This is a genomic window from Bradyrhizobium genosp. SA-3, assembly GCF_004212635.1.
GTDB lineage: Bacteria > Pseudomonadota > Alphaproteobacteria > Rhizobiales > Xanthobacteraceae > Bradyrhizobium.
Genome location: NZ_PSRT01000012.1, coordinates 1 through 57671, shown reverse-complemented (window position 1 = coordinate 57671; position 57671 = coordinate 1). Strand labels below are relative to the sequence as shown.

Sequence of the window (57671 nt, the reverse complement as noted above, 5' to 3'; positions counted from 1 at the left end):
AATTCGACCGTGCCGGCTGCCCTACCCGACAGCGCCGCGGCGCGCTGCTCGACCATGCGACGATCGAGCAGCAGGATCGCTTGCGCGCAGTCGGCCCAGGTCATGCGCGTCGGGATCGTCGGCGACAGCAGTGACGCCGTCCGGTCCGGCACGGCATCGAGCTCGCAGGCGCCGGCACGAATGCGGGCGGTGCCCGTGAGCGGGACTTGGACCAGGAAGAAGCGTTCGAGGCAGCCGGGATCGATGCTGACCGATCCGCCATAGGCGACATAGTTGATGGAAAAGCCTGCGAATGCCGCGCAATTGTGCCGGGCGGAGAAGCCGGCGGCGCGCGCGCGCGTCGGCTTGAGATCGTGCGGGCAGAAGATGCGCCCGATCTGCTCGGCTGCTTCGTCGACATCATCAGTGGTGACGCGGGCGAAATCCGCAAGCCGTTCGGCTGCGGGTGGTCTCGCGCTCATTTCCAGCACGGCTGCGGACATCGTCGACCACGCTTCGCGTCACGGAATTGCTTTAAGCCTATAATAGTTCCCCGGAGGCGAAAAGGGCCGCACCTACAAAATCGTCGTGCTGCATGGCAACAGCCGTTGCGGATTCGTTTAGCGGATAGACAGGCGGGCCACGACTGGCCGATGCTCCATCCCCGCCGGAATCCATGAGGAGGCGAGCATGACTGCACTCGAAAAGGGCATTACCGCAAACGGCACGGGCTATGGCGGCAAGAGCTGGAACATCCTAGGCCAGGTCTATTTCCCCAAGGCCGTGACCGACTCCACCTTCGCGTTCGAGACCAACAGCGATCCCGGCCAGTTCGTGCCGGTGCACATCCATCCGACCCAGGACGAGTTCATCCTGGTGCAGGAAGGCACGCTCGACCTCAAGCTCGACGGCCAATGGGTCAAGGCGCAGGCCGGCGACCTCGTGCGCATGCCGCGCGGTATCCCGCACGGCTATTTCAACAAGTCCGACAAGCCCTGCCGCGCGTTGTTCTGGGTCTCGCCGATGCAGAAGCTGGAGGCGCTGTTCAACCAGCTACACAACTTGACCGATCCTGCCGAAGTCGTGCGCATCTCGGCACTGCACGAGGTCGACTTCCTGCCGCCCGAGGCCAACGACTAAAGCGCGATTATCGCGCTTTAGGTTGTTGTTTGAGCATGATCTTTCCGGAAAACCGCTACACACTTTTCCGGATCATGCTCGAGGCAGCCCGCCTCCTCGTCCACTTTCATCTGCTTGCAGCTGCGCCGGCCGCCCATTGCGGCCGAACGTAGCCGCTTGCGTCCAAACACCTGATTGCGAGCAATCCCATGGTCAGCCCCAAGCATGTCTGCGTGATCGGCGCCGGCGTCTCCGGCCTTGCCGCCGCAAAAGCGTTCTCCATCCGCGGTCACCGCGTCACCATCGTCGAGCGCAGCGGCGATCTCGGCGGCGTCTGGGAGCCGGCGCGCTCCTATCCGGAGGTGCAGACGCAGAGCCCGAAGGAGCTCTACCGCTACACCGACCGCGCCATGCCGGACGCCTATCCGGAATGGCCGACCGGGCCGCAGGTCCACGCCTATCTCGCCGACTACGCGAAGAGTTTTGGCCTCGACCGCATGCTGCGCCTCAACACCGAGATCGCGGGGATGTCGCGGCGCGCCGACGGCAAACCGGGCTGGACGCTCGCGCTGAGCGGCAAGGACGGCGCGACCTCGGAGGACTTCGATTTCGTCGCGGTCTGCACCGGCCAGTTCAACGAGCCGCGCGAGCTGCATTGCCCCGGCGGGGACGGCTTTGTGGCAAACGGCGGCCAGATCCTGCATTCGTCGAAATACAATGATGCCGCCCTGGCAAAGGGACGCCGCGTCGTCGTGCTCGGCGGCTCGAAATCGGCGACCGACATCGCCGTGAACGCGGTCAAGGCGGGCGCGCGCGAGGTCACCATCGTGATGCGCGAGCCGGTCTGGCGCATCCCCTATTTCATCGGCGGTCTCGTGAACTTCAAACGCATCCTCTACATCCGTGCGCAGGAGGAGATGTTTCCGGGCTGGGGCATCAGCACGATGGCGCGGCTCGCCTACCGCCTCGCCGCGCCGCTGGTGTGGGCGAACTGGCGCGGGCTGGAGAGCCTGCTGAAGGCGCAGCTCAAGCTCAACCGGTGCAACATGGTCCCGAAGGAGCGGATCGAGGACGGCGTCAACTGCTCGGTGCCGATCGCAACGCCGGGCTTCTATCCCATGGTCGCCGACGGCCGCATCAAGGCCGTGTTCGGCACGTTCGATCATTATGAGGGCGACAGCATCGTGATGAGCGGCGGCGAGCGTGTTCCGGCCGACATCGCTGTGCTCGCGATCGGCTACAAGCTCGGCGTGCCGTTCCTGCCCGCGGCCTATCAGCAGAAGCTGGTCGATGCCGACGGTCAGTACCGGCTCTATCGCCTGATCGCCAACCCCGACCTGCCCGAGCTCGGCTTCGTCGGCTTCAACTCGTCGTTCTGCACTGTGCTCTGCGCCGATCTCGCCGCGAACTGGCTGGTGCGCTATGCCGACGGCCAGCTCGCCAACCAGCCGACCGCGCAAGCCATGCGCGACAACATCGAGATGATGCTGCACTTCAAGCGCGTCGAACGGCCGGCCGCAGGCGTCTATGGCGGCCTCTGCGTCGCGCCCTATCACTACCGCCATTTCGACGAGCTGATGGCCGACATCGGCGCGAAGAACCAGAGGCGCGGCGGGCTCGCCGGGCGCTTCCAGCCGCCGGATGCGGATGCCTATGCCAAGTTCTTGGCCACGGCGCCGGACTATCGCGCGGCGTAAGGCGTGTCGGACTTCGGCAGCACCGTCTCGAGATCCGAATCGATCACATCCGCCGTGCGCTGATAGTGCTGCTGCAGCAGCGCGACGGCATCATCAGTCTTCCGGTCGAGCACGGCCTGGAGGATCTGTGCATGCTCGGTCCCGATTTTCCGGACCGGGTAGGCCTTCGCAATCGACATCATGCGGTAGCGGTAGAGCCGGTCGGCAAGTTGCTCGCAGAAGCCGAGCAGCGGGCGCGAGCCGCACAGGCCAATCAGCGTCGCGTGAAACGCGCGGTGCGCCTTCTCCCATTCGGGATTGTCCGCGAACTTTTCCGGATCGAGCGAACGCGGCGTGCGGTCGAGGCGGTGATGCGTCACCAGAAGCGCCTCCTCCCATTCTTGGGTCGCGTTCTGCATGGATTCGCGCAAGGCCAGCCCTTCGACCCAGCAGCGCGTCTTGGTCAATTCCCGAAGCTCGTCCTTGCTGACCGGCTTCACGTAGAAGCCGCGCTGCTCCATGCCGACGACGAACTCCTCGGTGGTGAGACGGTTGAGCGCCTCGCGGAGCGGAGTCTGCCCGACATGGTAGTGCTCCATCAGGAAGCGCGACTGGAGCTTGCGTCCGGGCGCAAGGCGCGTGGTCAGGATGTCCGCCTTGAGGCGGGCATAGATGCTCGTCGCCAATGTCGCCGGTGCGTCGGTCTTCGGGCTCGACAGGTCTGAGCTCATGGCGTCCCACTGATTCATCGAGATTTTTTGTACATCAGGCTGCAAGCACCGATAATTTATAAATTTCGTCTTTACTAAGCAATTTATATAGATTACTCGTTCGCCAACAACAACCGGCTTGGTGGGCGATCCGCGGCTATTCGGGTGCGGCCCTCTGCCTTGACGAGGAAGCCCGATGTCCGATTTTCCGGTGGTGGCGTTGCGCAGCGTCGAGATCGCGACGCCACGCCTTGGCGTCTCCGCCGACTTCTACACAAAGGTCTGGGGCCTCGATGTCGCGGCCGAAGCCGAGGGCACGGTCTATCTCGCCGCGACGGGCGCGGATTTCCACGTTGTCGAGCTCTCGCAGGGCGAGCGGACTGCGCTGTGCAAGGTCACTTTTCGCGTCCGCTCGCGCGACGATCTCGACCGCCTGTTCGCGCGCGCAGGCGAGGCGGACTGCGAGATCATCACGCCGCCCGGACCATCGCACGCGCCGTCGGGCGGCACGCACTTCGTGATCCGCGAGCCGCAGGGCTGCTGCATGGAGTTCGTCCACGGCGATCGCACCAAGACGGCGCGCATCGTGGCTGACCGTCCCGAGCGGCTCGCCCACGTCAACATCAACAGCGCCGACATAGAGAAGCTCTCGACGTTCTACCAGCAGGTGCTCGGCTTTCGCCTGACCGACCGCTCGAAGCTGATGGCGTTCCTGTGCTGCAACAGCGATCACCACGCCGTCGTGCTCGCGGAAGCACCAAGCAACGGTCTCAACCACGTCGCCTTTTTGATGCCGGATCTGGAGTCGGTGATGCGCGGCTCCGGCCGCATGATCGACCACGGCTTTCCGATCGGCTGGGGAGTCGGCCGGCACGGGCCCGGCGACAACGTGTTCGCCTATTTCATCGATCCGGACGGCGTCGTCATCGAATACACCGCCGAAGTCCTCCAGGTCGACGACAGCTATCGCGCGAAGGGACCGGCCGAATGGGTCTGGCCGCCGGGACGCAGCGACCAATGGGGCATTGCGCCGCCCAAGAGCGAGGCCTGCAAGACCGCGCAACTCTCCGTGCTCTTCGACACGGATCGCCGCGCATGACGATGTCCGCCACCACCACGGATTACGACGTGCTTGTCGTCGGCTTCGGACCGACCGGCGCCGTCGCCGCCGGCCTGCTCGGCCGTCTTGGCCATCGCACGCTCGTCGTCGATCGCCTCACCGACATCTACGACAAGCCACGTGCGATCGCGCTCGACCACGAGATCTTTCGTCACTTCGACAATATGGGATTGGCCGATGCGATCGCGACCCATGTCGAGCCCTTCACCGCCTCCGAGCATTTTGGCGTCGACGGCCAATTGATCCGGCGCGTCCACATGATCGAAAAGCCTTATCCGCTCGGCTACACGCCCAGCATGGTGTTCAGCCAGCCGCCGGTCGAGGCCGAGCTGCGCCGTCACGCCTTGAGCTTTGCCTGTGTCCGCGCCGAGCTCGGCGTCGAGCTGGTCGATCTCGTGCAGCGGACGGACCGTGTCGATGCGACGTTGAAGGACGCCGCCGGACGAACGCGGACGGTGACGGCGCGTTACGTGCTCGGCTGCGATGGCGCTTCGAGCACGGTGCGGCAGATCGCCGGCATCGTGCTTGAAGACCTGATCTTCGATGAGCCCTGGCTGGTGGTCGACGTCCGGGTCAATCAGGCCGCGCTCGCAAAGCTACCGCAAAACTCCGCGCAGTTCTGCAATCCGGCGCGCCCCGTCAGCTTCCTGATCGGCCCCAACAACCATCGCCGCTGGGAGATCATGCTGCTGCCGGGCGAAGACCCCAGGCAGATGGAGCGGCCGGAAAATGTGTGGAAGCTGCTCGCGCCGTGGCTCGCGCCGGAGGATGGCGAATTGTGGCGCGCGGCATCCTATCGTTTCCACGCCCTGGTGGCCGCCGATTGGCGCAACGACCGCATCATCATCACCGGCGATGCCGCGCATCAGCAGCCGCCGTTCATCGGCCAGGGCATGTGCCAGGGCCTGCGCGATGCGACCAACCTCGTCTGGAAGCTCGATTCCGTGCTGAGGGGCGTCTCGCCCGACGCCCTGCTCGACAGCTACACGGCCGAGCGCAAGCAACACGTGATCGAGCTGACCGGCAAGATCAAGACGATCGGCCAGTCGATCTGCGAGCGTGATCCGGCCGCCGCGCGACGCCGCGATGCGCAGATCCTGATTGCAGGCGGCGGCAAGCCGCTCGAAATCACGCGGCAGGAGATCATCCCGCCGCTCCGCACGGGCTTCCTGGCCGATCAGGATGGAGCCGCCCGCGGCAGCCTGTTTCCGCAGCCGCGGGTTCTGATCGATGGCGCGCCTTGCCTACTCGACAAGATCACCGGGCCCCGCTTGCGCGTGCTCATCGACGGCCGCCGCAGCGAGGCCCCCTCCCTCATGGCGCTCTGCGCCGCGCATCCGGAGTTGATCGCAACGACAATCGCGCCTGCCGGCGCCGGTCCATCCGGCGTGCTCGAAGAGACCGACGGCGTGCTGGCCGGCTGGTTCGACCGCCACGGCGTCGTCGCCGCGATCGTACGGCCCGATCATTACGTGTTCGGGGCGGCGCGCAACGCGGCCGAGCTCGGCAGTCTCTTGCGCGAGGTCACTTCGCGCCTGCACGGCCATCCCGATTCGGATTTCAAAATGGAGAAGACAGCATGAAACTCGCGACCGTTGCGATCGACGGACGGACGACCTGGGGCCTCGTCGAGGGCGACAATTTCCTCGATGTCGGCGCCGTGCTCGCCACCCGCTATGCCGATCTGAGGGCCGCCATCGCCGGTGCGCTCGCAGGCGTCGCGGACGCGAAGCCTAAGGCGGCCGCCACGCCGCTTGCGGGGCTGAGCTGGCTGCCGGTCGTTCCGAACCCGGACAAGATCCTGTGCGTCGGCCTGAACTACGAAACGCACCGGAAGGAGACCGGCCGCCCCGAGGTCGAGCACCCCACCATCTTCTCGCGTTATTCCAACAGTCAGACCGGGCATCTAAGGCCCATCATCCGGCCGCGTGTCTCGACCAATCTCGACTTCGAGGGCGAGCTTGCGGTCATCATCGGCAAGGGCGGGCGATACATCTCCCGCAGCGAAGCGATGGGTCACGTTGCCGGCTACTCCTGCTACAACGACGGCAGCATCCGCGATTTCCAGCGCCACACCCACCAGTTCACGCCGGGCAAGAATTTTCCCGATACCGGCGCGTTCGGCCCGTGGATGATGACGCCGGACGAGCTTGGCGAGCTCGGCGAGCTCAAGCTCACCACACGCCTCAACGGGCAGGTCGTGCAAGAAACGCAGATCAAGCACATGATCTTCGATATCCCGCGCCAGATCGAATATTGCTCGACCTTCACCCGGCTCGAGCCCGGCGACGTCATCGTCAGCGGCACGCCCGGCGGTGTCGGCGCCAAGCGCACCCCGCCGCTCTGGATGAAGCCCGGCGACGTCGTCGAGGTCGAGGTCGAGAAGCTCGCAATCCTGCGCAATCCGGTCGTCGACGAGGCGCAGTGAGCGATCCATTCCCTGGCGGCGGCGGCGAGGCCTGCTTCGTTCCGCCGCCAGGGCCGGCGCGCCTAGAGACGACATAAGCAAAAGCAGAGAGGGGAAACGTATGAGCAACACTGCCGAGGTCATCACCGGGGCGACCAGTCGCGCCGAGGCGGCGCCAATCACGCCGGCGTTCCGTAAGCTCGTGATCGCGTCCTCGCTCGGATCGGTGATCGAACACTATGATTTCTTCATCTATGCCTTCACCGCTCCCATCGTGTTCGACCGCTTCTTCTTTCCAAAGATGGATTCGACGGCGAGCATGCTGGCGGTCTACGCGACGTTTGCAGTCGGCTTCGTCGCCCGTCCGCTCGGCGGCATGGTGTTCGGCCATTACGGCGACCAGCTCGGCCGCAAGGCGATGCTGACGATCACCTTCGTGCTGATGGGTGTCGCGAGCTTCCTGATCGGCTGCCTGCCGAGCTACGATTCGATCGGGCTCCTGGCGCCGATCGCGCTGGTCACCTTGCGCCTCGTGCAGGGGTTTGCCTTCGGCGGCGAATACATGAACGCGGTGTCGCTGACGCTGGAGAATGCGCCGTCGGCAAGACGCGGCTTCTTCGCCTCCTTTGTCAATGCGTCCGGTCCGATCGGCGTGATCCTGGCATCCGGCTTCATCGCCTTGCTCGGCTTCGTCTCGACCCCGCAGGACTTTGCGCAATGGGTCTGGCGCGTGCCCTTCGTGCTCAGCCTCGTCCTGGTGGTGCTCGGCACCTACATCCGTCTCCAGGTCGACGAATCGACCCTTTTCAAGGCGGTTCAGGCCTCAGCCGCGCGGCCGAAGGCACCACTGCTCGACGTGGCGCGGTCGTGGAAGAAATCGGTGCTGTTCGGCTGCCTCGCCAATATGGCCCACAGCACGTTCCAATACATGAGCACGATCTTCGTGCTCGGCTATGCCGTCAAGACGCTCGGCATGGCGCAATCCAGCGTCACCTTCGGGACCATGGTCGCCAACGTGCTGGAAATGTGCATGGTGCCGCTGATCGCGGCCTATTCGGACCGCTTCGGCCGCCGCCCGTTCATCGCGATCGGCATCCTGCTGGCGGCGGCGTGGTACCCGATCTACTTCCAGCTCGTCGCGACCAAGGACCCGACACTGCTCGTCATGGGCCTGGTCGTCTCGATCGGAGTCATCCACGCGCTGATGTTCGCGCCGGAAGCAGCCTTCACGGCGGAGCAGTTTCCGACGGAGGTTCGCGTCAGCGGCTCCTCGCTCGGCAAGCAGCTCGGCATCATCCTCGGCGGCGGCATCGCGCCCCTGGTCGGCACCGCCCTGATGGGATCGAGCGGCAGCTTCACGCCAGTGATCCTCTATTTCGAGGCGATCGCGGCCTGCGCCTTCATCGGCATCCTGCTCGCCCCGGAAAATTCGAAACGCGCGCTATAGGTGGAGAGGGCGGCCGTCGGCTCGGGAGAGATTGCATCTCGCCAGCCTCCGCGTCTGATGCTTACGTTCCGTGGCGACGATTCGACAGCCGCCGGGGAACCGCATGGGACCGAGATACCTTGTTGCCGCTGCCTTGACGGCGCTCGTCCTCTTGACGGCACCCGCCGTCGGACAGCAGGGCACGCTCACGGCAAAACAATCCGAGGCGCTCGCCGCCTATGACCGCGCGCTCGCCGGCTTCAAGTCGGTACTGGCCGAGCGGCGGCGCCAGATCGAGGCGAAGCAGCCGCTGCCGAACCTGCCGGGACAGGCGCTGTATCTGGCGCGTGTCGCCGTCATCAGCACCTACAAGGATCTCACCGACGCCATGCCGTCGCGGATCGGCAGGCCCAACAAGTTCGAGATTCCTCCGGCCTATTTCGACGCCGACATCGAGCCTTTGATCGACGAATATTCGAAACTGTTCGACATCATGGAAGCGCCGCCCGCCGGCGCGCAGAACTCGGCGACGCCGTTCAAGGACGTCGTCGATCTCGCCGTCGCGATCGCGCGCGCCAAGGGACTTGCGCCACCTCACGCGCAAGCTGCGGGGCGCATCAGCCTCGGGCTGTTCTTCGCCGAGACCAACGGCAAGCAGAATGTTCGCAACGGACGCTCGAACACCTATATGGGCAGCTTCCAGACCGGCCCCTCCGAAGACCGCAACGGCCGACGGAAATGGGAGGCCATCAAGAGCGAGATCGCAGCGATCGATCCAGGGCTGAGCACGCGCGACGACAAGGAGGAGGCGCGGGCCCGCGGCACCGATCACCGCTTCAATCATTGGACCAATGTGCGCGACGGCCTGATGAACGCGCATGCCGATCTGTTCCGGGAGATCCCGGGGATCGTGAAGACGCTGCCCGACCCGATCGACCAGATGAAGCTATTCGAGCTGATCCAGATCGTGCCCACCCCGACCAGGTCCGCGCTCAAGTCGGGCGACCTCCTGAACTACAGGGTGTCCAGCCCCACGATCATGAAGCACCTGCGCAACAACAGCATCTTCGCGTTCGGGCAGGCCGACCGGGCGCGCACCTCCGCAAGCTTCCGCGAGATCCTTGCCGCGATGTGGCTGTTCAACCGGAAGTTCGAGCGCGCGATGGCGAAGTACGCGGAGATCAAGGCGCGCTGAGAGATCGGCGCGCCGCAACGTGGGTCATGCTATTCCGTCCGGATCGGCGAATCCTTCAGGCCGTTGTTGTCGTAGGCCTTGCGCAGCGTGTCGTTCGTCGTGGCGTCCGTCATGAACTTGGTGACGAACGCCAATGCCTGGCTGTGGCCTAGCGGGACGGCGACGGCGGTCACCGTCTTCTTGAACGTCTCGTCCAGCACACGCGTACCCGGAATCTTCTGCGCCATCTTGTTGAGCTGGTCGCGCGACAGCGCGAAGGCATCGATCTCGCCGCTCTTGAGGAGGCCGAAGATCTCGTCATAGGTCTGATAGCCCGTGACCTTCGCGTTCTTCAGATGCGCGATGGCGCCGCGCATGGTGGTGGTGGCGTTGACGGCCGCGACCTTGACGCCCGCCTGGTCGAGCGTGGCGAAATTGGTGATGTTCGAACCGGGCTTGACGATGTAGGTGGCGTCGGCGACCTCGTAGATCGGGCCGAACATCATCTTGGTCTCGCGCTCGGGATCCTTGGGAAGCCAGGTGACGTCCCATGTGCCTTTCGAGGCGGCTTCGGTGATCTGGCCGGAATTCTGATGCACGACATATTCGACGGGCACGCCGAGTTGCGCCGCCAACTCCTTGCCGAGATCGACGGGAACGCCGGCATAGCCGGCCTCGGCCTTGGTCGACCAGAACGCACCGCCCGCCGGGCTGATCGCGATCGCGACCCGCAGCTTGCCGGTCGGCGCGATCTCGTCCGTTAGGCCATCAGCTAGCGCGGGCATGGCGACCGCCGCTGCGAGAACGAGGCCGGCAAGGGCCGACTGGAGCGACGTGGGCATGTCATGGTCTCCTCACCTATTCTTCTTCCGATGCATCACGTCGGTCACATGGCCTTTGACACAATTCTGGTCGATCGTGCGCTCAGTGAAAAGCCATTTGTCATGATAAACTTGTCAAAGGCCACGCCGCCGTTTGCAGTGCAAGGCCGCTGACCGCCATGGCTATGGTGTTCCACGGACGGGCATTTGTTGGTAGCCTGCCGCACCGACAGACAGCAACCCGGGGGCCACCGAATGACACGCGCGAATCCCGCATCTCCCGCACGATGTAAGGAAGCGTGGAGACATGTCGGGCGGGCCTTGGCAACGGCAACCGCCGTGATCGCGCTCGCCGGCTGCGAGGACAAGAACACCTTCGTGGCGCCGCCGCCGCCCAAGGTGGACGTGGCGATGCCGGTGCAGCGCGCCGTGACGCGCTATGTCGAGGCGACAGGCAACACCGCGCCGATCAAGAGCGTCGATCTCGTCGCGCGCGTGCAGGGCTTTCTGCAATCGATCGACTATCAGGACGGCACCTTCGTCAAGCAGGGCACCCAGCTCTTCACCATCGAGCCGGAGACCTACAAGCTAAAGGTCGAGCAGGCGAAGGCCGCGGAGGTCGGCGCGCAGGCCACGGTCAAGCAGGCCGAAGCCGATTACAAGCGCCAGGTCGAGCTCGTGCAGCGCCAGGCGGTCTCGCAGTCCACGCTCGACACCTCGACATCCACCCGCGACAACGCTCAGGCCAGTCTGCAGCAGGCCCAGGTCAATACCAGGCTCGCCGAGGTCAATTACAGCTATACCAGGGTGACGGCGCCGTTCGACGGCATCGTCAGCGCGCATCTGGTCTCGGTCGGCGAGCTCGTCGGCGTCTCCTCTCCGACCCAGCTCGCGCAGATCGTCGCGCTGGACCCGATCTGGGTGAACTTCACGGTCAACGAGCAGGATGTGCTGCGCATCCGCGCCGAAGCGGCCCGCCGCGGGCTGACCGTCGCCGACCTCAAACAGTTGCCGATCCAGGTGGGCCTCCAGACCGAGACCGGCTATCCGCATGAGGGCCATCTCGACTACGTCTCGCCGACCCTCAACCAATCGACCGGAACGCTCGCGGTGCGCGGCCTCGTCCCCAACGACAAGCGGGTGCTGCTGCCCGGCTACTTCGTCCGCGTCCGCGTGCCCTTCGACCAGGAGAAGAGCGCCCTGCTCGTCCCCGACACCGCGCTCGGCAGCGACCAGGGCGGCCGCTATCTGCTGGTGGTCAACAGTGACAATTTCGTCGAACAGCGCAAGGTGCAGATCGGCCCCGTCGACAGTGGCTTGCGCGTGATCGAGAGCGGCCTAAAGCCGGACGACCGGGTGGTGATCGCAGGATTGCTGCGGGTGATTCCGGGCCAGAAGATCGACCCGCAAGTGACGAAGATCGAGCAGCCGCAGGCCTCTGCCAAGTAGGAGCGCCGGCCATGATCTCAAAATTCTTCATCGAGCGGCCGGTCCTCTCGAACGTCATCGCGCTGCTGATGATCCTGATCGGCGGCGTCGCACTGTTCAATCTCGCGATCGCGCAATATCCTGATGTGGTGCCGCCGACCGTGCAGGTCACCACGCGCTATCCCGGCGCGAGCGCCAAGACCGTGATCGACACCGTGGCGTTGCCGATCGAGCAGCAGGTCAACGGCGTCGAGGACATGCTCTACATGCAGTCCTACAGCGGCTCCGACGGCACCTATACGCTGACCGTGACCTTCAAGATCGGCACCGACCTCAATTTCGCGCAGGTGCTGGTGCAGAACCGCGTCTCCAGCGCGCTGTCGCAATTGCCGCAGGCGGTGCAGAACCAGGGCGTCACCGTGCAGAAGCGGTCGACCTCGATCCTGCTGTTCGTGACGCTGACCTCGCCCGACGCGAAGTACGACAGCCTGTATTTGAGCAATTACGCCACCATCAATATCCGCGACGAGCTCTCCCGCCTGCCCGGCGTCGGCAACGTCACCGTGTTCGGCGCCGGCCAATATTCGATGCGGGTCTGGCTCGACCCGAACAAGCTGCAGGTCCGTGACCTGGTGCCGCAGGACGTCATCAACGCAATCCAGCAGCAGAGCCAGCAGGTCTCCGCCGGCCAGGTCGGCGCGCCGCCGACTCCGCCGGGCCAGGCGTTCCAGTACACGCTCAACGTCAACGGACGGCTCGACGACAGCAGCCAGTTCGAGAACATCATCGTCAAGACGGGCACGAGCGGCGACGTCACGCGGGTGCGCGACGTCGGCTGGGTCGAACTGGGCGCGCAGACCTATAGCCAGATCTTCTCGCTCAACAAGCAGCCGGCCGTCGGCATCGGCGTGTTCCAGTCGCCAGGCGCGAACGCGCTCCAGGTCGAGCAGGCCGTCGAGAAGAAGATGGCGGAGCTCGCCAAGCGCTTCCCCGAAGGCATCAAATACGACACGCCGTTCGACACCACCAAGTTCGTGGAAGCCTCGGTACACGAGGTCTACATGACGCTGATCGAGGCTGGCCTTTTGGTGCTGGTCGTGATCCTTGTGTTCCTGCAGGACTGGCGCGCTATGCTGGTGCCGGCGACGACCGTGCCGGTGACCATCATCGGCGCGTTCGCCGCCATGGCGGCGCTCGGCTTCACCATCAACATGTCGACGCTGTTCGCGATCGTGCTGGCGATCGGCATCGTGGTCGACGACGCCATCGTGGTGGTCGAAGGCGCCGCCCACAACATCGAGCAGGGCATGAACGGCCACGACGCCGCGATCAGGGCGATGGACCAGCTGTTCGCGCCGATCGTCGGCATCACCCTGGTGCTGATCTCGGTGTTTTTGCCGGCCTCGTTCCTCGCAGGACTGACCGGGCGCATCTATTCGCAATTCGCGCTGGTGATCGCCGCGACCGCGCTTCTGTCCGCCATCAACGCGGCGACCTTGAAGCCGACGCAGTGTGCGCTCTGGCTGCGGCCGGCGGTGCCGCCAGAGCAGCGCAATTTCTTCTACCGCGGCTTCAACGCCGTCTATAACCGGCTCGAGCGCGGCTACACGCGGCTGATCGGCTTCCTGGTCAGGCACGCCACGGTCTCGGTCGCGGTGGCGCTGGTCCTGATCGGGATCGGCGGCTACGGCCTGTCGCGGGTGCCGACCGGCTTCCTGCCGATCGAGGACCAGGGCTATCTGATCGCCGCCGTGCAGCTGCCCGACGGCGCCGCGCTGGAGCGGACCCAGACGGTGCTCGACAGAGCGAGCGAGCTGATCAAGGACACCCCTGGCGTCCAGCAGGTCATCACCATCGCCGGCATCTCCGCGCTCGACAACAGCGCGAGCCTTGCCAATGCCGGCGTTGCCTACATCATCCTGAAGGATTGGGAGGCGCGCAAAGGACCCGGCGAGGATCTGCGCTCGCTGGTATACGGGCTCAACGACAAGCTCGCGACCATCATGGAAGCGCGCACCATCGTCTTGCCGCCGCCGCCGATCCAGGGCATCGGCAACGCCGCCGGCTTCTCGATGCAGGTCGAGCTGCGCGACGGCAACAGCGATTTCGCCAAGCTTCAGGCGATCACCGGCGCGATGGTCAGCAATGGCCAGAGCCAGAGCGCGCTGCAGCGCGTACAGTCCTCGTTCCGCTCGTCGGTGCCGCAATTCAACGTCGAGATCGACCGCGTCAAGACCCAGACGCTCCACGTCACCACCGATCAGGTGTTCTCGGCGCTATCGACCTATCTGGGCTCATCCTACGTCAACCAGTTCAACAAGTTCGGCCGCGTGTTCCAGGTCTACACCCAGGCCGATCCGGCCTTCCGCGTCACCGAGCGCGACATCGCCAACATGCAGGTGCGCAACTCGAACGGCGACATGATCCCGATCGGCACCGTCGCCAAGATCACGCCGGCCACCGGCCCGTCGCTGATCAGCCTCTACAACCTCTATCCATCCTCGACCGTCATCGGCCTGCCGGCGCAGGGTTATTCCTCCGGCCAGTCCCTGAAACTGATGGAAGAGATCGCGGACAAGACGCTGCCGCCGGGCACCGGCTATGAATGGACCGCGATGTCCTATCAGGAGAAGGCAGTCTCCAACCAGATCTACTGGGTGTTCGGCCTCGCCATGCTGCTGGTCTATCTCGTGCTCGCCGGCCAGTATGAGAGCTGGTACGCGCCGATCTCGGTGATCCTCGCGGTGCCGCTGTCGCTGCTCGGGCCGATGCTGATCCTGAGCGGGCTCAAGATCGACAACAACCTCTATTGCCAGATCGGCTTGATCCTGCTCATCGCGCTGTCGGCCAAGAACGCGATACTGATCGTCGAGGTCGGACTCGAGCTGCACGGCCGCGACGGCAAGCCGCTTCTCGATTCCGCGATCGAGGCGGCGCGCGCCCGCTTCCGTCCGATCCTGATGACGTCGTTCGCCTTCATCCTCGGCGTGGTGCCCCTGGTGCTCGCCACCGGCGCCGGCGCCAGCGCGCGCAAGTCGATCGGCATCACCGTGTTCTCGGGCATGCTGGCCTCGACCTGCCTCGCGGTGCTGTTCGTGCCGGCCTTCTTCGTGGTGGTGCAGCGCTTCGAGAACTGGCGCGCGTCGAAGAAGGCGCCGAAGGCGAAGGTGGCGGAGGTGAAGACCTGAGAGTGTCGGTAGGATCAGCGGCGCGGCGTTCTCGGTGGAACCTCTCCCGCTTGCGGGAGAGGTCGGCGCGTAGCGCCGGGTGAGAGCTCTCTCCTCTGGGGGAGTGTCCAATGTGGAGACACCCTCTCCCCAACCCTCTCCCGCAAGCGGGAGAGGGAGCGCACCGTCGTCTAAGCCTTCTCCGCTGGTGCCTGTCGCGCCTCGCCGCTCGAGACCAGCAGCACGGATACCTTCGACTGCCTCAGCACTGCGGCGGCGACGCCGCCGAAGGAGAGATGGTCGGCCTGGATCCGGTCGACGCCCATGACCACGAGGTCGACGTCGGTGGTGTCGATCTCGCGCAGGATCGCCGCCTCCGGCGCCCGGTTCACGCGCAGCGTCGTGGTGATGTCGACGTCGTAGCGGGCGGCGAGATCGCTGGTGTCCTTGAGGATGCCCGTCTCCTGGCTCAGTCCGCGAGAGGTGCCGCGCTGCGCGCCCTTGTCGCGCGTCGTCGTCACATAGATCACCCGGAGCGAGCCTGAGCCGGCCTGCGCCAGCGCCACCGCGACCTCGGCGCCGCGCTTGGAGACGCCGCTGCCGGAGACCGGAACGAGAATGTTGAGCGCGTCGGGCACCGGCTGCTTCAGGTGCCTGCCCTTGGCCACCACGATCGCGAGCGGCCCCTCGAACTCGGCGGCGATGTCCTCGATCTTCCGGTCGAAGCGATCCTTGGCGGCAGCGACCTTGTCGATGCCGACGACGAGAAGGTCAAAGCCTTTGCGCGCTTCGTCGGCAATGGTCTCGCCGAGCTCCGCGCGCCTGGTCCGGGTGACGACATCGACGCTGCCGGCTTCGCCGCCACCATTGGCGGACACGGTTGCGGCCGCCTTCTTCACCACGGCTTCGTGGCTGTCGTCCTCGCCCTTGTCCTGCACCCTGGCGCGCTCGCCGATGTGCAGCACGGTGATCGGCAGGCCGCGCATGCCGGCAATCACGCCCGCGACATGCGCGGCGAAGGTGGCGTTGACGCTCTCGTCCACCGCGAGCAAGGGACGTTCGAGATTGGCGATGAAGCCGCGCTTCTCGAATTCTTCCCGCTCCAGCCGCTCCTTCTCCTCCTCGTTCACAGGCAGCTTTGCCAGTGCCGCGCGTAGCATCGGCGGCATCGCCATCGTGGTCAGGATCGCCATGGTCACGATCATGGTGAACAGGTTCTGGCTGAGCACGCCGATGGAGAGGCCGATGGTGGCGATGATCACCTCGGTCGAGCCGCGCGCGTTCATGCCGCTGGCGAGCGCCAGCGATTCCCTCGCATTCAGCCCGCCCAGGGTGCCGCCGACGAACGCGCCGCCGAACTTGCCGACGCTGGCGATCACGACCAGCAGGCCGGTGAGCATCAGGAGATTGGGATCGCGAAGCACCGAAAGGTCGGCGCTGAGGCCGGCGAGGCCGAAAAACACCGGCATGAAGAAGCTCGAGATCAGGCCGCGCAGGCGCTCGTCGATCTGCCGCGTCAGGATCGGGGACTCCCCGACCAGGATGCCGGCGACGAAGGCACCTAGCACGGTGTGGACGCCGATCAGATGCGTGATCATAGCCATGACGCTCATCAACAGCAGGATCACCGTGATGACCGCCGCCGCGCTGACGAGGTTGTCGTTGGCCCAGCGGATCAGCTGGAACACCAGGCGACGGCCAATGGTGAAGCTGACGGCCAGGAAGGCGAACGTTCCCAGCATGGCCTTGGCCACGGAGGCGATATCGAGCGTGCCGTGTGAGGCCAGGCTGAAGATGACGGCGATGATGATCCAGCCGATGGTGTCGTCGATGACGGCGGTCGCGACGATGATCTGCCCGACATTGCGGCGCATGAAGTTCATCTCGCGCACGACCACGGCGACGATCTTCACCGAGGAGATCGACAGTGCCGTGCCCATGAACAGCGAGGCCACGAGGCGCGCGTGCGGATCGGGCAGCAGCGCATCCGGCAGGAACTCGCCGAGCGCAAAGCCGAAGGCGAAGGGCACGAGGATGCCGGCAATCGAGATCGCGATCGCCGCCCTGCCGACCCTCCGCACCAGCTTGAGGTCGGTCTCCATGCCGGTCAGCAGCAGCAGCAGGAGAATGCCGAACTGGGCGATGCCGTCGATCATCGCCTTCTGCTCGGGCGTCTTCGGGAAGATCGCATGCTGCGCCTCGGGCCAGATCCAGCCGAACAGCGACGGCCCCAGGATGATGCCGGCGAGCAGTTCGCCCATCACCGAGGGCTGGCCGATGCGCTGCATGATCTCGCCGAGACCGCGGCCGACCCCGATCAGCAAGACGATCTGCGCCACCAGGAGGAATTCGGACGGGCCGGCCGATTTGCCGCCCTCAGCACTCGCCGCAATGGTGGTGAGGACAAGCGCCGCGGGGACAAGGCCGACCGGTCGGAGCAGGCTCCACTGCATGCGGGTGTCATTCCCCCTTCATCTGCCCGGCGAAGCGCCGGGGCGACAGGGGTAGAACCCGCGGGAGGCGGAGGGAGTTCCGGCTTTCCGCTGCCGGGGCCTTGGGGGTGCTTCAACAAAAAATGCGAAAACAACCCCATGCACAGTAGAACGGCGTTGTGCGCGCTGAGGTTTTCCGGCCGCACCGGCATTTGACACGTCGGGCAAAACACCGGCAGAATGGCATCATCGGCAGGCGCTACGCGACATGCCGCCACATCCCCCGTCATTGCGACTGTTCTCCGTCATTGCGAGCCAACGGGTCCGCGCGAAGCGCGGCCCGATGACAGGCTCCGCGAAGCAATCCAGAGTCCCTCCGCGGGATGATTCTGGATTGCTTCGTCGCAAGAGCTCCTCGCAATGACGAAGTCGAGACAGCCGTGCGCATCTCTCTCGTCATTCCGGGGCGTCGCGTAGCGACGAGCCCGGAATCCATTTGTCCGCAATCTCTGCCGCTTGATGGATTCAGGGTTCGCGCTTTCGCGCGCCCCGGAATGACGGAGCCTTCACGCCGCCTGAGGCGTCCGGATCTCGCGCGGCAGGATCAGCGCGGCGGCGATCGCGAGCAGGCAGAGGGCGGCGAAGGCGTGCAGCATGGTGACGAAGCCGCCCTGCTCGTAGAGCCAGGCGACCAGACCGACCGAGGCACCGGCCGCGGTGAAACCGACGAAATAGCGCACGGCATAGGCGCGCGAGCGCCACTCTTCGGTGGTGTACTTGCCGACCATGGCGTCGTTCACCGTGACCTGCCCGAACGCGCCCATGACGATGCCGATCGAAACCACGATCAGCGGCAGATTGGACAGGCTTGCGGCCAGATACAGGAACGGCGCCAGCATGAAGGACAGCGGCAGTGCCACCGTCTTCAGCGAATAGCGGTCGAGCAGCCGGCCGATCGTGTACTGCGTCATCGCGCCGAACACGTAGACACCGGCCGCGATGACGCCGAGCAGCGCCGGGCTCTTGGTCAGGTCCGCGAGCCGCTCCGCGAACAGTTTCGGCAGCGCCACGGTGACGGCGTTGAAGGTGGTGGAGATCGCGATCACGACGATCAGGAGCGACAGCGCCACGCGCCACATGTCCTGCTTGGCGACGCGCGCCTGCGCCGCTGCCTGCTTGGAGCCCTTGCGGTCCTCATGGACGACGGTGAGCGCGAACGCGACACCGATCAGGATGGTGACGACACCGGGAACGATGAAGGCGAAGCGCCAGCCGAGATATTGGCCGATCACGCCGGTGACCAGCGCCGAGGAGGCAACGCCGAGATTGCCCCAGACGCCGTTGAGCCCCATCTCGCGGCCGAGCTTGTCGGCATAGGACACGATCATCGCGGTGCCGACCGGATGATAGATCGAGGCAAACATGCCGATCGCGAGCAGCGCCGCGCCGAGCTGCGCCGGGGTCCGCACGAAGCCGACCGCGATCATGGAGGCGCCGATGCCGACGAAGAAGATCAGCATCATGTGGCGGCGGCTCCAGCGATCCCCGAGCCAGCCGGTCAGCAGCGAGCCCGCGCCGAACGCGACGAAGCCCGGCGTCGCGTAAGGCAAGAGTTCCGAATAGGCCATGCCGAGCGCCGGCCCCATGATGATGACAGCGGCGGCAAAGATCAGCATCGAATAGTGGTCGATGAAATGGCCGGCATTGACGAAACTGATGACCCGGCTGGGGCTGTTCATACGAATCCTCTCCTGCTCCGAAATGAGTTATATGTCGCAGGCCAGACGGGATGCTGCCAATGACTGTCGTCGAAACGCCAATTCTCCGGGAGGTCCGGGGCAACCACCGCTCGACCGCGGGCGTGCACCTGGTCGCGCGCGACTATCCCAAGGGGTTGCGGATCGACCCGCACTTGCACCGCGAGGCGCAGCTGATCTATGCCGCCAAGGGCACCATGCAGGTGACGACGCCCGGAGGGCGCTGGCTGGTGCCGCCGGACCGCGCGGTCTGGGTGCCCGTCGGGCTCGAGCATGCCATCGACCTGCTCGCCGACATCGAGATGCGCACGCTGTATTTCGACTTGCCCTGGCTGAAGCGCGAGCAGCAATATGAGGGACTGACCAAGGAGTTCGTGGTCCGGGTGTCGCCGCTGCTGCACCAGGCGATCCTGGCGCTGTTCGATGCCCGCAGTACCGAGGCGCGGACCGAGCTACTGGTTCGTCTCGTGATGCTGGAATTGCACCAGGCCGAGGATTCCACGACCCTCGTGCCGCTGCCGCGCGAAGTGCGCTGCCGCCGCGCCGCGATGATCGTGCTCGACGATCCCACCGGCCTGCACGACATCGACACGCTGGCGCGCGCGGTCGGAACCTCCGCCCGCACGCTGTCGCGGCTGTTCTCCACGGAAACGCAGCTGAGCTTCAAGAGCTGGTGCCAGCGCGCAAGGATTGCGGCGGCGATCCAGCGGCTATCGACGGATGCGAACGTGTCGGTGAAGCAGCTCGCGACATCGCTGGGCTATGCCAGTGTGCCGGCGTTCTCGGCGGCGTTTCGGCAGGTGACGGGGCGGACGCCGACGGAGTTTGCGGGGAAGGTGTAGCTCCATGTCATCGCTGGCGAAAGCGGCTGTCGCCAGGCCGCAAGACGTCGTAGGGTGGGCAAAGCGAAGCGTGCCCACCACTTCCCGAGATCAAGGAGATATGGTGGGCACGGCGCAAGTGCGCCTTTGCCCACCCTACGGCAGCAGCGTGCTGGATAGCGGCCGGCGGGGGCATGACAGTCTCGGTGTTGGCGCGCAGCCCAACTAAAGATGCCGCATTCCCCTGCTTGATTGTGATCGGCTTCCGCCTAAATCCCATGTAAGCTTCCGCATCGCACAAACCGGAATCGAAAAGTCCAGATGGCCAACGCCTTCTTCTCCGACCTGCTCGCCACCATCTCCGAGCGCGGCCGCACGCTGCTTCGCCGCGGCGACGGCTCGGACACCAAACCAGACGCCGCCGGGCTGATGGCGCTTTGCGACGCGCTGCTCTCGGGCCGGGGCGAAGCCTCGGGCACCGCGATGGCGCGGGAGGTACTCGACCTCTACCAGGAGCTGGATGCGGCCGGACGCCGCGCTTTCTTCGAGGCGCTGGTGCGCGATTTCGGCCCCGATCGCGAGCGGCTGTCCAAGGCGATCGAGAAATGGCGCGCCCAGCCCACCGACGAGGACGCGAGCTCGCTGCATTTCGCTTCCGAGCCGCGGCGGCAGGAGCTGATCCGCCGCCTCAACCGCGCGCCGGGCGGCACCGGCGACCTCGTCAGCATGCGCGCCGATCTGCTCGGCATGATGAACGGGCACACCGATCTCGCCGCGCTTGATCGCGACGTCTCGCATCTTCTCTCTTCGTGGTTCAACAGGGGGTTTCTCGTGCTGCGCAGGATCGACTGGTCGACCCCGGCCAACATCCTCGAAAAGATCATCCGATACGAAGCCGTGCATGAGATCTCTGACTGGGACGATCTGCGCCGCCGCATCGATCCGGTCGACCGCCGCTGCTACGCCTTCTTCCACCCCGCGATGGTCGACGAGCCCCTGATCTTCGTCGAGGTGGCGCTGACCGAGACCATCCCCGGTGCGATCGCGCCGCTGCTCGCGATCGACCGCCAGCATCTGCCGATCGAGCGTGCCCGCACCGCGGTGTTCTATTCGATCTCCAACACCCAGCGTGGCCTTGGCGGCATCTCGTTCGGCAGCTTCCTGATTAAGCAGGTGGTCGAGGAGCTCCGCCGCGAGCTGCCGAAGCTCGACACTTTCGTGACGCTGTCACCGGTGCCGGGCTTCATGCAATGGGTGAAGCAGGACAAGGACCTGCCGCTGTCGGACGAGGACCGCGAGACGCTGAAGCGTCTCGACGATCCCAAATGGTTCGAGAACCCTGAGACGACCACGCTGCTCCGCAGCTTGCTGGAGCCGCTCGCAGCGTACTATTTCCTGAAAGCACGCACGCCGAAGGGCAAGCTGATCGATTCCGTCGCCCGCTTCCATCTCGGCAACGGCGCGCGGCTGGAGCGCATCAACTGGTTAGGGGACCTCTCGCCGAAGGGCATGCGCGAATCCGCCGGCGTCATGGTCAACTACCTCTACCGCCTCGACGACATCGAGAAGAACCACGAAGCCTACGCCAACGACGGCGAGGTCGTGGCGTCGGGTGCAGTGAAGAAGCTGCTGAAGGGCGAAGGACGGCGGCTGCTGGATATGCGGTTGTCGTAGCCCGCTGTCGTAGCCCGGATGGAGCGCAAGCGTAATCCGGGACTTTAGCTCAACGATACGCGTCCCCGAATTTCGCTTCGCTCCATCCGGAGCCGTGCCATCTATTTGACACGACAGCGGGCTGTCCCCCATGGAAGCGGGGCGGTGGGCGGGCTGCGGCCAGAGGCGGGGCCGCCGCGCCGTCTATGTTTCGTCATCGTCATCCTCGTCGCCCTGTTCGTCATCGTCAGAATCAACAGCCATAGCTTCGATGTAGTCGCGGCGAACTGCTCGTAGTGTGCGACCTGACGCCGGATCAGTGAGGAAGAACCACCACCCCCCGGTCTTCTTTCCATAGATCGCTGTTGCGGCCTCCCTGGCGTTCGCAAAAGCCTCGCCGTCCACTTCTACACGCCCGTCCGCTAACAACGTAGCAACACGATGGCTGAATTTCTTGCGCTTTGGAATTAATGACATTCCTGGCTGCAGAAGACCCGCGTTGATGAGGTCTGTGGGTTCTACCTTTCTTCCCGGTCGTCGCCGAGTTACGGCAAAGCCGGAGCGGTGATCGGGGGGTACCGCCCAAATCTCCGCGAGGATTAGTACGAGTTCTTGCGAACGCCGACTGATTGAATCGTCGTTCCACTCCGCTCCTGCTTCTTTCAACAAGGTCCGATTTAGGAGGAGCACGTCATGCGCCTCAAGTCCTGCCCGCTTGCTGTTCGTTCCGCACCAAGGACCGTTGGATACCGTTGAGTTCAACTTGCCGGTCAGGAGAGTAAGATTGCCTAGCGTATGTATAAGTCTATCGCGCTCCTGCTCGTCGGAGCCCTGTGTCGGCCAGTGCTGCTGCCATTTTCGCGGCATCACATGCTCAATCGCCAGCCTCCCGCGAGCTACGCGTTCCCCTCCGAGGCCTTGCTTACCATCTCGCCAACCGCGCAAATGATCCTCAATCGCTTCAAGAACCATCCGAAGGCGTCCCCGCCGTAGACGGCGGTAAGCTTGGAGATCAGTAATTTCCTGCTCTAGCTCAGCATCGTCCGGCCAATACCGGCTCTCTGCGGTTTGTCCTGCGAGAAAGGCTTGAATTCTATCGCCTACGGTCGCTCTATCCCAACCGCGAAGCTGCCCAACGAGCTCCGCAATTAGCTGATTATAACCTTTGGCTGTGGCGCGCACGAGCGCTCTGCGAACCATCCAACTTTCGATCACATCCAATGCTTTATCTAGCTGGATCGCCGGAACAGGAGGACTTTGTGGATCAAGGAGGGCCAGTACCAGAGGTTTTATTACCTCGCTCTCAAGAACGCTTGTTCGATATCCAAACAAGCCAAGTTGATCTATTGAGCCCCCTTCTCTCGCAGCAGCCTCAATGAAGTTGCGGTAAACACCAGCGGCTGCGTGGATTTGTTTAAGCAGGTCCTGCATAGGCAGGCGCGCATCGTGGTCCACGAAGCGCTTGAAGCGGTCGAACACCTCCCTCGCAACTACTTCTTCGCCCGTCTGCGCTACGATCCAATGGTTCAAAAAAACAGATGATCGCGGATAGCGAAACCGCCCAACACTTATCTCGACTTCCCAGAAACCCGTCTCGAATTCCTTCCAATACTTCTGATAGGCATCCTCAACATCAGCTCCAGATTCGAGAAGACGCTGAAAGATGAGGTTCTTAATCAAGTCGGCAGCGGTAAACTGAGCACCACGCGCGTTCAGAGTCTCGAAAATCTCTTGAGCATTCTCGTCAGCCGCGAGATCGATTACAACCAATTGAATCAATTCGCGCACTGAGCGTTCTATTGCGGCCGCCCGCGGTTGCACCATCGCAGGACCCTTTTCATTGAGCCATGCGCGCGATTGCTCACAAAAAATAATGAGCCTGTGTCATTCGTTCGTTGCGAAATTTGAGTTGCTCATGATCAACAGGAGGAGTTGCGCCCATCACTTCGTTGAAAGCCGGCCTGTCCCGATTGGTCGGCCAAACATTAAAACGATCCTCTGGCTTCGCGCAGAATGGCTCAGCATTGGTCACAAGCGGCTCGATACGTGCTGCAGAAGGCAACGCTTGGGCTGCGGTCAATTCAGCACTAAGCGCATCGAGCAATAGCTGGAGCGTTGTTAACCTTTGCTGACCGTCAATGATTGTGCGCTGCTGCATCAAACCCGCTTGGTTCGGCATTTGTTGTAGCACAACGGCACCAAGGAAGTGAGGCTGGTGCTTATCGGTCGGATGGGCAAGCACGCGCTCCGCAACACGTTGCACGTCCTCCCAAAGTGGCTCCCATTGGGTTTCTTGATTCCAAACATAAGGTCTTTGAAACAGAGGTACGACTAGCCGTTGCGGCTGCATAAACACCATCTGCGGTGTCCGAACTTGCGTTTCCATGCCCTAATTCCCCAACCTGCGGCTTTGTCAAAACGGAAGGGTTGTAACTTACGGGCGGATGAAGTTCGTTGGCAACCTGCCGATAGTCACGCCGACATTTATCAACCGTTCCGATGCAGTCCCAAGCAGCATGATCAGCGCAGCAAACCATCGAACTTGCTCGGTAACTGCGTGGCGTTGATCCCGGCTGCGATTCGGCTCCGAGCAACGGGCGTCAGTCCAAATTCGGCTGCATACCTCACAACATCGGCTGCGTGCTTGCGCACGATCGTGACCAACGGATTCATAGCCGCGTCGCCATATCTGCTCTTGATGATCAGACCGTTCATGACCGGATCTTTGGCCTGCATCTTCGCCAGCGCTTCAGAAGCCATGCGCCATTGCCCGAAGGCGTGGCAATAGGCGGCGAGCGCGGGAACATAGACTCGGGTCAGCAGGCCGAGCCTGTAAAGTTCAGGCGCGGAGACGGGCTATCCAGCGTTCCAGAGACCAGCGTTGAAGAGCTCGTCTTGGCTACGTCCGCCGCGGCGTACTGGATGCCCCGGTCAAGCCAGGGCATGACAGCGATGGGGGTGGTGAGGTCGAGCCTCATACTCCGTTGTCGTCCCGGCGAAGGCCGGGACCCATAACCACAGGATTGAGTTTGGCGAAGACTCGGAGTTGCGAGCTCGCGCCATAACTTCTCCCTGGGGTTATGGGTCCCGGCCTTCGCCGGGACGACACTGAGTTTGGGGCACACAGCGTTCCCCCCTACTCCGCCAGCGCCCTCATCTCATTGTAGAGATCCGACTTGCCCTCGAACCCGATGCCGGGAAGGTCGGGCATGGTGATGTGGCCGTTCTCGACGCGGACACCATCGGGGAAGCCGCCATAGGGCTGGAACAGGTCGGGGTAGCTTTCGTTGCCGCCTAGGCCCAGGCCGGCGGCGATGTTGAGCGACATCTGGTGGCCGCCGTGGGGGATGCAGCGGCTGGGCGACCAGCCGTAGGTCTTCAGCACCTCCAGCGTGCGCTGGTATTCGCACAGGCCGTAGGACAGCGCGCAGTCGAATTGCAGCCAATCGCGGTCGGGGCGCATGCCGCCGTAGCGGATCAGGTTGCGGGCGTCCTGGTGGCTGAACAGGTTTTCGCCGGTTGCCATCGGGCCCGGATAAAACTCGGCGAGCGCGGCTTGCAGCGCGTAATCGAGGGGATCGCCGACCTCCTCGTACCAGAACAAGGGATAATCGCGCAGCATTTTTGCGTAGGCGATGCCGGTCTCGAGGTTGAAGCGGCCATTGGCGTCGACGGCGAGCTGCGCGTCCTTGCCGATCTCCTTTAGCACCGCCTCGATGCGGGTGCGGTCCTCCTCGATCGGGGCGCCGCCGATCTTCATCTTCACGACGTTGTAGCCGCGGTCGAGATAGCCGCGCATCTCGTCGCGCAGCATCGAGAGATCCTTGCCGGGATAATAATAGCGCCGGCGGCATAGACGAACACGCGCGGATTGGCGGTCACGCCGTGCCTCTCCGCGAGCAGGCGGAACAGCGGCTTGCCCGCGATCTTCGCCACCGCGTCCCACACCGCCATGTCGATGGTGCCGACCGCGACCGAGCGCTCGCCATGGCCGCCCGGCTTCTCGTTGGTCATCATCGCGGCCCAGACCTTGTCGGGGTCGAGATTGTCGCCGGCGACATTGAGCAGCGAGTTCGGATCAGCTTCGAGAATGCGCGCGGCAAAGCGCTCGCGGATCAGGCCGCCCTGCCCATAGCGGCCGTTGGAGTTGAAGCCGTAACCGACGACGCGCTTGCCGTCGCGCACCACATCCGTGACGACGGCGACCAGGCTCGTCGTCATCTTGGTGAAGTCGATATAGGCGTTGCGGATCGGCGAGGAGATCGGTTTTGTAATTTCGCGGACGTCGACGATGCGGACGGACATGGGGGTGGCCTTTCACTTTCGTCATTGCGAGCGAAGCGAAGCAATCCAGGCTGCTACCCGCGGAAAGACTCTGGATTGCTTCGTCGCAAGGGCTCCTCGCAATGACGAGGAGAGAGCGGTGCGCGCTCAGTTCGAACTACTTCTTATCCCTGAAATACGGCTCGACCGGACCGTGCACCTTGATGGTCAGCGGGTTGCCATAGCGGTCCTTGGCGTTGCCGGCGGTGACGCGGACCCAGCCTTCGCTGATGCAGTATTCCTCGACATTGGTCTTCTCGATGCCCTTGAAGCGGATGCCGACGTCGCGCGCCAGGATGTCCGCGTTGTAATAGGGGCTGTTCGGATCGACCGACAGGCGGTCCGGAAATTCGTCGCTCATGATTGTCTCGCTCACAGCAGCGTTTCGATTTGATTGCGCAATCCTTCGGGCCGCGCGGTCGGCGCGTAGCGCGCGACCACCTTGCCGGCACGGTCCACCAGGAATTTGGTGAAATTCCATTTGATGGAGGCGCCCAAGAGGCCGGATTGCTGCCGTTTCAGGTACTCATACAGAGGGTGTGCGTTGGCGCCGTTGACGTCGATCTTCTCGAACAGCGGGAAGGTGACGTCATAGTTGGTCGAACAGAACGCCTGGATCTCGTCCGCCTGTCCCGGCTCCTGCGCGCCGAACTGGTTGCAGGGAAAGCCGAGCACCGAGAAGCCGCGCGGCGACAGATCGCGATAGAGATCCTCCAGCCCGCGATATTGCGGCGTGAAGCCGCATTTGCTCGCGGTGTTGACGATCAGCAGCACCTGTCCCTCGAAACGGCGCATCGGCACTTCCTCGCCGGCAAGCGAGTTGGCCTTGAAGTCGTAGATGGCGGTCATCGCTAGCCCACGGGATCGATCGGCGACGGCGGCACGCCGCCGGCCTCGATCGCTTCGCCCGCGAGCAGGCACAGATCCTCGCGATAGCGGCCGGAGACGATGTGCACGCCGACCGGCGCCTTGCCGACGAGACCGGTGGAGACGACGAGGCCGGGCAAGCCCATGAAGGGAATGGCGATCTGCGGCAGCTGCGCCTCCCAGACGCGCTGGAAAGACTCGTCGTCCTTGCGGTCGAGATGATCGGGGAACGGCAGCTCGCCGGAGACCGGCGTCAGCAGCACGGCATATTTTTCGAAGAACAGCATCCAGTCGCGGGTCAACGTGGCTCTTCGGGTCAGCGCCTTCGCGTAATTCGCTTGGTCCATCGGCGCGACCCTGCTGCGGTTGCCGCGCAGGCACGCCAGCGCGCCGGGATCGCCCTCGCGCTCGGCCATCTCGAGCTGCGCCTCGTAGCCGTCGCCGAGCCAGAGTTTGATCTGCCACTCGACCGCTTCGCGCATCGGCGGCGTGTCCGCGATGACGTCGACGGTCCAGCCCGCGCGCTCCAGCCGCTTGCCGGCATCGCTCACCGCCGCCTTCACCTCCGGCGTGGTGGCAAGGCCGCCCGGATTGAGGCAGAGCGCGGCGCGCTTCGGCCGTGCGGGACCTTCCAGCGGCACCGGCACGAACCAGGGATCGCGGATGTCGCGGGCCGACATCGCGGCGAGCGAGATGCGCAAGTCGTTGACGGTGCGCGCCAGCGGGCCAGAGACCGCCATGATCTGCGGCCCGATCGGGCGCTCCGGCAGCGCGGGATTGAAAGCGGGAATGCGGCCGAGCGTCGGGCGCAGGCCGTGCACGCCGCAGGCATAGGCGGGATAGCGGATCGAGCCGGCGATGTCGGTGCCGTGCGCGATGTGGCCGATGCCGGCCGCGACCGCCGAGCCGGCGCCGCCGGAGGAGCCGCCCGGCGTCAGCGAAGCGTCGCGGGGATTCTTGGTGTCGCCATGGATCAGATTGGTGGTGAACCAGCGGTAGGAGAAGGCCGGGCAATTGGTGCGGCCGAGCAGGATGGCGCCGGCTTTGCGGAAATTGGCGACCACCGGATTGTCCTCGCGCGCGATGACGTCGCGCTGGAGTTTCAGGCCGTTGGTGGTGGCAAAGCCCTCCTGGTCGACATTGGCCTTGATGGTGACGGGCACGCCCGCGAGCACGCCGGGGTCCTCGCCCCGCGCGATGGCGGCATCGACGACGTCAGCCTGCTTGAGCACGTCGTCCGGCCGGTGGTCGATCACCGCGTTGAGCGCGGGATTGACGGCGTCCAGGCGGGCGAGACCGGCCTTGGCGGCCTCCCTGGCGGACACCTTTTTGGACTTGACGAGGGCGGCGAGGTCGGCGGCCGACAGGCGCCAGAGATCTTGCATGGCTTGCTCCGTATGACCGCCGTCTTTTAGCGCCGGGACCGCGGCAAAGCCATGCGGATTTCGCAGGGGCGAAGGGCGGGTTTGGTGCCGGATGGTGCCTCATTCTCCGTCATTGCGAGGAGCCCTTGCGACGAAGCAATCCAGACTGCCTCCGCCGAGGGATTCTGGATTGCTTCGCTACACTCGCAATGACGGTGGAGGGAGCTGCGCGCCCCTTACCCGTCCGCGGGCCTCAATGCCGCGTCGCGGACTGGTCCGGCATGTCCAGGAGCGCCTCGGTGAAGGGAAACTCCAGCACGATTTCCCCGTCGTCGTCGGTCACCTCGATCACGGCCTCGAGCAGAGCCGGCTGGGCGCCCTCCGACTTCACCACCTCCAGGATCATCTGGCGGGCGACCTCCCAGGCGCGATCGGGGTTGCGCAGATCCTCGCCGTCGGGATCCACGATCAGTTCGTCGCCGATGCGGGTGTTGAAGAAATATCTGGGCATCACGAAAGATCCAGTTTGGGTCGCCTGTAGCCGATTGGAAGCCGTTCTATACTCACAACTGCTTTATCCCGACAGGGATCACGACCTATCGGCGTTTTTTGCGTCTGTCAGTCGCTGATCTTGTGGCCGCAATACGCTCTCTTTGCAGCGCAACAATTCCGCCGACCTACTACCTTGGTCGGGAAAATTTCACTGGCGAACTTCTCCGCCCGCATTAACTTAAGCGCGGGCGGATACGTCCGATTTCGCGAAAATGGAGAGCCAAATGGCCTGGAAAGCCCCGAAGATCGTCGAAGTGCCCTGTGGCATGGAAATCAACATGTATGTGAGCGCCACCCGCAAGTAAGCGGCGGGCGGTCTGCGTTCAGCGCAGGTGGATCTTTCGATCACAATAGGTTGCCGGAAGACATCATCTTTGTCGGCACTCGGTGTCGACCCGAGATCCACCTCGCAGCGTTCCCTCCAGGAGACGGATCATGCTTCGTGTCGTCGTCCTGGGCGCCGCAGCCGGCGGCGGAGTGCCGCAATGGAATTGCGGCTGCGAGGGCTGCCGAGCGGCCCGTGCCAGCGGCCATGACCTCTTGAGAACCCAGGCGTCGGTCGCCTTCAGCGGCGACGGCGAGCACTGGTTCCTGATCAACGCCTCCCCCGACCTTCGCCAGCAATTGAACGCCACGCCGCAGTTGCACCCGAAGGCGGGCGCGCTGCGCCATACGCCGATTGCCGGCGTGATCCTGACCAACGGCGAAGTGGACGCGGTCGCAGGCCTGCTGTCGATGCGCGAGGGCTCGCCCTTCACGGTTTATGCGCATGAGAAGGTGCTGGCGATCCTGAAGAGCAACAGCATCTTCAACGTGCTGAACGAGAAGAACGTGCGGCGCCAGCCGACCGACATCGGCGAGCCGTTCGAGCCGCGACTGCCGGACGGCGCGCGCTCAGGGATCGAGGTGCTGCCGTTCGCGGTGCCGGGCAAGTCGGCCTGGTATCTGGAAGGCAAGGCCCATCCTGGCGGCGAGACCGGCGACGGCGATACGCTGGGCCTGAAGATCACGGACAAGTCGACCGGCAAGTGCTTCTATTTCATCGCCGCCTGCGCCGAGGTCACCGACGCGCTCAAGACCGAGATCGACGGCGCGGCACTGGTGTTCTTCGATGGCACGGTGTGGCAGGACGACGAGATGATCAGGGCGGGCCTCGGCCACAAGACCGGCAAGAGCATGGGCCATGTCGCGATGTCCGGCGCCGACGGCGCGATCGCGCGGCTGGCCGATCTCACTATCGGCAGGAAGATTTTTCTGCATATCAATAACTCGAATCCGGCGCTGCTGCCCGCTTCACCCGAGCGGAAAGCCACTGAAGAGGCGGGCTGGCAGATACCCGCGGATGGAACGGAGATCGTGCTGTGAATACCGCGTCACTGACAGGAATGACCGCGCTCTCGATCGGCAAGGACATCAAGCTCAACTCGGCCGAGGAACTCGAGGCGACGCTGCGCCATATCGGGGCGACGCGCTATCACAGCCTGCATCCGTTCCATAAGCTGCTGCACGGCGGCAAGCTCGACAAGGGCCAAGTGCAGGCCTGGGCGCTCAACCGCTACTATTACCAGAGCACCATCCCGATCAAGGACGCGGTGGTGATCTCGCGCTTCCGCGACCGCGCCACGCGGCTGGAATGGCGCCATCGTATCGAGGACCATGACGGCGACGTCGGAACCGAGGGCGGCATCGAGCGCTGGCTCAAGCTGACCGAAGGCCTGGGTCTCGACACGGCTTACGTGGAATCGACCGAAGGCATCCTGCCGGCGACGCGCTTCGCGGTCGAGGCCTATGTCCACTATTGCCGCGAGAAGAGCCCGCTGGAGGCGATCGCCTCCTCGCTGACCGAATTGTTCGCGCCGAACCTGCACGAAGAGCGCATCTCCGGCATGCTGGCGCATTACGACTTCGTCAACCCCGACATCATGAGCTATTTCAAGCGACGCCTGACCCAGGCGCCGCGCGATGCCGGCTTTGCGCTCGACTACGTCAAGGCGCATGCCACGACGCTGGAGCAGCGCGCGCAGGTGTGCAACGCGCTGATCTTCAAGACCAACGTACTCTGGGTGCAGCTCGACGCGCTCTATCACGCCTATGTCGAGGGCCACATTCCGCCGGGCGCTTTCGTGCCCAAAGAAAACTAAGAAGGCGAGCTAACGAGGAACAGCAATGGCCGGGCCGCGGAACATCAGCGTCAGCGAGGCAAGCCGCCCCGTGCTGCCGCGGCATGCCAAACTGAAGTATGACGAGACGCGCCAAGTCTGGGTGATCCTGGCGCCGGAACGGGTGCTGGCCCCAGACGAGATCGCGGTCGAGGTCTTGCAGCTCTGCGACGGCGAGCGCAATGTCGGCGACGTCGCAGACCAGCTGGCGGCGAAATACGCCGCGCCGCGCGAGGCGATCCTCGCCGACGTCATCGTCATGCTGCAGGGTCTCGCCGACAAGGGCTTTCTCACCGAGGCCCGGGAGAAGACGTCATGAGCGATGTGCTCGGCAATCCCACCATCCCGCCAGATGTTAGCGACAGCCTCGCGGTGCTGGAGAAGCAGCGCTCGACGGCGGAGACGTTCGGCATTCCGCTCGCCGTGCTGCTCGAGATCACCCATCGCTGCCCGCTGCAATGCCCCTATTGCTCCAACCCGGTCGAGCTCGACCGCTCGGGCAAGGAGCTGACCACCGATGAGTGGAAGAAGGTGCTGAGCGAGCTCGCCGAGATCGGCGTGCTCCAGGTGCATTTCTCCGGCGGCGAGCCGACGGCGCGGAAGGACCTGGTCGAGCTGGTCAAGCACGCCAGCGATTCCGGGCTCTACACCAACCTCATCACCTCGGCCGTGCTGCTGACGCGCGAGCGGCTGAGCGATCTTGCGGATGCCGGGCTCTGCCACGTCCAGATCAGCTTCCAAGGCGTTGAAGAGGGCCTTGCCGATCGCGTCGCTGGTTACAAAAACGGGCACCGCAAGAAGCTCGAAGTCGCCAGATGGACGCGCGAGCTCGATTTGCCGCTCACCGTGAACGCGGTGATGCATCGGCAGAACCTGCACCAGCTCCCCGACATCATCCAGATGGCGGTCGATCTCGACGCCGATCGGCTCGAGGTCGCCAACGTGCAGTATTACGGCTGGGCGCTGAAGAACCGCGCTGCCTTGATGCCGACGGTGGCGCAACTCGACGAATGCACCCGCCTCGTCGAGGAGGCACGCGAGCGGCTCAAGGGCACGATCGCGATCGACTACGTCGTTCCCGACTATTACGCGCTGCGGCCGAAGAAGTGCATGGGCGGCTGGGGCCGGCAGTTCTTCAACATCTCGCCCGCCGGCAAGGTGCTGCCGTGCCACGCCGCCGAGAGCATCACCGGGCTCGAGTTCGAATCCGTGCGCTCGAATCACTCGATTGCCTGGATCTGGCAGAACTCCGAAGCCTTCAACCGCTATCGCGGCACCGGCTGGATGAAGGAGCCGTGCAAGTCTTGCGAATTCCGCGAGATCGATTTCGGCGGCTGCCGCTGCCAGGCTTTCGCGCTGACGGGCGATGCCGCCAACACCGATCCCGCTTGCGCGCTGTCGCCGCTGCACGAGACCATCTTCAAGCAGGCCGAGCGCGAGCCGAGGGCGAGACCAACCGCTTCCTCTATCGCAACTTCGCCGGCGGCACTCTGGAATCCGAGAATGGGACCTGACGCCGACGCGGCCAGCTCGATCAGGCGGGCCGATCCCTTTGCGCCGCTGACCTCCGACATGCTCGATGTCGGCGACGGCTTTGAGCTCTATGTCGAGAGCATCGGCCGCGCGGACGGCATCCCAGCGATCTATCTGCATGGCGGCCCCGGCAGCGGCTGCCAGCCCGATCATCGCCGCCTGTTCGATCCTGATCGCTTCTGCGCCGTGCTGTTCGACCAGCGCGGCTGCGGCCGCAGCCGTCCGAAGGGATCGCGCGAGCACAACACCACGGCGCATCTGATCGCGGACATGGAGAAGATCCGCGAGAAATTTGGCTTCCAACGCTGGATGGCGGTCGGCGGCTCCTGGGGCGCGACGCTGGCGCTGGCCTATGCAGAGGCGCATCCCGAGCGCGTCTCCGGCATCGCGCTGCGCGCGACGTTTCTCGGCACGCGGGCGGAGGTCGAGACGGCGTTCACCTCGCGCCTGTCGCAATTCTATCCCGCGCTGTACGAGGATTTTCTCAGCGTGCTGCCGCTAGAGGAGCGGGCGCGGCCGGTGGAGGCCTATTGGCGCCGCATCCTCGATGCCGATCCCGCCGTGCACGGCCCCGCCGCGCGGGCCTGGCACGACACCGAACGCACCTTGTCCGAGCACAAGCCCGCCAAGACGCGGCTGGACCTGGCCGCGCTGAACGTGTGGCGCACGCTGCCTGCGACACCGTTCATGGAGGCGCACTATTTCGTCAACGACAGCTTCATGACCGAGAGCCAGCTGTTGCGAAATGCGGGGCGGCTCGCCGGCATCCCCGGGATCATCGTCCAGGGCCGCTACGATCTGTTGTGCCCGCCTGAGACATCGCAGGCACTCGCGAAGGTTTGGCTGGATTGCGAGCTTCGCGTCGTGGAAGAAGCCGGACATTCGCTCTATGATACCGGCGTGCGGGACGCGGTCATGAAGTCGATCGCGGACCTCGCGTCGAAGACCGCGCGATAACAGGATAAGAAAAATGCCGCTCGCCGGGAAAGGCATGCTGCTGACGTCGATGAACATCGACGCGGCCGATGAGGCCGATTTCAACCGCTGGTACGATCGCGAGCATCTGGAAGAACGCGTCGCGATCGACGGATTCCTGGAGGCGCGGCGCTATGTCGCGCATGCCGCCAATCCCAAATACCTCTGCCTGTATTCGACCGCCACGCTCGACGTGCTCGACAGCCCCGCCTACCGCGTGCGGCTCGCGAGCCCGACCGAGTGGTCGCGGCAATGCATGGCACGTTTCAAGGACATGCTCCGCGTCGTCGCGCGCATCACCATCAGCAACGGCACCGGACGTGGCGCCGCGCTCGGCGTGGTGCGGCTGCGACCGTCACCCGACAACGCAGCGCGATGGCGCGATGCACTGCAAGACAAGCTGGCGCCGGACCAGCGCGACGGCATCATCTCCATGCACCTTCTGGAGAGCGAGCCCGAATTGTCGGGTGCAACGGCGGACATTCCGGCGGTGCGCAATGAAGGCGCGCACGACTGGTTCGTGCTGATCGACGGCACGCATGTCGGTGCTGTCTCGGCTGTGATCGCCGAGCGCTTCACCGGCCCCGCCGCGGCGCCTTTGCCGCTTCCGATCTCCGTCGGCACCTATTGCCTGATGTGGGATTTGACCGAGAGCGACATCGCGCGCGGCTAGCGCGCTCACACACGCATCGCAATATGCTGCACCGCACGCATATCGCGCGCCGTGCGTTAATGCTGTGCGCGCGTAGCTCCCATGAAAGGCGGTGATCGCGCAAATTTGCCGTTGTACTTCGGAGTGGTTCTAATAAGCTAACCCAATGACGTCATTCAGAAACCAGATCGAAGCGCATTAAAGCGCTCGCCAAGCTCAAGAAAAGGCCGCGGGGTCTTTGGGCCTGCGCGGACAGGGTAGGAATGAAACCGACCGACATTGCGGCCCCCGACTACTTTCACAAAGTGGTCGATTGCCAGTGGGCCTGTCCTGCGCACACCCCGGTTCCCGAATATATCCGACTGATCGCACAAGGCCGCTACAGCGACGCCTACATGATCAATTGGAAATCGAACGTGTTCCCTGGAATTTTGGGACGCACCTGCGATCGTCCATGCGAGCCGGCGTGCCGCCGCGGACGCGTCGAGGACAATCCGGTCGCGATCTGCCGCCTCAAGCGCGTCGCCGCCGACTTCAAGGACGACATCAAGCAGCGCCTGCCGCGCCCCGCCGCGAAGAACGGCAAGCGCGTTGCGCTGGTCGGCGGCGGTCCGGCCTCGCTGACGGTGGCGCGCGATCTCGCGCCGCTCGGCTATCACTGCACCGTGTTCGATGCCGATCCCGAAGCCGGCGGCATGATGCGCACGCAGATCCCGAAATTCCGCCTGCCCAATTCCGTCATCGACGAGGAGACCGGCTACATCCTGGGTCTCGGCGTCGACTTCAAGGGCGGTCACCGCATCGACAGCATGAAGGCGCTGCTCGCGGAGAAGTATGATGCGATCTTCGTCGGCTCCGGCGCGCCGCGCGGCCGCGAGCTCGACATTCCCGGCCGCAAGGAAGCCGCCGCCAACATCCATATCGGCATCGAGTGGCTGGCCTCGGTGTCGTTCGGCCATACCGACAGAATAGGCAAGCGCGTGATCGTGCTCGGCGGCGGCAACACCGCGATGGATTGCTGCCGCACCGCGCGCCGCCTCGGCGGCGAAGACGTCAAGGTCGTCGTGCGCTCCGGCTTCGAGGAGATGAAGGCCTCGCCCTGGGAGAAGGAGGACGCGATCCACGAGGACATCCCGATCCTCAACTTCCTCGTCCCCGTCGCATTCATCCACGACAATGGCAAGCTCACCGGCATCACCTTCCAGAAGGTGAAGGCCGAATACGACGCCAAGGGCCGCCGCAACCTCGTTCCATCGGGTGAGCCCGACCAGACCTTCGAATGCGACGACGTGCTGGTCGCGGTCGGCCAGGAGAACGCCTTTCCGTGGATCGAGCAGGATTGCGGTATCGAGTTCGACAAATGGCACATGCCCAAGGTCGATCCGAACACCTTCGTCTCGACCAATCCAAAGGTGTTCTTCGGCGGTGATGCCGCGTTCGGCCCCAAGAACATCATCTGGGCGGTCGCGCACGGCCATGACGCCGCGCTGTCGATCCACAAACTGCTCTCGGGTGAGGATGTCAGCGAACGCCCGCTGCCGGAGGTGCAAATCTCCTCGCAGAAGATGGGCATCCACGAATGGAGCTATGACAACGACATCTCGATCGACAAGCGCTTCAAGGTGCCGCATCGCGACAAGGTCGTCGCGCTGAAGGACATCCGCGCCGAGGTCGAGCTCGGCTACGACGTCAAGCTCGCGCTCGGCGAGGCGCATCGCTGCCTGAACTGCGACGTGCAGACCGTGTTCTCGACCTCGCTCTGCATCGAGTGCGATGCCTGCGCCGACATCTGCCCGATGGATTGCATCACCTTCACTGATAACGGCGAGGAAAACGACCTGCGCCAGCGGCTGAAGGCGCCCGCGCCGCATCCGGACCAGGATCTCTACGTCTCCTCGGATCTCAAGACCGGGCGAGTGATGGTGAAGGACGAGGACGTCTGCCTGCATTGCGGGCTGTGCGCCGAGCGTTGTCCCACCGGCGCCTGGGACATGCAGAAATATTTCATCGAGATGACCCACGCAGGTTCGACATGCCCGACAAAAAGCCGCTCAGCAGCGTAAACGACTTCGTCGTCCGCTTCGCCAACGTCAACGGCTCGGGCTCGGCCAGCGCCAACGAGATGTTCGCGCGCGCGATCCTGCGCCATGGCGTTCCGGTCTCACCGCGCAACATCTTCCCCTCCAACATCCAGGGCCTGCCGACCTGGTACGAGGTGCGGGTGACGGAAGAGGGCCATCTCGGCGCCCGCGGTGGCGTCGACATGATGGTGGCGATGAACCCGCAGACCTGGGACAAGGACGTCGCCGGCATCGAGCCCGGCGGCTATTTGTTCTACGATTCCACCAAGCCGATGCCGTCGACCAAATTCCGCGACGACATCACCGTGATCGGCGTGCCGCTCACCGCGATCACCAACTCGACCTATACCGATCCGCGCCAGCGCCAGCTGTTCAAGAACATCATCTATCTAGGCAGCCTCAGTGCGCTGCTCGACATGGATCCGAAGCTGATCGAGCAACTGATCGGCGAGCAGTACAAGGGCAAGGAGAAGCTGCTCTCCTCCAACGTCCACGCGCTGCATCTCGGCCGCGACTGGGCGCTGCAGAACCTGAAATGCCCGATCGGGCTGCGGGTGAAGAAGTCCGACAAGGTCGGCGATCGCATCTTCATCGAGGGCAACAGCGCCGCCGCGCTCGGTGCCGTCTACGGCGGCGCCACCGTGTGCGCCTGGTATCCGATCACGCCGTCGTCGTCGGTGGCGGAGGCCTTCACCGCCCACTGCAAGAAGTACCGCCACGATCCTGAGACCGGCAAGGCGAAATACGCCATCGTGCAGGGCGAGGACGAGCTGGCCTCGATCGGCATCGTCATTGGCGCCTCCTGGAACGGCGCCCGCGCCTTCACCGCGACCTCGGGCCCCGGCATCTCGCTGATGACGGAGTTCATCGGCCTCTCATACTTTGCCGAGATTCCCGCCGTCATCATGAACATCCAGCGCGCCGGCCCCTCGACGGGCATGCCGACTCGCACCCAGCAATGCGACATCATCGCCTGCGCCTATGCTTCGCACGGCGACACCAAGCATGTGCTGCTGTTCCCCGAAGATCCCGCCGAAGCGTTCGAGTTCGCCGCCGCCGCGTTCGACCTCGCCGAGCGGCTGCAGACCACGATCTTCCTGATGCTCGACCTCGACATCGGCATGAACCATCGGCTCTGCCGCCCGCTGAAATGGGACGATGCCCGGCAATATGACCGCGGCAAGATCATGACGGCGGAGATGCTGGAGGAAGGCCGCGACTTCGGCCGCTATCTCGACGTCGACGGCGACGGCATCCCCTACCGCACCTATCCCGGGACACATCCGACCAAGGGCTCCTACTTCACCCGCGGCACCTCGCGCGACCGCTATGCGCGCTACTCCGAGGAAGGCACGGTCTATGCCGACAACATGCAGCGCCTGGTGCGCAAGTTCGAGAGCGCGCAGGACCTCGTACCGCGGCCGCTGCAGGCCAATGCGGAACGGCCGACCAAATATGGCGTGATCTATTTCGGCTCGACCTCGCCGGCGATGGACGAAGCGGTCGGCCTGTTGGAAGCGCGTGGACACCAACTCGATCGTCTGCGCATTCGTGCCTTCCCGTTCCACTCCAGCGTTGCGAGCTTCCTCGCCGAGCACGACTTCGTCTACGTGGTCGAGCAGAACCGCGACAGCCAACTGCGCCAGCTCATCGTCAACGAGAATGGCATCGATCCCGTCCGCCTCGTGCCGATCGTGCATTACGACGGCACCCCGATCACCGCCCGCTTCATCGCAAAAGCCATTGGCGACCATCAGGATCACCTCAAGGTGACCCCGCTCCGCAAGGCCGTGTCATGACCTATATTGCCAAGCCGAAATTCCACCATCCGGGCCTGAAGAAGAACGAGCTCGGCTACACCCGCCGCGATTACGAAGGCAAGATCTCGACCCTGTGCGCCGGCTGCGGCCACGATTCGATCACTGCCTCGATCATCGAGGCCTGTTACGAGCTCTCGATCGAGCCGCATCGAGTGGCAAAGATCTCCGGCATCGGCTGCTCGTCGAAGACGCCGGACTATTTCCTCGGCAACTCACACGGCTTCAACTCGGTGCATGGCCGCATGCCCAGCGTGCTGACCGGCGCCAACCTCGCCAACCGCGATTTGATCTATCTCGGCGTCTCCGGCGACGGCGATTCCGCCTCGATCGGCTTCGGCCAGTTCGCGCATTCGATCCGGCGCGCCGTCAACATGACCTATATCGTCGAAAACAACGGCGTCTATGGCCTGACCAAGGGCCAGTTCTCGGCCACCGCTGACCGCGGCTCGAAATCCAAGAAGGGCGTCACCAACACCGACAACGCGATCGACCTCGTCGCGATCGCGCTGCAACTTGGTGCCACCTTCGTCGCGCGCTCCTTCTCCGGCGACAAGACCCAGCTCGTGCCGCTGATCGCGGCGGCGATCCGCCACAAGGGCGCGTCGTTCATCGACGTCATCAGCCCCTGCATCGCCTTCAACAACCATGCCGGCTCGACCAAGAGCTTTGACTATGTCCGCGAGCACAATGACGCGGTGAACCGGCTCGACGTACTGGTCGGCCGCGATCCGATCGCTGTGGACTATGCGCCGGGCACGGTGCAGGTGGTGGAACAGCACGACGGCAGCAACGTCGCGCTGCGCAAGATCGACGCCGACTACGATCCGCATGACCGTTTGGGCGCGATGACCTTCCTCCAGAAACACGCCGCCAAAGGGCAGATCGTCACCGGCCTGCTCTATGTCGACCCCGACGCGGAAGACCTGCACGAGCATCTCAACACGGTCGAGACGCCGCTCAACACGCTGGAGGCGGACACGCTGTGCCCGGGCTCGGCGGTGCTGGACAAGATCAACGCCAGCCTGCGGTGATCATTTACTCCGCGCTGAAGCCGTCGGCCTGACGCGAATCGTGATCTTCTCCGACACGACCGGCGGTACGAACGGATAGTGCTTGGCGTCGCCGAGCACCAGCTGCAGCGTGTGCGTGCCCGGCGGAAGGTCCAGCATGGTTTCGGTCTGCCCTGCACCGAAATGCAGGTGCGACTTGTCCTGCGGGATCGGCTCCTTGGGATCGATGGGATCGTTGACGTCGACCAGCAGATGGTGATGACCGGCGTTCTGGTAGTCATCGCCAGCATGCGTCACGCCCATGTTGCGTAAGCCGAACCGGACCCAGAATCCACCGCGAACTTTCTGCCCGTCATGCGGCGTGATGAAATAGAGTCTGGCGTCCTTGTGCGCGCTCTTGCCCTGCGAGTAGGCCGCGCCCGGGAGCAATGCGATCGCGGCCGCCAGGGCGACACAGGAAATGATCTTCATCAAATCTACTCCAGCACTCACGGACTGAGTGCGACACGGAATCCATGCGTGGGGTAACGGACATTGGTGTCGTAACCATCGCGGTTTGACGGCCGGACATATCTTGAATCGTTCTTCCAGGAGCCCGACCGCAGGACATGAGAGCTGCAGTCCGCGCTGCTCCATGCCGAGCCGTCGCTCGGCGCGCCCTGATAGATCCTGTGCCAGCAGTCTTCGACCCACTGATCGATGCCGCCGCCCATGTCGTAGAGCCCGAATGGATTGGGCTTGAAGCTGCCGACCTTGGCCGGCTGCTCGGCCGCAAGATCACCGCAATCCTTGCATCCGGCCATGCCCGGCTGGAGCTTGTCGCCCCACCAATATTTGGTCTGCGTTCCGCCGCGCGCCGCATATTCCCATTCGGCTTCGCTCGGAAGCCGGTAGGCCTTCTTCGTCGCTTGCGCGAGCCAGGCGGCATATTGCTGCGCGTCGGTCCAGCTCACATTGCTGACGGGCGTATCGTCCTTGCCGGTGGCGGTGAATCCGCACGCCTTGGCGGCGGCGCATTCGTTCCATTCCTGCACCGTCACCGGATATTTTCCGATCGAGAACGGCTTGATCGTGACCTGGTGGACAGGCCGTTCGGTCGGATCGTCATTGCTTCCCATCGCGAAGCTGCCGCCGCGAATGCCGATCATCTCGGGTTCGCGAGGTGGCGTCGCCGATGGGCTGGGGGCCGGTGACGACGACGGAGGGGCAGAAGCCAGTGATGGGGATGGTTGTGGAGTCTGCGTCGCCGCTTCCCGCGGCGACGGCTGCGGGATCGGTGACGCCGCCGGGGAAGCGGTTGGCGTGGCCGCCTGCTCGCCCATCCTGCCGGGCTGCGTCAGCAAATACCAAAGTGAGCCCGTGGCAATCATCAAGACTGTGATGCCCAAGAGGAAGATCAGGACATTCTCGCGCCGGCTTCGCGTCCTGCCGACCGCATCGGCATCCGGCAGCACGCGATAGATGCGCACCGGATCGGTGATGTTCTTGACCTTGCGGTCCCCGAGCGACTCATAGCCGCACACCACCTTGTGCTTGATCTGCTCGTAGATCGCGCCCGAGATATAGACCTGACCGGGCTCGGCAATGCCCTCGATGCGCGTGGCGATGTTGACGCCGTCGCCGTAGACATCGTCCGGCTCCACGATCACGTCGCCGAGATTGACGCCGATCCGGTATTCGAGGCGCGAATGCTTCGGAAGCGAGGCGTTGCGGCCGATGAGGTTCTGCTGGATGACGATGCTGCAGCGAACGGCCTCAACAGGGCTATCGAAGATGGCGATGAAGCCATCGCCCGTCGTCTTCACCAGAGTTCCATGATGCTCGACGATGGTGGGCTGGATGAGGTCGCGCTCGATCCGCTTGACGCGGACATGCGTGCCCTCCTCGTCGGCCTGCATCATGCGGCTGTAGGACGCGATGTCGCCTACGATGATTGCTGCGAGACGGCGAGGCATGGAGTCGCGTGGAGGCGGCCCATCCTGATTTCCGGATCTGAAGTTGCGAATTTCGCCCATTGCGGGGGACTCCACAAACTTAACAAGGCAGTCCCAGCTTACGACTGCCAAAGGCGGTCGTCTGTGAAAGCTATCACATTGACGAACCAAGACAATGTCGCAGCAATTGCCGGCATCGGGTTCCGAAGCATCAAGGCGCTACACCGCTTGAACCTTCTTGATCCCATCAATGACTAAGGCCCGGCGCGAAGCCACTGGCCCGAGTCGGCGCCGCGATGGTCGCACGAAGCGACTTCTGAAGCTTGAACGCGATGCATCTCGCCTGCGTCTAACGGACAGGAGTTCTGTCCTGCTGCGGCAAGGTTGTCACGCGCTCGAGGTTGTCATGAAGCTCTCCATCTTTGCTGCCCTCACTTTGGCTGCGCTAACCAGCGTCGCCCACGCCGATGAGGACAAGGTCCGGGAGACCACAAAGGCAGAAGCCGACGCCTTCAATGCGCGGCTCTATGCGGGGGCGCCTGCTGACAAGGCCTATGCCTGCTTCGTCCGCCGCTACGATGCCGAGCATCTGGCGCGGCATCCCAAGCAGAAAGTCGCTTCCATGAAGCTGTTGATCTCGGCGGAAACCGACAAGGAAGACAAGCAGCTGCACAATTCCTTCCGCCTCGGTTTTCGCTATCGCCATCGCTCGGGCGATTTCGACTCCAGCGGCTCGTGCGGCAGTCATGCAGTGCTTCTCAGTCAGGGGGACGAGGTCCGCATGGGCTGCGGCGTCGACTGCGAGGGCGGCGGGATCGAGGTGGCGCTCTCCAAGGACAACAAGTCCGCGATCATCCGGCTCGAACAGGTCAGGGTCTGGCAGAACAACAAGCCGGATGATGAGGCCGAGCAATCGCTGGTCGCCGGCGCCGACGACAAGATCTTCCGCCTCAACCGTACCGACAATAGCGAGTGCGCTTCGCTCGTGACCGACCGCAAGGAACTCGCCGCGCTGCGTCACAAATGATATGTGTCCGGCAAAGTCTTGGTCGAGGGAGATCGCCATGAATCGCCGGAACATCTTGTGGAGCGCCGTCTCGGCCCTGGGTGCGGCGTTTGGCGCTTCGCATGCACAAGCCGCCACTGAGGCCAGCGTGAGCAACAAGCTCAAGGTGGCCTATCACCTCAGCGACGCCGAGAAGGTCAATTTCGTGCTCGGCAACATCCAGAACCACATCGACGGCGTCGGTGGTCCCGACCATGTCACGATCGCGCTGGTGATCCACGGACCGGCGCTGAAGGCGTTTCACGCGGCGCAGGCCAACCCCGAGGTCAGCAAGGGTGTCGGTGACTTCTCCAAGGACGGCGTCGAGCTCGCCGCCTGCGGCAACACGATGAAGGCGCAGAACGTCTCACTGAAGGAGCTGTTGCCGGGCTTCGTCAGCGCAGAGAAAGGCGGCGTGGTCCGTTTGGCTGAGCTGCAGGCGCAGGGGTATTTGTACTTGCGGCCGTAAGGCTGCGCGGCGCCGCCACGTTCTCCGTCATCGCGAGGAGCCCTTGCGACGAAGCAATCCAGGCTGTCTCTGAGGAGGAATTCTGGATTGCTTCGCTACGCTCGCAATGACGGCGGAGCGCGTTGCGCGAGCGAGAGCCACATCCTCGCGCTTGACTCATCCATAACCCTGTGGTTATGGGTTAATCCATAACTTACCAGTTATGGATCTCCCATGTCCGCCGCGCATGACCTCCTGTTCAGGACGCTCGCCGATCCGACCCGGCGGGCGCTCTTCGAACGGCTGTGCCGGGAGGGCGAACAGACGGTGGGGGCACTGACGGTGAAATCCGGCGTGTCCCAGCCGGCGGTCTCGAAGCATCTCGGCGCCCTAAAGCAGGCCGGCCTCGTGCGCGACCGCCATGAAGGACGCCAGACCCATTACAGTGCGCAGCCCGGTGCGCTCAATCCGCTGATCGACTGGACCAGCCAGATGGCCGGGTTCTGGCAGAACCGGCTCGACGCGCTCGACGATCTCCTGAAGAGGATGGACCAATGACCGAAACACGCTCCGTAATCGTTGAACGCGAATTTGCCTTTCCGGCGGAGCGGATCTGGCGCGCGCTGACGCAGCCGCATCTGATCGAGGAATGGCTGATGAAGAACGACTTCAAGCCGGTCGTCGGCCATCGCTTCAATCTTCGCGGCGAATGGGGCGGCGTGCTGGACTGCGAGGTGCTCACCATCGAGCCGCAGAAGACGCTCGCCTACACCTGGAATTTCTCGCATGAGGATGCGGCGTTCGACCTGAAAAGCGTCGTGACCTTCACGCTGACGCCGACCGGCGCCGGCACGCATCTGCGCGTCGAGCAAGCGGGCTTCAGCCCGACGCAGAAGCAGGCTTATGGCGGCGCACATGCCGGCTGGAAGCAGTTTTTTGCCAAGCTCGACGAGCTGCTGGCACGGGCAGACTAGCTCCCTCGCGATCCATTCCGATCATTTTCAAAGGAGGTCCAATGAGCACACACATGTGGATTCGGCAGATTCATCGCTGGCTGTCGATGGCTTTCACGCTCGCCGTCATCGCCAACATCGTGGCGATGATCACGCAGGTCCAGGCCGTGTGGATCGGCTTCCTGGCGCTCGTCCCACTCATTCCATTGCTTGCGACCGGGCTATATCTGTTCGCGCGGCCCTATGTCAGCCGCAGCAACGCGTGAACGAGGCGAGATGATGAAGAAGGCTGTGACGGCGAAGAAGGCCGGCGCGAAGGAAGCGAATGGGGCTTCCTCCTCCAAGCTGATCGACGGCAGGATCAAGGAACTCGGCGACTGGCGCGGCGAGATGCTGGGGCGAATTCGCGAACTGATCAAGGAGGCCGATCCTGATGTCGTCGAGGAATGGAAATGGCGCGGCGTTCCGGTGTGGGAGCACGACGGCATCATCTGCACCGGCGAGACCTACAAGGAAGTGGTGAAGATGACCTTTGCCAAGGGCGCGGCGCTGGAGGATCCGGCTGGCCTGTTCAACTCCAGCCTCGACGGCAACGTGCGCCGCGCGATCGATATTCGCGAGGGCGAGCAAATCAACGAGAAGGCGTTGAAGGCGCTCATTCGCGCGGCCGTGGAGTTGAATGCGTCCAAGGCCACGAATAAGCCGGCCAAACGATCGACCTAGGATACGATGATCACCGCGGAGTACACCTCTCCCCAGCGGGGAGAGGTCGGATTGCTATGGCGCGCAATTGCGCGCCTGAGCAATCCGGGTGAGGGGCCGCGGCATTCAGTGAGACCGTAACCCCTCACCCGGATCGCATCTTACGATGCGATCCGACCTCTCCCTACGGGAGAGGTGAAACTGCGTCCTCGGCTCGCGTCGATTCAACAAAGCAGCGCCGGCGTAGTCCGCGGCCTCAAGCTGCCGCCGGGATTGGGCGCGGGCTCACGACGTATTCGCGCAGGACCTTGTCGTTGGCGTCGACCTCGATCAGCGAGACGTCGTAGGTCCAGAGATCGGCCAGGTGCTGAAGCACGCGTTTGGCGTCGGTCTCATTGAGCTGCGAACCCTTGATGACGTGGTGATGCAGGATCAGCCGGCGGTCGCCGGAGAGATCGACGTCGACCACCTCGATATTGGCGTCGATGAAGCCGACATCGTGCTGGCGCGCCAGCTCACGGCGGACGCGGCGGAAGCCGCGCTCGTCGTGGATGGCGTCGACCCGGATCCCCGCGCGCTCCTCGGGATCGTCATGCAGGTGGAACATGCGGAAGTGCCGCATCAGCCTGGGGCTTAAGAACTGGCCGATGAAACTTTCGTCGCGGTAGTTGGCCCAGACGTCGCGCAGCACGCCCATCACGTCGCCCTTGCCGGCAATGTCCGGGAACCATTCGCGGTCCTCGTCTTCCGGTTTGGTGACGATGCGCTCGATGTCCTGCATCACGGCAAAGCCGAGCGCATAGGGGTTGAAGCCGGAGAAGCGTGGATCGTCGAACTCGGGCTGGAACACCACATTGGTGTGCGATCCCAGGAATTCGAGGAAGTTGCCGTCGGTGATGCGGCCTCGCTCGTGCAGCATGGTCATGATGCGGTAGTGGACGTAGGTCGCCGTCCCCTCGTTCATGACCTTGGTCTGGCTCTGCGGATAGAAATATTGCGCGATGTGGCGGACGATGCGCAGCAGCTCGCGCTGCCACGGCGCCAGCCGCGGCGCGCTCTTCTCCAGGAAATAGAGCAAATTCTCCTGCGGCAGGCCGAGCAGCTTGCGGCGGCGTTCGATCGAGAGCGCCGACCGGCTCTTGGCAGCGCCCTTGGGGACTGTGGTGCGCCAGAGGTCGTTGAAGACCTCCTCCTCATGCTGGCGGCGGCGCCCTGCCCGCTTCTCTTCGGCGCGCAAATCGAGCTTCTTCTTGCCGGGATAGCGGTCGATGCCGTGCGACATCAGCGCGTGCGCCGCGTCGAGCGTGCGCTCGACCTCGATACGGCCGTAGCGCTCCTCACAGCTCGCGACATAATTCTTGGCGAAGTCGAGATAATCCAGGATGCCGTCGGCGTCGGTCCATTGCTTGAACAGATAGTTGTTCTTGAAAAAGTGATTGTGGCCGAAGGCGGCATGCGCGATCACCAGCGTCTGCATCGTCGCCGTGTTCTCCTCCATCAGGTAGGAGATGCACGGCGAGGAGTTGATCACGATCTCATAGGCAAGGCCCATCAGGCCCTTGCGATAGGACGCCTCGTGGAACGCAAAATGCTTGCCGAACGACCAGTGCTTGTAGAACAAGGGCATGCCGACCGACGAGTACGCATCCAGCATCTGCTCGGCGGTGATGACCTCGATCTGGTTCGGATAGACGTCGAGGCCGAGATCTTTCAACGCCACCTCCTCGCAGGCATCGGTGATGCGCTGCAAGGTGCGAAAATCCCAATCCGCGCCTTCGAACAAGCGTTCCGTCATGGAGCGGCCTTCTCCTGGCTGGTTTCGCGGCGCTGGAACAGGTCGTGGAACACCGGAAAGATCTCGCTGCGCTCCGAGACCTTGCGCATCGAGAGCGATGCGCCGCCGCTGCGCAGGCGTTCATAGAGGGTCCAGAGCGAGGAGTCGGAGAGATCGAAGGCGCTGCCGCCGGACTCGCCGACCTCGAGATAGGCAAAGAACTGGCAGACCGGCAGGATCTTGTCGGTCAGCAGCAGGCCCGTGAGCTCGCCGTCGGAATAGGAATTGTCGCCGTCGGAGGCTTGCGCGGCGTAGATGTTCCAGTCCGCCGGATTGAAGCGCTCGCGCACGATCTCGTGCATCGCCTGGAGCGCGCTGGAGACCAGCGTGCCGCCCGAGGCCGGGCCGTAGAAGAAGGTCTGCTCGTCGACTTCCTCGGCGCGGTCGGTGTGGCGGATGAAGACGATCTCGACATGCTTGTAGCGGCGCTTCAGGAACACGTAGAGCAGCATGTAGAAGCGCTTGGCCAGATCCTTCATGTGCTCGGACATCGAGCCCGAGACGTCCATCAGGCAGAACATCACGGCCTGCGCCACCGGCCGCGGCACCGTCTCGAAGCGGCGGTAGCGGATGTCGAGCGGGTCGATGAAGGGGATGCGCTTGGATTTCGCCTTCAGCTTTTCGAGCTTGGCCAGCAGTTCGGCTCGGACGTCCTCGTCAGTGCAGGCGGCGATCTCGGCTTCCAGCTCATCGATCTCGCTCTTGCGGGGACGGCGGAGCGCGATGCGGCGGGCGAGCGCGAGCTGCACCGTCCGGCTCACCGAGATGTTGGCGGGCGAGCCCGAGGTGGTGTAGCCGGCGCGCTGGATGCCCTCGCTCTCGGTCTGCGCGATCTTGCGCTTGGCAAGATCGGGCAGTTCGAGGTCGTCGAGGAAGAGGTCGACGAACTCGTCGCGGCTCAGCACGAAGCGGAAGGCGTCCTCGCTGTCGCCTTCGCCGGGACCGGAGTCCTTGGCGCTGCCCTGGCCGGAGCGCTGGAGATAGTCGCCCTCGATGAACTTCTTGTTTCCGGGCAGCACCATGTCGCGCGTGCCGCCCTCGCGGCGGAAGCGCGGCTCGTGCATGCCGTCGAGCGGGATCGTGACCTCACCACCCTCCAGGACATCCTTGATGTCGCGTTCCTGCGAGGTCTTCTTGACGGCGCCCTGCACCAGGGATTTGGCCCGACGCAAGAACCGCTGCCGGTTCTCAAGACTCTTGCCGCCTGGATTCAGGCGCCTATCAATAATGTGAATGGCCACTGTCCCATCCGCCTCAACCGGCCTGCTTCACGCGCATGTACCACTCGACGAGCCGGCGAACCTGACGCTCGGTGTAGCCGCGCTCCACCATGCGTGCGACGAACTCGCCGTGCTTCTTCTCCGTCTCGCCGTCCTTCTTCGACCCGAAGGAGATGACCGGAAGCAGGTCCTCGACCTGGGAGAATATCCGCTTTTCGATCACGTCGCGAATCTTCTCGTAGGAGGTCCAAGTCGGATTCTTGCCAGCGTTCTGGGCCCGCGAGCGTAACGAGAATTTGACGACCTCGTTGCGGAAGTCCTTCGGGTTGGCAATGCCCGCCGGTTTCTCGATTTTCGTCAGTTCCTGGTTCAACAACTCGCGATCCAGCAGCTGGCCGGTGTCGGGATCCTTGAAGTCCTGATCCTCGATCCAGGCGTCGGCATAGTCGACGTAGCGGTCGAACAGATTCTGGCCGTAATCGGAGTAGGATTCGAGATAGGCCTTCTGGATCTCGTTGCCGATGAACTCGGCATAGCGCGGCGCGAGCTCCGCCTTGATGAATTCGAGATAACGTTTCTCGGTTTCCTCGGGAAGCTGCTCGCGGCGGATCGCCTGCTCCAGCGCGTACATCAGGTGCACGGCGTCGGCGGCGACCTCCTGCGGGTCGTGATTGAAGGTCGCGGCCAGGACCTTGAAGGCGAAGCGGGTGGAGGCGCCGTCCATGCCCTCGTCGACGCCGGCAGCATCGCGATATTCCTGGACGCTGCGCGCCTTCGGATCGGACTCCTTCAGGCTCTCACCGTCATAGACCCGCATCTTGCCGAACAGGGTGGAGTTCTCGTGCTTGCGCAGGCGCGACATCACCGAGAACCGCGCCAGCGTCTCCAGTGTCGAAGGCGCGCAAGGAGCCGAGGCGAGCTCGGAACCCTGGATCAGCTTCTCGTAGATCTTCTGCTCTTCGGTGACCCTGAGGCAGTACGGCACCTTGATGACGCAGATGCGGTCGATGAACGCCTCGTTGTTCTTGTTGGCCTTGAAGCTCGTCCACTCGGCTTCGTTGGAGTGCGCGAGGATGATGCCGGTGAAGGGGATCGCGCCGATGTTCTCGGTGCCGATGTAGTTGCCTTCCTGCGTCGCGGTCAGCAACGGATGCAGCATCTTGATCGGCGCCTTGAACATCTCGACGAATTCGAGGATGCCCTGGTTGGCGCGGTTGAGGCCGCCGGAATAGCTGTAGGCGTCGGGATCGTTCTGCGCGTAGGTCTCGAGCTTGCGGATGTCGACCTTGCCGACCAGCGAGGAGATGTCCTGATTGTTCTCATCACCGGGCTCGGTCTTGGCGACCGCGATCTGGCGCAGCCGCGACGGCTGGATCTTGGCAACGCGGAATTGCGAGATGTCGCCGCCGAAGGATTCCAGCCGCTTGTAGCACCACGGGCTCATCAGGCCGGTGAGGCGGCGGCGTGGAATGCCGTACTTCTCCTCCAGCATCGGCCCGAGCTGATCGGGATCGAACAGGCTGAGCGGGCTCTCGAACACGGGCGAGAGCTCGTCGCCGGCCTTCAGCACGTAGATGGGTTGCACTTCCATCAGCGACTTCAACCGCTCGGCGAGCGATGATTTGCCGCCGCCAACCGGGCCGAGCAAATAGAGGATCTGCTTGCGCTCTTCGAGGCCTTGCGCGGCGTGACGGAAGAAGCCGACGATGCGCTCGATGGTTTCTTCCATGCCGTAGAAGCCGGCGAAGGCCGGATAGGTGCGGATCGTGCGGTTCAAAAAAATGCGGCCAAGGCGTGGGTCCTTGGCCGTGTCAATCGTCTGAGGGTCACCGATCGCCGCTAGTAGTCGTTCGGCCGAATTCGCGTATTTCATGGGATCGCTTCGACACGATTCCAGATATTCCGCCATCGACATGTCGTGCTGGCTTCTCGCCTCGAACGACCGAGCGAAAGCGTTGAATAGAGAATCGTTGTACATGATCCCTCTCCGCGTGAGTTCCGCTACAAGCTGAAACGAAAGGAGTTACCGGACCGTTCCTCAGGCCGTTTCGAATCAGCGTGAGCACATGACGATCATTGGACACCCGGGTGCCGACTCGACGCAATGCACAACGTAGGCACTCGTTGAGTTACGAACAGGCACCTGCCTGTAATTTGAGCGAATCTACATCCATATTGGCTCATTTCCAGGAAATGTCACTTGGTCGCAACATCCGGGCATTACCGGGGATTAATCCATCCGGCGCTGCAGCATAGCGATCTGCCAGCGGCGATCTTATGACGCTTGTACGGCGAAGCCTTGAGCGCCGCGTTCATCTTCCTGCTGCAATGCAGTGCGTGGATGGCCGGCCGTGCGACAGTCGCGGCAAGAGCGCATTAGTGTATTAAAATCGGCCGCAAGGCCGGCGGCGTCAGCACGATAATCTTGTGGTCGCGACATTCTTCAGCAGAGATCTCTGCAATCAAATCCCACGGCAGAAATTCATTGCCGATGCGGAGGACTGTCAGTGGCGGCGAGCACCATCATGATGTGCTGGCATGCTTCCCCCGCATGGCCGTTCGCGACCAAATGCACCGACGACCCGGAATCTGTCGATCGCACTCCACACAACCGCTGACTGGCGAGGCGAGCCGGCCAACGTTACGCAACGAGACCGCCAGCCGAGTCTTCTCTTCCTAGCCAACGCCCTCTACGCAACACACCTACACCCGCCTGGATCGCCATGATCGCGACGGAGTTACACCCGAGGGTATGACGCTTATCCTCTTGATTGGTTCCCTCCCGGGAGCATGTAGGCTAGAGGATAGCGCGTCAGGACCGGCGCGGAAACCCCTCGCCCGCAGGCTTGGAGATAAATAAACATCATGAATCCCGTCAAAGAACTGGAAAAGCACGGACAAGCTGTCTGGCTGGACTTCCTGGCCCGCGGCTTCATCGCCAAGGGCGATTTGAAGCGACTGATCGACACCGACGGCGTCAAGGGCGTCACCTCCAATCCCTCGATCTTCGAGAAGGCGATCGGCAGCTCGGACGAATATGACGCCTCGATCGGCAAGGCGCTGAAGCGCGGCGACCGGACCGTGGCCGACCTGTTCGAGGCCGTCGCGGTCGAGGACATCCAGAACGCCGCCGACGTGCTGCGCCCAGTCTACGACCGCCTCGAGGGAGGCGACGGCTATGTCAGCCTGGAGGTCTCGCCCTATCTGGCGATGGACACGGCCGGCACGGTCGCCGAGGCGCAGCGGCTCTGGAAGGACGTCGATCGCAAGAACCTGATGGTCAAGGTGCCGGCGACGCCGGAGGGCCTGCCGGCGGTCGAGCAGCTCATTGGCGAGGGCATCAGCATCAACATCACGCTGTTGTTCTCCAAGGAGGTCTATCTTGATGTCGCCGAGGCCTACCTTGCCGGTCTGGAAAGATACGTCGCGGGCGGCGGCGATCCGTCGCATGTGGCGAGCGTCGCGAGCTTCTTCGTCAGCCGGATCGACACCTTGGTCGACAAGCAGCTCGACGAAAAGATCGCCCGCGCCAACGACCCCAGCGAAAAGGAGCGCCTCGCAGCGCTGAAGGGCAAGGTCGCGATCGCCAATGCCAAGCTCGCCTACCAGGACTACAAGCGCCTGTTCTCCGGCCCGCGCTGGGAGAAGCTCGCCGCCAAGGGCGCCAAGCCGCAGCGCATGCTGTGGGCGTCCACCGGCACCAAGAACAAGGACTATAGCGACGTCCTCTATGTCGAGGAGCTGATCGGCCCCAACACCATCAACACGATGCCGCCGGCGACGCTGGAGGCGTTCCGCGATCATGGCAAGCTCCGCGATACCCTGGAGGAGAATGTCGACGACGCAAGGCGCGTGCTGGAGGAGCTGGAACGCTCCGGCATCTCGCTCGATGCGATCACCGAGGAACTTGTCAAGGACGGCGTCAAGCTGTTCGCCGACGCCGCCGACAAGCTCTATGGCGCCGTCGCCCATAAGCGCGCCGTCGTGCTCGGGCCCGCGCTCGACCGCCAGTTTCTCTCGCTCAGTGACGGGCTCGGCAAGGCCGTGGCCAAGAGCACCGAGGAATGGCGCGCATCCGCCAAGATCCGCAGGCTGTGGCAGCGCGACAAGTCGGTCTGGACCGGCGCCGATGAGGACAAATGGCTCGGCTGGCTCGACAGCGCGGCCAAGGCCGACATCGCCGACTACGAGGACTATGCGGGCCGCGTGAAGGGCCAAAAATTCTCGGACGCCGTCGTGCTCGGCATGGGCGGATCGAGCCTCGGGCCGGAGGTGCTGGCCGAGACCTTTGGGAAAAAGCCCGGCTTCCCGAAACTGCACGTGCTGGATTCCACCGATCCGGCGGAGGTGCGGGCGATGGAGGCGAAGATCGACATCGCCAACACCGTCTTCATCGTCTCCAGCAAGTCCGGCGGCACCACCGAGCCGAACGCGATGAAGGACTATTTCCATGAGCAGGTTGCTAAGGCAGTCGGGCCGAAGGTGAAGACCGGCCATCGCTTCATCGCGGTCACCGATCCCGGCTCGTCGCTGGAGAAGGCGGCGAAGAAGCTGAACTACGCCCGCATCTTTCATGGCGAGCCCACGATCGGCGGCCGCTATTCGGTGCTCTCGCCGTTCGGCCTGGTGCCGGCGGCGACCGCGGGCATCGACGTCAAGACCTTCGTCAAGCATGCGCTCGCGATGGCCCGCTCCTGCGGGCCGGACGTTCCGCCATCCGAGAACCCGGGCGTGCAGCTCGGCCTTGCCATGGGCCTTGCCGGCCTCGAAGGCCGCGACAAGGTGACGATCCTGTCATCGAAGAAGATCGCCGATTTCGGCGCCTGGGCCGAGCAGCTGATCGCGGAATCGACCGGCAAGGAGGGCAAGGGCCTGATCCCGATCGAGGGCGAGCCGCTGGGCGAACCCGCGATTTACGGCAACGACCGGTTCTTCATCGACATCCGCATCGACGGTGAGGCGGACGCGGCCCATGATTCCAAGCTTGCCGCGATCGAGGCGGCCGGCCATCCCGTGGCGCGCATCGTCCTGAAGTCGATCGACCATCTCGGCCAGGAGTTCTTCCGCTTCGAGATGGCGACGGCCGTGGCCGGCAGCATTCTCGGCATCAACCCGTTCGACCAACCGGACGTGGAAGCGGCCAAGATCAAGACCCGCGAACTCACCGCGTCGTTCGAGAAGACCGGCGCGCTGCCGGCCGAGGAGCCGGTGGTCAGCACCGATGAAGCCGATCTCTACACCGATGAGGCCAACGCCACGGCGCTGCGCGCCGCCGGCGCCAACGGCGATCTCTCCTCCTGGCTGAAGGCGCATCTGTCGCGCTCGGGTCATGGCGACTATGTCGCCCTGCTCGGCTACATCGCGCGGGACAAGGCGACCATCGACGCGCTCCAGGCCATGCGGCTCGAAGTGCGCGAGAAGCGGCACGTCGCGACCTGCGCCGAGTTCGGACCGCGCTTCCTGCACTCCACGGGGCAAGCCTACAAGGGCGGACCCGACAGCGGCGTGTTCCTCCAGATCACGGCGGACGACAGCAAGGACCTTCCGGTGCCGGGCCAGAAGGCGAGCTTCGGTGTGATCAAGGCGGCGCAGGCGCGTGGCGATTTCGACGTGCTCACCGAACGTGGCCGGCGCGCGCTGCGCGTCCACCTCAAGGGCGGGCTCAAGAAAGGTCTCGTGGCGCTCAATGCGGCGCTTAACGATGCACTGAACTAAAGGAAGCTCTCACATGCAACTCGGCATGATCGGCCTCGGCCGGATGGGCGGCAACATCGTTCGCCGCCTGATGCGTCACGGCCATTCGACCGTGGTCTATGACAAGGACGCCAAGGCCGTCGCGGGTCTGGCCGCAGACGGCGCGGTAGGCGCCGCGACGCTGGAAGAGTTCGTCTCAAAACTGGAGCGGCCGCGCACGGCCTGGGTGATGCTGCCCGCTGGGCGCATCACCGAGACCACGATCGACACGATCGCGGGCGTGATGCAGGCTGGCGACGTCATCATCGACGGCGGCAACACCTTCTGGCAGGACGACGTCCGCCGTGGCCATGCACTGAAGGAGCGCGGCATCCACTATGTCGACGTCGGCACGTCAGGCGGCGTCTGGGGGCTGGACCGCGGCTATTGCATGATGATCGGCGGCGAGAAACAGGTGGTCGACCGGCTCGATCCGATCTTCGCTGCGCTCGCGCCCGGTGCCGGCGACATTCCGCGCACGCCGGGGCGCGAGGGCCGCGATCCCCGCATCGAGCAGGGCTACATCCATGCAGGCCCCGTCGGGGCCGGCCATTTCGTCAAGATGATCCATAACGGCATCGAATACGGCCTGATGCAGGCCTATGCCGAAGGTTTTGACATCCTCAAGAACGCCAATATCGAGGCGCTGCCGGCGGACCATCGCTACGATTTCGATCTCGCCGACATTGCCGAGGTGTGGCGGCGCGGCAGCGTGATTCCATCCTGGCTGCTCGACCTCACCTCGACGGCGCTCGCCGACAGCCCCGCATTGTCGGAATATTCCGGCTTCGTCGAGGATTCCGGCGAAGGACGCTGGACCGTGAATGCGGCGATCGACGAGGCCGTGCCCGCCGAGGTCCTGACCGCGGCGCTCTACACACGTTTCCGTTCCCGCAAGGAACACACCTTCGCCGAGAAAATTCTCTCCGCGATGCGCGCAGGGTTCGGCGGCCACAAGGAGCCGAAGCAGCCCGGCGCGCCGAAGCCGAAGTAAAACCTACTCAAGCGAAGGCCGACAAATTCGTGACAAAAGACCCGCAGCCAAAGCGCAAGCCGGAAAATTGCGCCTTCGTCATCTTTGGCGTGACCGGAGACCTGACCCATCGGCTGGTGATGCCATCGCTCTACAATCTCGCCGCCGAAGACCTTTTGCCGGAGAAGTTCTGCGTCGTCGGCGTGGGCCGCAAGGCTCAGTCGGATGGCGAGCTGCGCGACAGCCTGATGAAGGGCGTGCGCGAGTTTGCAACCCGCCCGGTTGACGACGTGGTCGCAAAACAACTGCTGCAATGCGTGACTTTCGTCGAGGCCGATCCGAAGGATCCACCCTCCTTCGATCGCTTGGGCGAACATCTGAATTCGCTGGAATGCGCGCGAGGTACCGGCGGCAACCGGCTGTTCTACCTCGCGACCCCGCCCGCGGCTTTCGCGCCGACCGCGCGCGAGCTCGGACGCACCGGCCTAATGAAGCAGAACGGCGCCTGGCGAAGGCTGGTGATCGAGAAGCCGTTCGGCACCGACCTCGCCTCGGCACGGGCGCTGAATGCCGAGCTGCTGAAGATCATGGACGAGCACCAGATCTACCGGATCGATCACTATCTCGGCAAGGAGACGGTGCAGAACATCCTGGTGCTGCGCTTTGCCAACGGCATGTTCGAGCCGATCTGGAATCGCAACCACATCGACCACATCCAGATCACGGTGGAGGAGAAGCTCGGCGTCGGCCACCGCGGCGGCTTCTACGATGCCACCGGTGCGCTCCGCGACATGGTGCCGAACCATCTGTTCCAGCTGATGTCGTTGGTGGCGATGGAGCCGCCGAGCCGTTTCGACGCGCATTCGGTCCGCTCCGAGAAGGCCGAAGTGCTCACCGCGATCCAGCGGCCGAGCGAAGAGGAAGCGCTGAAGAGCTCGGTGCGCGCGCAATATCTCGCAGGCCACATCGGCGACGAGGAGATTCCCGATTATCGCAAGACGGCGGACGTCAAGCCCGGCAGCACCACCGAGACCTTTGTCGCGCTGAAGCTGATGATCGACAATTGGCGCTGGGCCGGCGTGCCCTTCTATTTGCGCACCGGCAAGGCGCTGGGCCACAAGCGCACGGAGGTCGCGATCAAGTTCAAGCAGGCGCCGCTGTCGATGTTCTCAGGCACGACGGTCGACCGCCTGTCGCAGAACTTCCTCACCATCGGCATCGCGCCGACCGAGACCATCGAGCTCCAGTTCAACGCCAAGATCCCGGGACCGAGCGTCACCATCGACGGCGTCGAAATGAAGTTCCGCTATGGTGACTATTTCCGCGCCGATCCCTCGACCGGCTACGAGACGCTGCTCTACGACTGCATGATCGGCGACAACATCCTGTTCCAGCGCGCCGACGGTATCGAGGCCGGATGGCAGGCGGTGCAGCCGTTCCTGGACGCCTGGAAAAGTGCGGGCACCAACGGCATCGAGACCTATGAAGCCGGCAGCGATGGCCCGGCCTGCGCGGACGAGCTGCTCCGGCGCGACGGACGAAGCTGGCGGAAGTACTCGTGATGGCGGCCGAGCAGCCGAAGCTGATCGTCGCGGCCGACGCCGAGGCGCTGGCGCAGACCGCGGCCGAACGGGTGATGGCGCGGATCGCCGCCAACCCCTCGCGCATCGCAATCTGCCTCACCGGCGGCTCCAGCCCGAAGAAGCTCTATCAGCTGCTTGGCAGCGATGCCTGGCGCGAAAGAATCCCGTGGGAGCGCGTGCACTGGTTCATCGGCGACGAGCGTTTCGTGCCGGAAAGCGATCCCCTCAACAACATGGCAGTGGCCCGCGCGACATTTCTTGATCGCAGTGCCCCCTCAGGCCATATCCACCCGATCCCGACCACGACCGAAAATCCTGATCGCAGCGCCGAGACCTATGCGCACGAGCTGCAAGCCTTCTACGGCGCGGACCGGCTCGATCCGGCGCGGCCGCTGTTCGACATGGTCCTGATGGGCGCGGGCCCGGACGGCCACACCGCCTCGCTGTTTCCCGGCTATCCCGAAATCGAGAAGACCGAGCGCTGGGTCATCGGGGTGCTCAAGGCCAATGTCGCGCCTTTCGTGCCGCGGGTCTCGCTCACCTTGCCCGTTCTGGCCTCCTGCCGCGAAATGCTGTTCGAGATTGCCGGGCACGACAAGCGGGCGATCTTGACGCGCCTCCTCAATGGCGAGACTCTGCCGGCGTTACGCGCGCGCTCGAATGGTGAGACCGTCTGGCTGGTCGACCAGGCCGCGCTTCCGGAGGGAATTCGTGGCGGGCGTTGAAGCACCTTGTGCATTGATCGTGATGGGCGTGTCTGGCTCGGGCAAGAGCACGATCGCGGAAGCGCTCGGCCAGCGCCTTGGCTGGCGCTTCGAGGACGGCGACAGCTTTCATCCCGCCAGCAATGTCGAGAAGATGAAGGCGGGCCATCCGCTCACCGACGAGGACCGCTGGCCCTGGCTCAACGCCATCGCCGACGAGATCGCACGGGTCTGCGGGCGCGGCGAACACGTCATCATTGCCTGCTCGGCGCTGAAACACGCCTATCGTGACGTGCTGCTGCGTGGACGCGACGACGTCCGCTTCGTCTTCCTGAAGGGCACCAAGGAGCTGATCGCCGAGCGGCTCGCGCACCGCAAGGGTCATTTCATGCCGCCCGAGCTGTTGACCAGCCAGTTCAACACGCTGGAGCCGCCGGAGGCCGGCGAGCACGTCATCACCGTCTCGATCGACGAATCCGTTGAGGCGATCGTGGACGGCGTGGTGCGGCAATTGAGGTTGGGCGGGGCGAAGCGCTGAGGCCAACAAGCTGAACCTTCAAGAAACCTGAACCTTAAGGTCCTGCCATGACGAAGATCTCAATGGTCGTCTCCGACGTCGACGGTACGCTGCTGACCAAGGACAAGACGCTGACGGAGCGTGCGAGGTCTGCCGTGCAGCGGCTGCACCAGGCGGGCATCGGCTTCACCATCACCTCCAGCCGGCCCGCGATCGGCATGCGCTTCCTGATCGAGCCGCTGGCGCTGTGGCTGCCGGTCGGGCCGTTCAACGGCTCCTCGATCGTCGATCCCGAGATGAGGCCGGTCGAGCAGCACCTCATCCCAGCGGGCGCGGCCGAGCGGTCGTTGCGGATCCTCCGCGAATTCGGCGCCGACGCGTGGCTCTTCACCACCGACAAATGGCTGATCGACAATCCCGAGGGCAGCTATGTCGCGCATGAGCAGCGCACGATCCGCGCCGATCCGACCATCGTGACGGATTTTTCGCCGTACCTTGCGAGCGCCTGCAAGATCGTCGGCGCCAGTGCCGATGCCGCCGGCCTCGAGCGTTGCGAGAAGGCGATGCAGGAGGCGCTCGGCAGCGAGGCCACCGCGGTGCGCTCGCAAACCTACTATCTCGACATCACCCCGCCCGGATTCAACAAGGGCACCTTCGTGCAGGCCATTGCCAAGCGCGTGGGCATTGCGACCGAGGCAGTCGCGACCATCGGCGACATGCAGAACGACCTCGCGATGTTCCGCGTCAGCGGCGTCTCGATCGCCATGGGCAATGCCGCCGACAACGTCAAGGACCACGCCACCCACGTCACCGCGACCAACGAGCAGGATGGTTTTGCCGAGGCGATGGAGATGATCTTGAAGCTGAATGGGGTTGGTTAAGGGGGCTGCCGCTCGTTCACCTCTCCCGCTTGCGGGAGAGGTCGCCGCGTAGCGGCGGGTGAGGGCTTTCTCCTCTTGGGGATTGTCCCATTGTGGAAGCACCCTCTCCCCAACCCTC

At 63.9% G+C, this 57671-nt stretch carries 48 protein-coding genes and 4 pseudogenes (1 of these 52 running past the window's edge); 33 read left to right on the top strand and 19 right to left on the bottom strand.

Features of this window, described 5'->3' with window-relative positions; all coding sequences use genetic code 11:
- Positions 1-482, bottom strand: the 5' portion of a protein-coding gene (locus CWO91_RS43665; protein ID WP_208752989.1) for an AraC family transcriptional regulator. The gene continues 544 nt to the left of window position 1, outside the view; 482 of the gene's 1026 nt are visible here — the first part of the coding sequence; its start codon is at positions 480-482; its stop codon lies off the left edge, out of view.
- 187 nt (positions 483-669) lie between these two features.
- On the opposite strand from CWO91_RS43665, the gene CWO91_RS05875 reads away from it, so the two are divergent.
- Entirely contained in the window at positions 670-1119 is a 450-nt protein-coding gene (locus tag CWO91_RS05875) for a cupin domain-containing protein (RefSeq protein ID WP_130212620.1), read from the top strand.
- A 188-nt stretch (positions 1120-1307) separates the two neighbouring features.
- Positions 1308-2795, top strand: coding sequence for a flavin-containing monooxygenase (locus CWO91_RS05870; RefSeq protein ID WP_130212619.1), 1488 nt, complete (start codon positions 1308-1310; stop codon positions 2793-2795).
- Here CWO91_RS05870 and CWO91_RS05865 read toward each other — a convergent pair.
- Positions 2780-3505 (bottom strand): GntR family transcriptional regulator, encoded by a 726-nt coding sequence (locus CWO91_RS05865; RefSeq protein WP_130212645.1) that lies wholly within the window; start codon positions 3503-3505, stop codon positions 2780-2782. The genes CWO91_RS05870 and CWO91_RS05865 overlap by 16 nt on opposite strands.
- A 175-nt stretch (positions 3506-3680) precedes the next feature.
- Here CWO91_RS05865 and CWO91_RS05860 point away from each other — a divergent pair, with 175 nt between their 5' ends.
- The 5 genes from CWO91_RS05860 to CWO91_RS05840 all read left to right on the top strand — a co-directional run bounded on the left by CWO91_RS05860 (position 3681) and on the right by CWO91_RS05840 (position 9632).
- The gene (locus CWO91_RS05860; protein ID WP_130212618.1) at positions 3681-4583 is read left to right on the top strand and encodes a VOC family protein; all 903 of its coding nucleotides are present in this window, start codon (positions 3681-3683) and stop codon (positions 4581-4583) included.
- Complete coding sequence (locus tag CWO91_RS05855) at positions 4580-6187, top strand: bifunctional 3-(3-hydroxy-phenyl)propionate/3-hydroxycinnamic acid hydroxylase (protein ID WP_130212617.1); 1608 nt, start codon at positions 4580-4582, stop codon at positions 6185-6187. The genes CWO91_RS05860 and CWO91_RS05855 overlap by 4 nt, the downstream gene beginning before the upstream one ends.
- Positions 6184-7032, top strand: coding sequence for a fumarylacetoacetate hydrolase family protein (locus CWO91_RS05850; protein ID WP_130212616.1), 849 nt, complete (start codon positions 6184-6186; stop codon positions 7030-7032). The genes CWO91_RS05855 and CWO91_RS05850 overlap by 4 nt, the downstream gene beginning before the upstream one ends.
- 100 nt (positions 7033-7132) lie before the next feature.
- Complete coding sequence (locus CWO91_RS05845) at positions 7133-8458, top strand: MFS transporter (protein WP_130212615.1); 1326 nt, start codon at positions 7133-7135, stop codon at positions 8456-8458.
- A 103-nt stretch (positions 8459-8561) separates the two neighbouring features.
- Positions 8562-9632, top strand: coding sequence for a hypothetical protein (locus CWO91_RS05840; RefSeq protein WP_130212614.1), 1071 nt, complete (start codon positions 8562-8564; stop codon positions 9630-9632).
- A gap of 29 nt (positions 9633-9661) precedes the next feature.
- Here the strand turns inward: CWO91_RS05840 and CWO91_RS05835 are convergent, their stop codons facing one another.
- Entirely contained in the window at positions 9662-10453 is a 792-nt protein-coding gene (locus tag CWO91_RS05835) for an ABC transporter substrate-binding protein (RefSeq protein WP_130212613.1), read from the bottom strand.
- Positions 10454-10687: 234 nt separating this feature from the next.
- Here CWO91_RS05835 and CWO91_RS05830 point away from each other — a divergent pair, with 234 nt between their 5' ends.
- Together CWO91_RS05830 and CWO91_RS05825 are read left to right on the top strand one after the other, a co-directional pair.
- Positions 10688-11881: an efflux RND transporter periplasmic adaptor subunit gene (locus CWO91_RS05830; protein WP_130212612.1), complete on the top strand. Its 1194-nt coding sequence runs from the start codon at positions 10688-10690 to the stop codon at positions 11879-11881.
- 11 nt (positions 11882-11892) lie between these two features.
- A complete protein-coding gene (locus CWO91_RS05825) occupies positions 11893-15048 on the top strand; it encodes an efflux RND transporter permease subunit (RefSeq protein WP_130212611.1) in 3156 nt (1051 codons plus the stop codon).
- A gap of 170 nt (positions 15049-15218) precedes the next feature.
- Here CWO91_RS05825 and CWO91_RS05815 read toward each other — a convergent pair whose 3' ends face one another.
- Both CWO91_RS05815 and CWO91_RS05810 read right to left on the bottom strand, forming a co-directional pair.
- Positions 15219-17480 carry a cation:proton antiporter domain-containing protein gene (locus CWO91_RS05815; protein ID WP_130212610.1) on the bottom strand — a complete coding sequence of 754 codons (2262 nt, stop codon included), beginning with the start codon at positions 17478-17480 and terminating at the stop codon, positions 15219-15221.
- A gap of 545 nt (positions 17481-18025) precedes the next feature.
- The gene (locus CWO91_RS05810; protein WP_130212609.1) at positions 18026-19198 is read right to left on the bottom strand and encodes an MFS transporter; all 1173 of its coding nucleotides are present in this window, start codon (positions 19196-19198) and stop codon (positions 18026-18028) included.
- Between the two features lie 59 nt (positions 19199-19257).
- On the opposite strand from CWO91_RS05810, the gene CWO91_RS05805 reads away from it, so the two are divergent.
- Positions 19258-20058 carry an AraC family transcriptional regulator gene (locus tag CWO91_RS05805; protein ID WP_165405247.1) on the top strand — a complete coding sequence of 267 codons (801 nt, stop codon included), beginning with the start codon at positions 19258-19260 and terminating at the stop codon, positions 20056-20058.
- Between the two features lie 300 nt (positions 20059-20358).
- Positions 20359-21711 (top strand): malonyl-CoA decarboxylase, encoded by a 1353-nt coding sequence (locus tag CWO91_RS05800; protein WP_130212607.1) that lies wholly within the window; start codon positions 20359-20361, stop codon positions 21709-21711.
- Between the two features lie 183 nt (positions 21712-21894).
- On the opposite strand, the gene CWO91_RS05795 is transcribed toward CWO91_RS05800, so the two are convergent.
- The 8 genes and pseudogenes from CWO91_RS05795 to CWO91_RS05755 all read right to left on the bottom strand — a co-directional run bounded on the left by CWO91_RS05795 (position 21895) and on the right by CWO91_RS05755 (position 28755).
- The gene (locus CWO91_RS05795; RefSeq protein ID WP_165405246.1) at positions 21895-23478 is read right to left on the bottom strand and encodes a GmrSD restriction endonuclease domain-containing protein; all 1584 of its coding nucleotides are present in this window, start codon (positions 23476-23478) and stop codon (positions 21895-21897) included.
- Positions 23479-23551: 73 nt separating this feature from the next.
- The gene (locus tag CWO91_RS05790; protein ID WP_130212605.1) at positions 23552-24076 is read right to left on the bottom strand and encodes a DUF262 domain-containing protein; all 525 of its coding nucleotides are present in this window, start codon (positions 24074-24076) and stop codon (positions 23552-23554) included.
- 134 nt (positions 24077-24210) lie between these two features.
- A pseudogene (locus tag CWO91_RS05785) lies at positions 24211-24525 on the bottom strand (P27 family phage terminase small subunit); the annotation flags it as partial.
- A 301-nt stretch (positions 24526-24826) separates the two neighbouring features.
- A pseudogene (gene tarD, locus CWO91_RS05775) lies at positions 24827-25995 on the bottom strand (D(-)-tartrate dehydratase).
- 136 nt (positions 25996-26131) lie between these two features.
- A complete protein-coding gene (locus CWO91_RS05770; protein ID WP_035730878.1) occupies positions 26132-26374 on the bottom strand; it encodes a DUF3297 family protein in 243 nt (80 codons plus the stop codon).
- Positions 26375-26385: 11 nt separating this feature from the next.
- Positions 26386-26862, bottom strand: a complete 477-nt coding sequence (locus CWO91_RS05765) for a glutathione peroxidase (RefSeq protein WP_130212603.1) — start codon at positions 26860-26862, stop codon at positions 26386-26388.
- 2 nt (positions 26863-26864) lie between these two features.
- Entirely contained in the window at positions 26865-28265 is a 1401-nt protein-coding gene (locus tag CWO91_RS05760; protein WP_130212602.1) for an amidase family protein, read from the bottom strand.
- Between the two features lie 232 nt (positions 28266-28497).
- Positions 28498-28755: a DUF6894 family protein gene (locus tag CWO91_RS05755; protein WP_124162551.1), complete on the bottom strand. Its 258-nt coding sequence runs from the start codon at positions 28753-28755 to the stop codon at positions 28498-28500.
- Between the two features lie 265 nt (positions 28756-29020).
- Between CWO91_RS05755 and pqqA the strand changes: the two genes are divergently transcribed.
- The 10 genes and pseudogenes from pqqA (at position 29021) to CWO91_RS05705 (ending at position 39047) form a co-directional block, all read left to right on the top strand.
- Positions 29021-29101 (top strand): pyrroloquinoline quinone precursor peptide PqqA, encoded by an 81-nt coding sequence (gene pqqA / locus CWO91_RS05750; protein ID WP_007595659.1) that lies wholly within the window; start codon positions 29021-29023, stop codon positions 29099-29101.
- Between the two features lie 130 nt (positions 29102-29231).
- The gene (pqqB, locus tag CWO91_RS05745; protein WP_130212600.1) at positions 29232-30161 is read left to right on the top strand and encodes a pyrroloquinoline quinone biosynthesis protein PqqB; all 930 of its coding nucleotides are present in this window, start codon (positions 29232-29234) and stop codon (positions 30159-30161) included.
- Positions 30162-30181: 20 nt separating this feature from the next.
- Positions 30182-30937, top strand: a complete 756-nt coding sequence (pqqC, locus tag CWO91_RS05740) for a pyrroloquinoline-quinone synthase PqqC (protein ID WP_433995548.1) — start codon at positions 30182-30184, stop codon at positions 30935-30937.
- A gap of 25 nt (positions 30938-30962) precedes the next feature.
- Positions 30963-31274: a pyrroloquinoline quinone biosynthesis peptide chaperone PqqD gene (pqqD, locus tag CWO91_RS05735; RefSeq protein ID WP_130212598.1), complete on the top strand. Its 312-nt coding sequence runs from the start codon at positions 30963-30965 to the stop codon at positions 31272-31274.
- Positions 31271-32469 (top strand): annotated as a pseudogene (gene pqqE / locus CWO91_RS44080) (pyrroloquinoline quinone biosynthesis protein PqqE). The gene pqqD and the pseudogene pqqE overlap by 4 nt, the downstream one beginning before the upstream one ends.
- On the top strand, positions 32459-33445 hold the full coding sequence (gene pip, locus CWO91_RS44075; RefSeq protein WP_130212597.1) for a prolyl aminopeptidase: 987 nt from the start codon (positions 32459-32461) through the stop codon (positions 33443-33445). Before pqqE ends, pip begins: the two are co-directional and overlap by 11 nt.
- Before the next feature lie 13 nt (positions 33446-33458).
- Entirely contained in the window at positions 33459-34136 is a 678-nt protein-coding gene (locus CWO91_RS05720) for a DUF4286 family protein (RefSeq protein ID WP_130212596.1), read from the top strand.
- Positions 34137-34378: 242 nt separating this feature from the next.
- Entirely contained in the window at positions 34379-36178 is a 1800-nt protein-coding gene (locus tag CWO91_RS05715) for an FAD-dependent oxidoreductase (protein ID WP_130212595.1), read from the top strand.
- The gene (locus tag CWO91_RS05710; RefSeq protein ID WP_165405245.1) at positions 36148-37995 is read left to right on the top strand and encodes a 2-oxoacid:acceptor oxidoreductase subunit alpha; all 1848 of its coding nucleotides are present in this window, start codon (positions 36148-36150) and stop codon (positions 37993-37995) included. Before CWO91_RS05715 ends, CWO91_RS05710 begins: the two co-directional genes overlap by 31 nt.
- The gene (locus CWO91_RS05705) at positions 37992-39047 is read left to right on the top strand and encodes a 2-oxoacid:ferredoxin oxidoreductase subunit beta (RefSeq protein WP_130212593.1); all 1056 of its coding nucleotides are present in this window, start codon (positions 37992-37994) and stop codon (positions 39045-39047) included. Before CWO91_RS05710 ends, CWO91_RS05705 begins: the two co-directional genes overlap by 4 nt.
- On the opposite strand, the gene CWO91_RS05700 is transcribed toward CWO91_RS05705, so the two are convergent.
- The gene (locus CWO91_RS05700; protein ID WP_130212592.1) at positions 39048-39497 is read right to left on the bottom strand and encodes a DUF4399 domain-containing protein; all 450 of its coding nucleotides are present in this window, start codon (positions 39495-39497) and stop codon (positions 39048-39050) included.
- Between the two features lie 17 nt (positions 39498-39514).
- On the bottom strand, positions 39515-41041 hold the full coding sequence (locus tag CWO91_RS05695; protein ID WP_130212591.1) for an SUMF1/EgtB/PvdO family nonheme iron enzyme: 1527 nt from the start codon (positions 41039-41041) through the stop codon (positions 39515-39517).
- Between the two features lie 325 nt (positions 41042-41366).
- Here CWO91_RS05695 and CWO91_RS05690 point away from each other — a divergent pair, with 325 nt between their 5' ends.
- The 6 genes from CWO91_RS05690 to CWO91_RS05665 all read left to right on the top strand — a co-directional run bounded on the left by CWO91_RS05690 (position 41367) and on the right by CWO91_RS05665 (position 44129).
- Positions 41367-41987 carry a hypothetical protein gene (locus CWO91_RS05690; RefSeq protein ID WP_130212590.1) on the top strand — a complete coding sequence of 207 codons (621 nt, stop codon included), beginning with the start codon at positions 41367-41369 and terminating at the stop codon, positions 41985-41987.
- 37 nt (positions 41988-42024) lie between these two features.
- A complete protein-coding gene (locus CWO91_RS05685) occupies positions 42025-42474 on the top strand; it encodes a DsrE family protein (protein WP_130212589.1) in 450 nt (149 codons plus the stop codon).
- Positions 42475-42687: 213 nt separating this feature from the next.
- Positions 42688-43011, top strand: coding sequence for an ArsR/SmtB family transcription factor (locus CWO91_RS05680; RefSeq protein ID WP_130212588.1), 324 nt, complete (start codon positions 42688-42690; stop codon positions 43009-43011).
- Positions 43008-43427 carry an SRPBCC family protein gene (locus CWO91_RS05675; protein ID WP_130212587.1) on the top strand — a complete coding sequence of 140 codons (420 nt, stop codon included), beginning with the start codon at positions 43008-43010 and terminating at the stop codon, positions 43425-43427. Before CWO91_RS05680 ends, CWO91_RS05675 begins: the two co-directional genes overlap by 4 nt.
- A gap of 41 nt (positions 43428-43468) precedes the next feature.
- The gene (locus tag CWO91_RS05670) at positions 43469-43672 is read left to right on the top strand and encodes a hypothetical protein (protein WP_165405244.1); all 204 of its coding nucleotides are present in this window, start codon (positions 43469-43471) and stop codon (positions 43670-43672) included.
- A gap of 13 nt (positions 43673-43685) precedes the next feature.
- Positions 43686-44129, top strand: a complete 444-nt coding sequence (locus CWO91_RS05665; protein ID WP_130212643.1) for a DUF1801 domain-containing protein — start codon at positions 43686-43688, stop codon at positions 44127-44129.
- Positions 44130-44364: 235 nt separating this feature from the next.
- Here CWO91_RS05665 and CWO91_RS05660 read toward each other — a convergent pair whose 3' ends face one another.
- The 4 genes and pseudogenes from CWO91_RS05660 to CWO91_RS44070 form a co-directional block, all read right to left on the bottom strand.
- Positions 44365-45903, bottom strand: coding sequence for a SpoVR family protein (locus tag CWO91_RS05660; protein ID WP_130212586.1), 1539 nt, complete (start codon positions 45901-45903; stop codon positions 44365-44367).
- Positions 45900-47177, bottom strand: coding sequence for a YeaH/YhbH family protein (locus tag CWO91_RS05655; protein ID WP_176945340.1), 1278 nt, complete (start codon positions 47175-47177; stop codon positions 45900-45902). The genes CWO91_RS05660 and CWO91_RS05655 overlap by 4 nt, the downstream gene beginning before the upstream one ends.
- Positions 47178-47196: 19 nt before the next feature.
- A complete protein-coding gene (locus CWO91_RS05650) occupies positions 47197-49140 on the bottom strand; it encodes a PrkA family serine protein kinase (RefSeq protein WP_130212585.1) in 1944 nt (647 codons plus the stop codon).
- Positions 49141-49437: 297 nt separating this feature from the next.
- A pseudogene (locus tag CWO91_RS44070) lies at positions 49438-49661 on the bottom strand (hypothetical protein); the annotation flags it as partial.
- Between the two features lie 366 nt (positions 49662-50027).
- Between CWO91_RS44070 and CWO91_RS05640 the strand changes: the two are divergent.
- Genes CWO91_RS05640 through CWO91_RS05615 form a run of 6 tightly spaced genes read left to right on the top strand, consistent with a single transcriptional unit; the run spans position 50028 to position 57553 of the window.
- Complete coding sequence (locus CWO91_RS05640) at positions 50028-52877, top strand: bifunctional transaldolase/phosoglucose isomerase (protein WP_130212584.1); 2850 nt, start codon at positions 50028-50030, stop codon at positions 52875-52877.
- A 13-nt stretch (positions 52878-52890) separates the two neighbouring features.
- Positions 52891-53889 carry a phosphogluconate dehydrogenase (NAD(+)-dependent, decarboxylating) gene (gene gnd / locus CWO91_RS05635; protein ID WP_130212583.1) on the top strand — a complete coding sequence of 333 codons (999 nt, stop codon included), beginning with the start codon at positions 52891-52893 and terminating at the stop codon, positions 53887-53889.
- Positions 53890-53918: 29 nt separating this feature from the next.
- Positions 53919-55430, top strand: a complete 1512-nt coding sequence (zwf, locus tag CWO91_RS05630; protein ID WP_130212582.1) for a glucose-6-phosphate dehydrogenase — start codon at positions 53919-53921, stop codon at positions 55428-55430.
- The gene (gene pgl / locus CWO91_RS05625; protein WP_165405243.1) at positions 55427-56176 is read left to right on the top strand and encodes a 6-phosphogluconolactonase; all 750 of its coding nucleotides are present in this window, start codon (positions 55427-55429) and stop codon (positions 56174-56176) included. Before zwf ends, pgl begins: the two co-directional genes overlap by 4 nt.
- Positions 56163-56693, top strand: a complete 531-nt coding sequence (locus CWO91_RS05620; protein WP_130212580.1) for a gluconokinase — start codon at positions 56163-56165, stop codon at positions 56691-56693. Before pgl ends, CWO91_RS05620 begins: the two co-directional genes overlap by 14 nt.
- A 47-nt stretch (positions 56694-56740) precedes the next feature.
- Entirely contained in the window at positions 56741-57553 is an 813-nt protein-coding gene (locus tag CWO91_RS05615; protein ID WP_130212579.1) for an HAD family hydrolase, read from the top strand.
- Positions 57554-57671: the final 118 nt, after the last annotated feature.

Bases quoted from the DNA above. Each gene is read 5' to 3' on its own strand.
- CWO91_RS05705 (WP_130212593.1), top strand. From the start codon at position 37,992: ATGACCTATATTGCCAAGCCGAAATTCCACCATCCGGGCCTGAAGAAG.
- CWO91_RS05710 (WP_165405245.1), top strand. From the start codon at position 36,148: ATGCCCGACAAAAAGCCGCTCAGCAGCGTAAACGACTTCGTCGTCCGC.
- CWO91_RS05845 (WP_130212615.1), top strand. From the start codon at position 7,133: ATGAGCAACACTGCCGAGGTCATCACCGGGGCGACCAGTCGCGCCGAG.
- CWO91_RS05760 (WP_130212602.1), bottom strand. From the start codon at position 28,265: ATGCAAGATCTCTGGCGCCTGTCGGCCGCCGACCTCGCCGCCCTCGTC.
- CWO91_RS05855 (WP_130212617.1), top strand. From the start codon at position 4,580: ATGACGATGTCCGCCACCACCACGGATTACGACGTGCTTGTCGTCGGC.
- CWO91_RS05875 (WP_130212620.1), top strand. From the start codon at position 670: ATGACTGCACTCGAAAAGGGCATTACCGCAAACGGCACGGGCTATGGC.
- pqqA (WP_007595659.1), top strand. From the start codon at position 29,021: ATGGCCTGGAAAGCCCCGAAGATCGTCGAAGTGCCCTGTGGCATGGAA.
- CWO91_RS05615 (WP_130212579.1), top strand. From the start codon at position 56,741: ATGACGAAGATCTCAATGGTCGTCTCCGACGTCGACGGTACGCTGCTG.
- CWO91_RS05810 (WP_130212609.1), bottom strand. From the start codon at position 19,198: ATGAACAGCCCCAGCCGGGTCATCAGTTTCGTCAATGCCGGCCATTTC.
- CWO91_RS05665 (WP_130212643.1), top strand. From the start codon at position 43,686: ATGAAGAAGGCTGTGACGGCGAAGAAGGCCGGCGCGAAGGAAGCGAAT.
- CWO91_RS05695 (WP_130212591.1), bottom strand. From the start codon at position 41,041: ATGGGCGAAATTCGCAACTTCAGATCCGGAAATCAGGATGGGCCGCCT.
- CWO91_RS05640 (WP_130212584.1), top strand. From the start codon at position 50,028: ATGAATCCCGTCAAAGAACTGGAAAAGCACGGACAAGCTGTCTGGCTG.
- CWO91_RS05815 (WP_130212610.1), bottom strand. From the start codon at position 17,480: ATGCAGTGGAGCCTGCTCCGACCGGTCGGCCTTGTCCCCGCGGCGCTT.
- CWO91_RS05800 (WP_130212607.1), top strand. From the start codon at position 20,359: ATGGCCAACGCCTTCTTCTCCGACCTGCTCGCCACCATCTCCGAGCGC.
- CWO91_RS05805 (WP_165405247.1), top strand. From the start codon at position 19,258: ATGACTGTCGTCGAAACGCCAATTCTCCGGGAGGTCCGGGGCAACCAC.
- CWO91_RS05715 (WP_130212595.1), top strand. From the start codon at position 34,379: ATGAAACCGACCGACATTGCGGCCCCCGACTACTTTCACAAAGTGGTC.
- CWO91_RS05720 (WP_130212596.1), top strand. From the start codon at position 33,459: ATGCCGCTCGCCGGGAAAGGCATGCTGCTGACGTCGATGAACATCGAC.
- gnd (WP_130212583.1), top strand. From the start codon at position 52,891: ATGCAACTCGGCATGATCGGCCTCGGCCGGATGGGCGGCAACATCGTT.
- CWO91_RS05830 (WP_130212612.1), top strand. From the start codon at position 10,688: ATGACACGCGCGAATCCCGCATCTCCCGCACGATGTAAGGAAGCGTGG.
- CWO91_RS05825 (WP_130212611.1), top strand. From the start codon at position 11,893: ATGATCTCAAAATTCTTCATCGAGCGGCCGGTCCTCTCGAACGTCATC.
- CWO91_RS05685 (WP_130212589.1), top strand. From the start codon at position 42,025: ATGAATCGCCGGAACATCTTGTGGAGCGCCGTCTCGGCCCTGGGTGCG.
- CWO91_RS05680 (WP_130212588.1), top strand. From the start codon at position 42,688: ATGTCCGCCGCGCATGACCTCCTGTTCAGGACGCTCGCCGATCCGACC.
- CWO91_RS05860 (WP_130212618.1), top strand. From the start codon at position 3,681: ATGTCCGATTTTCCGGTGGTGGCGTTGCGCAGCGTCGAGATCGCGACG.
- CWO91_RS05850 (WP_130212616.1), top strand. From the start codon at position 6,184: ATGAAACTCGCGACCGTTGCGATCGACGGACGGACGACCTGGGGCCTC.
- CWO91_RS05865 (WP_130212645.1), bottom strand. From the start codon at position 3,505: ATGAGCTCAGACCTGTCGAGCCCGAAGACCGACGCACCGGCGACATTG.
- CWO91_RS05660 (WP_130212586.1), bottom strand. From the start codon at position 45,903: ATGACGGAACGCTTGTTCGAAGGCGCGGATTGGGATTTTCGCACCTTG.
- pip (WP_130212597.1), top strand. From the start codon at position 32,459: ATGGGACCTGACGCCGACGCGGCCAGCTCGATCAGGCGGGCCGATCCC.
- CWO91_RS05770 (WP_035730878.1), bottom strand. From the start codon at position 26,374: ATGAGCGACGAATTTCCGGACCGCCTGTCGGTCGATCCGAACAGCCCC.
- CWO91_RS05700 (WP_130212592.1), bottom strand. From the start codon at position 39,497: ATGAAGATCATTTCCTGTGTCGCCCTGGCGGCCGCGATCGCATTGCTC.
- CWO91_RS05650 (WP_130212585.1), bottom strand. From the start codon at position 49,140: ATGTACAACGATTCTCTATTCAACGCTTTCGCTCGGTCGTTCGAGGCG.
- pqqB (WP_130212600.1), top strand. From the start codon at position 29,232: ATGCTTCGTGTCGTCGTCCTGGGCGCCGCAGCCGGCGGCGGAGTGCCG.
- CWO91_RS05675 (WP_130212587.1), top strand. From the start codon at position 43,008: ATGACCGAAACACGCTCCGTAATCGTTGAACGCGAATTTGCCTTTCCG.
- CWO91_RS05765 (WP_130212603.1), bottom strand. From the start codon at position 26,862: ATGACCGCCATCTACGACTTCAAGGCCAACTCGCTTGCCGGCGAGGAA.
- pqqC (WP_433995548.1), top strand. From the start codon at position 30,182: ATGACCGCGCTCTCGATCGGCAAGGACATCAAGCTCAACTCGGCCGAG.
- CWO91_RS05870 (WP_130212619.1), top strand. From the start codon at position 1,308: ATGGTCAGCCCCAAGCATGTCTGCGTGATCGGCGCCGGCGTCTCCGGC.
- CWO91_RS05840 (WP_130212614.1), top strand. From the start codon at position 8,562: ATGGGACCGAGATACCTTGTTGCCGCTGCCTTGACGGCGCTCGTCCTC.
- pqqD (WP_130212598.1), top strand. From the start codon at position 30,963: ATGGCCGGGCCGCGGAACATCAGCGTCAGCGAGGCAAGCCGCCCCGTG.
- CWO91_RS05790 (WP_130212605.1), bottom strand. From the start codon at position 24,076: ATGGAAACGCAAGTTCGGACACCGCAGATGGTGTTTATGCAGCCGCAA.
- CWO91_RS05835 (WP_130212613.1), bottom strand. From the start codon at position 10,453: ATGCCCACGTCGCTCCAGTCGGCCCTTGCCGGCCTCGTTCTCGCAGCG.
- CWO91_RS05755 (WP_124162551.1), bottom strand. From the start codon at position 28,755: ATGCCCAGATATTTCTTCAACACCCGCATCGGCGACGAACTGATCGTG.
- CWO91_RS05670 (WP_165405244.1), top strand. From the start codon at position 43,469: ATGAGCACACACATGTGGATTCGGCAGATTCATCGCTGGCTGTCGATG.
- CWO91_RS05690 (WP_130212590.1), top strand. From the start codon at position 41,367: ATGAAGCTCTCCATCTTTGCTGCCCTCACTTTGGCTGCGCTAACCAGC.